The 55,406-nt window shown below is 69.1% G+C and carries 57 protein-coding genes (2 of these 57 running past the window's edge); 19 read left to right on the top strand and 38 right to left on the bottom strand.

Translation table 11 applies throughout. The features are described from left to right. The 9 genes in view from nuoI to ACIQFZ_RS18260 are tightly spaced (at most 15 nt apart) and all read right to left on the bottom strand, a layout consistent with a single transcriptional unit that may run on beyond the window. Positions 1–520 carry the 5' portion of an NADH-quinone oxidoreductase subunit NuoI gene (gene nuoI, locus ACIQFZ_RS18300; RefSeq protein WP_383057340.1) on the bottom strand. 110 nt of this gene lie to the left of the window's left edge, so the window shows 520 of its 630 coding nt (coding positions 1–520); the start codon lies at positions 518–520; its stop codon lies off the left edge, out of view. Continuing rightward, positions 513–1,877 (bottom strand): NADH-quinone oxidoreductase subunit NuoH, encoded by a 1,365-nt coding sequence (gene nuoH, locus ACIQFZ_RS18295; RefSeq protein ID WP_383057338.1) that lies wholly within the window; start codon positions 1,875–1,877, stop codon positions 513–515. The genes nuoI and nuoH overlap by 8 nt, the downstream gene beginning before the upstream one ends. Next, complete coding sequence (locus tag ACIQFZ_RS18290) at positions 1,874–4,378, bottom strand: NADH-quinone oxidoreductase subunit G (protein ID WP_402691674.1); 2,505 nt, start codon at positions 4,376–4,378, stop codon at positions 1,874–1,876. Before ACIQFZ_RS18290 ends, nuoH begins: the two co-directional genes overlap by 4 nt. Next, a complete protein-coding gene (gene nuoF, locus ACIQFZ_RS18285; RefSeq protein WP_361418139.1) occupies positions 4,375–5,721 on the bottom strand; it encodes an NADH-quinone oxidoreductase subunit NuoF in 1,347 nt (448 codons plus the stop codon). The genes ACIQFZ_RS18290 and nuoF overlap by 4 nt, the downstream gene beginning before the upstream one ends. Beyond that, positions 5,718–6,590, bottom strand: a complete 873-nt coding sequence (nuoE, locus tag ACIQFZ_RS18280) for an NADH-quinone oxidoreductase subunit NuoE (RefSeq protein WP_376651886.1) — start codon at positions 6,588–6,590, stop codon at positions 5,718–5,720. Before nuoE ends, nuoF begins: the two co-directional genes overlap by 4 nt. Next, positions 6,587–7,918: an NADH-quinone oxidoreductase subunit D gene (locus ACIQFZ_RS18275; protein WP_365416639.1), complete on the bottom strand. Its 1,332-nt coding sequence runs from the start codon at positions 7,916–7,918 to the stop codon at positions 6,587–6,589. The genes nuoE and ACIQFZ_RS18275 overlap by 4 nt, the downstream gene beginning before the upstream one ends. Next, positions 7,915–8,685, bottom strand: coding sequence for an NADH-quinone oxidoreductase subunit C (locus tag ACIQFZ_RS18270; RefSeq protein WP_402691673.1), 771 nt, complete (start codon positions 8,683–8,685; stop codon positions 7,915–7,917). The genes ACIQFZ_RS18275 and ACIQFZ_RS18270 overlap by 4 nt, the downstream gene beginning before the upstream one ends. Continuing rightward, positions 8,682–9,236, bottom strand: coding sequence for a NuoB/complex I 20 kDa subunit family protein (locus tag ACIQFZ_RS18265; RefSeq protein ID WP_383057334.1), 555 nt, complete (start codon positions 9,234–9,236; stop codon positions 8,682–8,684). The genes ACIQFZ_RS18270 and ACIQFZ_RS18265 overlap by 4 nt, the downstream gene beginning before the upstream one ends. A gap of 15 nt (positions 9,237–9,251) precedes the next feature. Then, a complete protein-coding gene (locus tag ACIQFZ_RS18260) occupies positions 9,252–9,611 on the bottom strand; it encodes an NADH-quinone oxidoreductase subunit A (protein WP_100569667.1) in 360 nt (119 codons plus the stop codon). Positions 9,612–10,414: 803 nt separating this feature from the next. Between ACIQFZ_RS18260 and ACIQFZ_RS18255 the strand changes: the two genes are divergently transcribed. After that, positions 10,415–11,251 (top strand): C40 family peptidase, encoded by an 837-nt coding sequence (locus ACIQFZ_RS18255; protein WP_402691672.1) that lies wholly within the window; start codon positions 10,415–10,417, stop codon positions 11,249–11,251. A gap of 153 nt (positions 11,252–11,404) precedes the next feature. Here the strand turns inward: ACIQFZ_RS18255 and ACIQFZ_RS18250 are convergent, their stop codons facing one another. Continuing rightward, positions 11,405–12,745 (bottom strand): geranylgeranyl reductase family protein, encoded by a 1,341-nt coding sequence (locus ACIQFZ_RS18250; protein WP_402691671.1) that lies wholly within the window; start codon positions 12,743–12,745, stop codon positions 11,405–11,407. Positions 12,746–12,792: 47 nt separating this feature from the next. Between ACIQFZ_RS18250 and ACIQFZ_RS18245 the strand changes: the two genes are divergently transcribed. Together ACIQFZ_RS18245 and ACIQFZ_RS18240 are read left to right on the top strand one after the other, a co-directional pair. After that, the gene (locus tag ACIQFZ_RS18245; RefSeq protein ID WP_365416646.1) at positions 12,793–13,299 is read left to right on the top strand and encodes a GNAT family N-acetyltransferase; all 507 of its coding nucleotides are present in this window, start codon (positions 12,793–12,795) and stop codon (positions 13,297–13,299) included. Positions 13,300–13,405: 106 nt separating this feature from the next. After that, positions 13,406–13,741, top strand: coding sequence for a PASTA domain-containing protein (locus ACIQFZ_RS18240; RefSeq protein ID WP_402691670.1), 336 nt, complete (start codon positions 13,406–13,408; stop codon positions 13,739–13,741). Between the two features lie 15 nt (positions 13,742–13,756). Here ACIQFZ_RS18240 and ACIQFZ_RS18235 read toward each other — a convergent pair whose 3' ends face one another. Then, on the bottom strand, positions 13,757–14,449 hold the full coding sequence (locus ACIQFZ_RS18235; protein ID WP_402691669.1) for a demethylmenaquinone methyltransferase: 693 nt from the start codon (positions 14,447–14,449) through the stop codon (positions 13,757–13,759). 170 nt (positions 14,450–14,619) lie between these two features. On the opposite strand from ACIQFZ_RS18235, the gene ACIQFZ_RS18230 reads away from it, so the two are divergent. Further along, positions 14,620–15,615 carry a chitinase gene (locus tag ACIQFZ_RS18230; RefSeq protein ID WP_402691668.1) on the top strand — a complete coding sequence of 332 codons (996 nt, stop codon included), beginning with the start codon at positions 14,620–14,622 and terminating at the stop codon, positions 15,613–15,615. Between the two features lie 31 nt (positions 15,616–15,646). Here the strand turns inward: ACIQFZ_RS18230 and ACIQFZ_RS18225 are convergent, their stop codons facing one another. From ACIQFZ_RS18225 to ACIQFZ_RS18210, 4 genes are all read right to left on the bottom strand, one after another. Further along, the gene (locus tag ACIQFZ_RS18225) at positions 15,647–16,093 is read right to left on the bottom strand and encodes an imidazolonepropionase-like domain-containing protein (protein ID WP_383057331.1); all 447 of its coding nucleotides are present in this window, start codon (positions 16,091–16,093) and stop codon (positions 15,647–15,649) included. Between the two features lie 7 nt (positions 16,094–16,100). Next, positions 16,101–17,315, bottom strand: a complete 1,215-nt coding sequence (gene mqnC, locus ACIQFZ_RS18220; protein WP_383057330.1) for a cyclic dehypoxanthinyl futalosine synthase — start codon at positions 17,313–17,315, stop codon at positions 16,101–16,103. A 79-nt stretch (positions 17,316–17,394) separates the two neighbouring features. Beyond that, entirely contained in the window at positions 17,395–18,147 is a 753-nt protein-coding gene (locus ACIQFZ_RS18215) for a prepilin peptidase (RefSeq protein WP_402691667.1), read from the bottom strand. A gap of 5 nt (positions 18,148–18,152) precedes the next feature. Further along, a complete protein-coding gene (locus ACIQFZ_RS18210; RefSeq protein WP_365416655.1) occupies positions 18,153–21,131 on the bottom strand; it encodes a BTAD domain-containing putative transcriptional regulator in 2,979 nt (992 codons plus the stop codon). A 250-nt stretch (positions 21,132–21,381) separates the two neighbouring features. Between ACIQFZ_RS18210 and ACIQFZ_RS18205 the strand changes: the two genes are divergently transcribed. From ACIQFZ_RS18205 to ACIQFZ_RS18185, 5 genes are all read left to right on the top strand, one after another. Then, positions 21,382–22,032 carry a hypothetical protein gene (locus tag ACIQFZ_RS18205; RefSeq protein ID WP_383057326.1) on the top strand — a complete coding sequence of 217 codons (651 nt, stop codon included), beginning with the start codon at positions 21,382–21,384 and terminating at the stop codon, positions 22,030–22,032. After that, complete coding sequence (locus ACIQFZ_RS18200; RefSeq protein WP_402691666.1) at positions 22,029–23,114, top strand: hypothetical protein; 1,086 nt, start codon at positions 22,029–22,031, stop codon at positions 23,112–23,114. The genes ACIQFZ_RS18205 and ACIQFZ_RS18200 overlap by 4 nt, the downstream gene beginning before the upstream one ends. A 262-nt stretch (positions 23,115–23,376) precedes the next feature. Then, positions 23,377–24,036: a hypothetical protein gene (locus ACIQFZ_RS18195; RefSeq protein WP_402691665.1), complete on the top strand. Its 660-nt coding sequence runs from the start codon at positions 23,377–23,379 to the stop codon at positions 24,034–24,036. 109 nt (positions 24,037–24,145) lie between these two features. Further along, entirely contained in the window at positions 24,146–24,343 is a 198-nt protein-coding gene (locus tag ACIQFZ_RS18190) for a DUF397 domain-containing protein (RefSeq protein ID WP_402691664.1), read from the top strand. Beyond that, the gene (locus ACIQFZ_RS18185; RefSeq protein ID WP_402691663.1) at positions 24,340–24,960 is read left to right on the top strand and encodes a hypothetical protein; all 621 of its coding nucleotides are present in this window, start codon (positions 24,340–24,342) and stop codon (positions 24,958–24,960) included. The genes ACIQFZ_RS18190 and ACIQFZ_RS18185 overlap by 4 nt, the downstream gene beginning before the upstream one ends. Here the strand turns inward: ACIQFZ_RS18185 and ACIQFZ_RS18180 are convergent. The 11 genes from ACIQFZ_RS18180 to ACIQFZ_RS18130 all read right to left on the bottom strand — a co-directional run bounded on the left by ACIQFZ_RS18180 (position 24,952) and on the right by ACIQFZ_RS18130 (position 32,819). Next, positions 24,952–25,542, bottom strand: a complete 591-nt coding sequence (locus ACIQFZ_RS18180; RefSeq protein ID WP_402691662.1) for a hypothetical protein — start codon at positions 25,540–25,542, stop codon at positions 24,952–24,954. The genes ACIQFZ_RS18185 and ACIQFZ_RS18180 overlap by 9 nt on opposite strands. A gap of 8 nt (positions 25,543–25,550) precedes the next feature. After that, the gene (locus ACIQFZ_RS18175; RefSeq protein WP_402691661.1) at positions 25,551–26,057 is read right to left on the bottom strand and encodes a hypothetical protein; all 507 of its coding nucleotides are present in this window, start codon (positions 26,055–26,057) and stop codon (positions 25,551–25,553) included. Positions 26,058–26,103: 46 nt separating this feature from the next. Continuing rightward, positions 26,104–26,520: a pilus assembly protein TadG-related protein gene (locus ACIQFZ_RS18170; RefSeq protein WP_365416613.1), complete on the bottom strand. Its 417-nt coding sequence runs from the start codon at positions 26,518–26,520 to the stop codon at positions 26,104–26,106. 41 nt (positions 26,521–26,561) lie between these two features. Further along, complete coding sequence (locus ACIQFZ_RS18165) at positions 26,562–26,990, bottom strand: TadE/TadG family type IV pilus assembly protein (RefSeq protein WP_383057306.1); 429 nt, start codon at positions 26,988–26,990, stop codon at positions 26,562–26,564. Beyond that, positions 26,991–27,464 (bottom strand): TadE family protein, encoded by a 474-nt coding sequence (locus ACIQFZ_RS18160; RefSeq protein WP_365416588.1) that lies wholly within the window; start codon positions 27,462–27,464, stop codon positions 26,991–26,993. Between the two features lie 126 nt (positions 27,465–27,590). Then, positions 27,591–27,842 carry a hypothetical protein gene (locus ACIQFZ_RS18155; RefSeq protein WP_100569654.1) on the bottom strand — a complete coding sequence of 84 codons (252 nt, stop codon included), beginning with the start codon at positions 27,840–27,842 and terminating at the stop codon, positions 27,591–27,593. A 44-nt stretch (positions 27,843–27,886) separates the two neighbouring features. Further along, positions 27,887–28,810, bottom strand: a complete 924-nt coding sequence (locus ACIQFZ_RS18150; protein ID WP_365416586.1) for a type II secretion system F family protein — start codon at positions 28,808–28,810, stop codon at positions 27,887–27,889. After that, positions 28,807–29,736, bottom strand: coding sequence for a type II secretion system F family protein (locus ACIQFZ_RS18145; protein ID WP_376402253.1), 930 nt, complete (start codon positions 29,734–29,736; stop codon positions 28,807–28,809). Before ACIQFZ_RS18145 ends, ACIQFZ_RS18150 begins: the two co-directional genes overlap by 4 nt. Positions 29,737–29,771: 35 nt before the next feature. Further along, positions 29,772–31,079 carry an ATPase, T2SS/T4P/T4SS family gene (locus ACIQFZ_RS18140; protein WP_365416584.1) on the bottom strand — a complete coding sequence of 436 codons (1,308 nt, stop codon included), beginning with the start codon at positions 31,077–31,079 and terminating at the stop codon, positions 29,772–29,774. Next, entirely contained in the window at positions 31,076–32,074 is a 999-nt protein-coding gene (locus tag ACIQFZ_RS18135) for a hypothetical protein (RefSeq protein WP_402691660.1), read from the bottom strand. Before ACIQFZ_RS18135 ends, ACIQFZ_RS18140 begins: the two co-directional genes overlap by 4 nt. A gap of 16 nt (positions 32,075–32,090) precedes the next feature. After that, entirely contained in the window at positions 32,091–32,819 is a 729-nt protein-coding gene (locus ACIQFZ_RS18130; protein WP_402691659.1) for an SAF domain-containing protein, read from the bottom strand. 632 nt (positions 32,820–33,451) lie between these two features. Between ACIQFZ_RS18130 and ACIQFZ_RS18125 the strand changes: the two genes are divergently transcribed. The 7 genes from ACIQFZ_RS18125 (at position 33,452) to ACIQFZ_RS18095 (ending at position 39,401) form a co-directional block, all read left to right on the top strand. Then, complete coding sequence (locus tag ACIQFZ_RS18125; protein WP_402691658.1) at positions 33,452–34,108, top strand: hypothetical protein; 657 nt, start codon at positions 33,452–33,454, stop codon at positions 34,106–34,108. Next, a complete protein-coding gene (locus tag ACIQFZ_RS18120; RefSeq protein WP_402691657.1) occupies positions 34,096–35,139 on the top strand; it encodes a hypothetical protein in 1,044 nt (347 codons plus the stop codon). Before ACIQFZ_RS18125 ends, ACIQFZ_RS18120 begins: the two co-directional genes overlap by 13 nt. Positions 35,140–35,531: 392 nt before the next feature. After that, the gene (locus tag ACIQFZ_RS18115) at positions 35,532–36,605 is read left to right on the top strand and encodes a hypothetical protein (protein ID WP_402691656.1); all 1,074 of its coding nucleotides are present in this window, start codon (positions 35,532–35,534) and stop codon (positions 36,603–36,605) included. A 15-nt stretch (positions 36,606–36,620) separates the two neighbouring features. Next, positions 36,621–37,223 carry a hypothetical protein gene (locus ACIQFZ_RS18110; protein ID WP_402691655.1) on the top strand — a complete coding sequence of 201 codons (603 nt, stop codon included), beginning with the start codon at positions 36,621–36,623 and terminating at the stop codon, positions 37,221–37,223. Between the two features lie 125 nt (positions 37,224–37,348). Continuing rightward, a complete protein-coding gene (locus ACIQFZ_RS18105) occupies positions 37,349–38,047 on the top strand; it encodes a hypothetical protein (protein ID WP_402691654.1) in 699 nt (232 codons plus the stop codon). Positions 38,048–38,101: 54 nt separating this feature from the next. Then, positions 38,102–38,506 (top strand): hypothetical protein, encoded by a 405-nt coding sequence (locus ACIQFZ_RS18100; RefSeq protein ID WP_402691653.1) that lies wholly within the window; start codon positions 38,102–38,104, stop codon positions 38,504–38,506. 202 nt (positions 38,507–38,708) lie between these two features. Next, entirely contained in the window at positions 38,709–39,401 is a 693-nt protein-coding gene (locus ACIQFZ_RS18095) for a hypothetical protein (protein WP_402691652.1), read from the top strand. Between the two features lie 94 nt (positions 39,402–39,495). Here ACIQFZ_RS18095 and ACIQFZ_RS18090 read toward each other — a convergent pair whose 3' ends face one another. Then, complete coding sequence (locus ACIQFZ_RS18090; RefSeq protein WP_402691651.1) at positions 39,496–39,705, bottom strand: hypothetical protein; 210 nt, start codon at positions 39,703–39,705, stop codon at positions 39,496–39,498. 51 nt (positions 39,706–39,756) lie between these two features. After that, positions 39,757–40,002 (bottom strand): hypothetical protein, encoded by a 246-nt coding sequence (locus ACIQFZ_RS18085; RefSeq protein ID WP_402691650.1) that lies wholly within the window; start codon positions 40,000–40,002, stop codon positions 39,757–39,759. Positions 40,003–40,207: 205 nt separating this feature from the next. Here ACIQFZ_RS18085 and ACIQFZ_RS18080 point away from each other — a divergent pair, with 205 nt between their 5' ends. Continuing rightward, a complete protein-coding gene (locus tag ACIQFZ_RS18080) occupies positions 40,208–40,468 on the top strand; it encodes a WXG100 family type VII secretion target (RefSeq protein ID WP_141359484.1) in 261 nt (86 codons plus the stop codon). A 106-nt stretch (positions 40,469–40,574) separates the two neighbouring features. On the opposite strand, the gene ACIQFZ_RS18075 is transcribed toward ACIQFZ_RS18080, so the two are convergent. The 7 genes from ACIQFZ_RS18075 to ACIQFZ_RS18045 all read right to left on the bottom strand — a co-directional run bounded on the left by ACIQFZ_RS18075 (position 40,575) and on the right by ACIQFZ_RS18045 (position 50,682). Further along, positions 40,575–40,877: a hypothetical protein gene (locus ACIQFZ_RS18075; protein ID WP_376547721.1), complete on the bottom strand. Its 303-nt coding sequence runs from the start codon at positions 40,875–40,877 to the stop codon at positions 40,575–40,577. Beyond that, positions 40,874–41,458, bottom strand: a complete 585-nt coding sequence (locus ACIQFZ_RS18070) for a DUF3592 domain-containing protein (RefSeq protein ID WP_402691649.1) — start codon at positions 41,456–41,458, stop codon at positions 40,874–40,876. The genes ACIQFZ_RS18075 and ACIQFZ_RS18070 overlap by 4 nt, the downstream gene beginning before the upstream one ends. Before the next feature lie 17 nt (positions 41,459–41,475). Then, positions 41,476–42,936 carry a hypothetical protein gene (locus ACIQFZ_RS18065; protein ID WP_402691648.1) on the bottom strand — a complete coding sequence of 487 codons (1,461 nt, stop codon included), beginning with the start codon at positions 42,934–42,936 and terminating at the stop codon, positions 41,476–41,478. Continuing rightward, positions 42,929–43,258, bottom strand: a complete 330-nt coding sequence (locus ACIQFZ_RS18060) for an SAV_915 family protein (protein WP_402691647.1) — start codon at positions 43,256–43,258, stop codon at positions 42,929–42,931. Before ACIQFZ_RS18060 ends, ACIQFZ_RS18065 begins: the two co-directional genes overlap by 8 nt. Before the next feature lie 140 nt (positions 43,259–43,398). Continuing rightward, positions 43,399–47,886 (bottom strand): FtsK/SpoIIIE domain-containing protein, encoded by a 4,488-nt coding sequence (locus ACIQFZ_RS18055; RefSeq protein ID WP_402691646.1) that lies wholly within the window; start codon positions 47,884–47,886, stop codon positions 43,399–43,401. Positions 47,887–48,040: 154 nt separating this feature from the next. After that, complete coding sequence (locus tag ACIQFZ_RS18050; protein ID WP_402691645.1) at positions 48,041–49,789, bottom strand: serine/threonine-protein kinase; 1,749 nt, start codon at positions 49,787–49,789, stop codon at positions 48,041–48,043. A gap of 44 nt (positions 49,790–49,833) precedes the next feature. Beyond that, entirely contained in the window at positions 49,834–50,682 is an 849-nt protein-coding gene (locus ACIQFZ_RS18045) for a menaquinone biosynthesis protein (RefSeq protein ID WP_365416555.1), read from the bottom strand. 359 nt (positions 50,683–51,041) lie between these two features. On the opposite strand from ACIQFZ_RS18045, the gene ACIQFZ_RS18040 reads away from it, so the two are divergent. Further along, positions 51,042–51,245: a cold-shock protein gene (locus ACIQFZ_RS18040; RefSeq protein ID WP_004984723.1), complete on the top strand. Its 204-nt coding sequence runs from the start codon at positions 51,042–51,044 to the stop codon at positions 51,243–51,245. A gap of 253 nt (positions 51,246–51,498) precedes the next feature. Here the strand turns inward: ACIQFZ_RS18040 and ACIQFZ_RS18035 are convergent, their stop codons facing one another. Beyond that, on the bottom strand, positions 51,499–53,451 hold the full coding sequence (locus ACIQFZ_RS18035) for an AMP-dependent synthetase/ligase (protein WP_402691644.1): 1,953 nt from the start codon (positions 53,449–53,451) through the stop codon (positions 51,499–51,501). Between the two features lie 287 nt (positions 53,452–53,738). Between ACIQFZ_RS18035 and ACIQFZ_RS18030 the strand changes: the two genes are divergently transcribed. Beyond that, positions 53,739–54,614, top strand: a complete 876-nt coding sequence (locus ACIQFZ_RS18030; protein WP_402691643.1) for a MaoC family dehydratase — start codon at positions 53,739–53,741, stop codon at positions 54,612–54,614. On the opposite strand, the gene ACIQFZ_RS18025 is transcribed toward ACIQFZ_RS18030, so the two are convergent. After that, positions 54,607–55,278 (bottom strand): TetR/AcrR family transcriptional regulator, encoded by a 672-nt coding sequence (locus ACIQFZ_RS18025; protein ID WP_402691642.1) that lies wholly within the window; start codon positions 55,276–55,278, stop codon positions 54,607–54,609. The two genes, ACIQFZ_RS18030 and ACIQFZ_RS18025, sit on opposite strands and share 8 nt — an antisense overlap. A gap of 69 nt (positions 55,279–55,347) precedes the next feature. After that, a protein-coding gene (locus tag ACIQFZ_RS18020) for a DUF4229 domain-containing protein (protein WP_402691641.1) crosses the window boundary here: on the bottom strand, positions 55,348–55,406 show its 3' end. It continues 265 nt past the right edge of the window; 59 of the gene's 324 nt are visible here — the last part of the coding sequence; its start codon lies off the right edge, out of view; the stop codon is at positions 55,348–55,350.

Here is a 55,406-nt window from a genome sequence, read left to right as displayed (position 1 = left end):
CCAGGCCCCGGTAGTAGTCCTGCTCGTCCGTCCCCGGGTAGATGGCGTGCGGCGTGTCGACCATGCCCTCTTCGAGACCGGCGAGCAGCTGCTCCTTGGTGTAGATGAGGTTGGCGCGGCTGGAGTCGGCCAGTTCGAACTCGTTGGTCATCGTCAGCGCGCGCGTGGGGCACGCCTCGATGCACAGGCCGCACAGGATGCAGCGGGCGTAGTTGATCTGGTAGACGCGGCCGTACCGCTCGCCCGGCGAGTAGCGCTCCTCGTCAGTGTTGTCGGCGCCCTCCACGTAGATGGCGTCGGCGGGGCAGGCCCAGGCGCACAGCTCGCAGCCGACGCACTTCTCCAGGCCGTCCGGATGGCGGTTGAGCTGGTGCCGTCCGTGGAAGCGCGGAGCCGTGGTCTTCTGCTGCTCCGGGTACTGCTCGGTCAGCCGCTTCTTGAACATGGCCTTGAAGGTCACGCCGAAGCCGGCGACGGGGTTCAGGAAACCGGGTTTGGTCTCCTTGGGCTCCTCAGCCATCGGACGCCTCCTTTCCATCCAGAGGTCCGTCACTGGCAGTGTCCGATCCGCCACTGACAATCAACTCCCGCTCGCGGCGCGAGCGGCGCCGCGGCACCGGCGGCAGATCCTGCCCCGGCAGCGGCGGTACGGGGAATCCGCCGGCCATCGCGTCGAAGGCGGCCGGCTCGGCCTCGGGCTGCTCGGCGGCCTTCGTCCGCTGACGGAACATGTCGGCGACGAAGGACAGGACCAGCACCGTCAGTACGGCACCCACGACATAGAGGGCGATGTCGGCGAAGCCGTAGTTCTCGTTGCGCAGGACCCGGACGGTCGCGACGAGCATCAGCCAGGCCACGGAGACCGGGATGAGGACCTTCCAGCCGAGCTTCATCAGCTGGTCGTAGCGGACCCGCGGGAGCGTGCCGCGCAGCCAGATGAAGAAGAACAGCAGCAGCTGGACCTTGATCACGAACCAGAGCAGCGGCCACCAGCCGTGGTTGGCGCCCTCCCAGAAGGTGCTGATCGGCCAGGGGGCCCGCCAGCCGCCCAGGAAGAGCGTGGTCGACACCGCGGAGACCGTCACCATGTTCACGTACTCGGCGAGCATGAACATCGCGAACTTGATCGACGAGTACTCGGTGTTGAAGCCGCCGACCAGGTCGCCCTCGGACTCCGGCATGTCGAACGGCGCGCGGTTCGTCTCCCCGACCATCGTGACGATGTAGAGGATGAAGGAGACCGGCAGCAGCAGGATGAACCAGCGGTCGTGCTGCTGCTCGACGATCGTCGACGTCGACATCGAGCCCGAGTACAGGAAGACCGAGGCGAACGCGGCGCCCATGGCGATCTCGTAGGAGATCATCTGCGCGCAGGACCGCAGTCCGCCCAGGAGCGGGTAGGTCGATCCGGAGCTCCAGCCCGCCAGCACGATGCCGTAGATGCCGACGGAGGCGACCGCGAGGATGTAGAGCATCGCGATCGGCAGGTCGGTCAGCTGCATCGCGGTGCGGTGGCCGAAGATCGAGATCTCGTTGTTCGCCGGTCCGAAGGGGATCACCGCGATCGCCATGAAGGCCGGGATGGCCGCGACGATCGGCGCGAGGACGTAGACCACCTTGTCCGCGCGCTTGACGACGACGTCCTCCTTGAGCATCAGCTTCACGCCGTCGGCGAGCGACTGGAGCATGCCCCAGGGCCCGTTCCGGTTGGGGCCGATGCGCAACTGCATCCAGGCGACGACCTTGCGCTCCCAGACGATGGAGAACAGCACCGTCACCATCAGGAAGGCGAAGCAGAACACCGCCTTGACGACGACCAGCCACCAGGGATCGGTGCCGAACATCGACAGGTTCTCAGCGGCGAGGTACGGACTCATGCCTCCACCTCCTTGGGGGCCTCGGTCGAGGACGTCGCCGGGCCGATGCGGACGAGGGAGCCGGGCAGCGCCCCGGTGTCGGAGGCGACGCCCCCGCCGACGGAGTTCAGCGGGAGCCACACCACCCGGTCGGGCATCTCGGTGATCTCCAGCGAGAGTTCGACCGTGCCGGCGGGACCGGTCACGGCGAACGCGGCGGAGTCCGCGACGCCTGCCTCGGCGGCCGTGGCGGCCGACACGCGTGCGCGTGCGGCGTGCCGGGTCCCGGCGAGCGCCTCGTCGCCCTCCTGGAGGACACCCTGGTCGAGCAGCAGCCGGTGCCCCGCGAGCAGAGCCTCCCCGGCGGCCGGGCGCGGCGTCGCGCCCGCGCTGTGCACCGGGTCGTCGGCGCGCGGTCCGGTCCAGGCACCCAGCCGGTCCAGCTCCGCGCGCACGGTCCGCAGGTCCGGCAGGCCCAGGTGGACGTCCATGGCGTCGGCCAGCATCTGCAGCACGCGCGCGTCGGTGGGCGACAGGGTGCGGGTCATCTGCTCCGGCTTGAGCGCGGCCTCGAAGAAGCGGACCCTGCCCTCCCAGTTGAGGAAGGTGCCGGCCTTCTCGGCGACGGCGGCGACGGGCAGGACCACGTCCGCGTGTTCCGTGACCTCGCTGGGCCGCAGTTCCAGCGACACCACGAAGCCCGCCTCGGACAGCGCCGCACGCGCGCGTGCCGGCTCGGGCAGGTCGGCGACCTCCACTCCGGCGACGAGCAGGGCCTGGAGCTGGCCCGCGGCCACGGCCTCGACGATCTGCCCGGTGTCGCGGCCGTAGCGGTGCGGGAGTTCGGCGACGCCCCAGAGCGCGGCGACCTCCTCCCGCGCACGCGGGTCGGTGGCCGGGCGCCCGCCCGGCAGCAGCGACGGCAGCGCGCCGGCCTCGACCGCGCCGCGCTCACCGGCCCGGCGCGGGATCCACACCAGCTGCGCGCCGGTCGCGGCGGCGGCCCGTACGGCGGCGGTCGGGCCGCCGGCCACTCCGGCGAGCCGCTCGCCGACGACGATGACCGAGCCCTCGGCCCGCAGGGCCTCGGCGGCCCGGGTGCCGTCGTCCTCCAGTCCGACACCGCCCGCCAGCGCGTCCAGCCACTCGTTCTCGGTGCCCGGCGCGGCCGGCAGCAGGGTGCCGCCCGCCTTCTCCAGGCCCCGCGTGGCGTGCGTGGCCAGCGCGAACACCTTCTGCCCGTGCTTGCGCCAGGCCTTGCGCAGCCGGAGGAAGACGCCGGGTGCCTCCTCCTCGGACTCGAACCCGACGAGCAGCACGGCGGGCGCCTTCTCCAGCGCGGTGTACGTGACACCGCTGCCGTCGAGGTCCCGGCCGCGGCCGGCGATCCGGGAGGCGAGGAAGTCGGCCTCCTCGGCGCTGTGCACGCGCGCGCGGAAGTCGATGTCGTTGGTGTCCAGCGCCACGCGCGCGAACTTGCTGTAGGCGTAGGCGTCCTCGACGGTGAGCCGGCCGCCGGTGAGGACTCCGGTCCGCCCGCGGGAGGCGAGCAGGCCCTGGGCGGCGATCTCCAGTGCCTCCGGCCAGGACGCCGGCACCAGCTCGCCCTCGGGGTTGCGCACCAGGGGCGTGGTCAGCCGGTCCTTCATCTGCGCGTACCGGAACGCGAAGCGCCCCTTGTCGCAGATCCACTCCTCGTTGACCTCGGGGTCGTTGGCGGCGAGCCGCCGCATGACCTTGCCGCGCCGGTGGTCGGTGCGGGTGGCGCAGCCGCCCGAGCAGTGCTCGCACACCGACGGCGAGGAGACCAGGTCGAAGGGGCGGGAGCGGAAGCGGTACGCCGCCGAGGTGAGCGCCCCGACGGGGCAGATCTGGATGGTGTTGCCGGAGAAGTACGACTCGAAGGGGTCGCCCTCGCCGGTGCCGACCTGCTGGAGCGCGCCCCGCTCGATCAGCTCGATCATCGGGTCGCCGGCGACCTGGTTGGAGAACCGGGTGCAGCGGGCGCACAGCACGCACCGCTCCCGGTCGAGCAGCACCTGTGTGGAGATCGGCACGGGCTTCTCGTAGGTCCGCTTCCTGCCCTCGAAGCGTGACTCGGCGTTGCCGTGCGACATGGCCTGGTTCTGCAGCGGGCACTCGCCGCCCTTGTCGCAGACCGGGCAGTCCAGCGGGTGGTTGATGAGCAGCAGCTCCATCACGCCGTGCTGGGCCTTCTCGGCGACCGGCGAGGTGAGCTGGGTCTTGACGACCATCCCGTCCGTGCAGGTGATCGTGCAGGAGGCCATCGGCTTGCGCTGGCCCTCGACCTCGACGATGCACTGGCGGCAGGCGCCGGCCGGGTCGAGCAGGGGGTGGTCGCAGAACCGGGGGATCTCGATGCCGAGCTCTTCGGCGGCCCGGATGACCAGGGTGCCCTTGGGCACGCTGATCTCAGCTCCGTCGATCGTCAGCGTCACGAGCTCTTCCGGCGGGACCGCCGCCTCTCCCCCGCCCGCGGGAGCGTTGGTGGTCACGGTCATGGGTTCACCTCCGTGCGATCGGCCCAGGCCGTGGACTTGGCCGGGTCGAAGGGGCAGCCCCGGCCCGTGATGTGCTGCTCGTACTCCTCGCGGAAGAACTTCAGGGAGGAGAAGATCGGGGAGGCGGCACCGTCACCGAGGGCGCAGAAGGACTTGCCGTTGATGTTGTCGGCGATGTCGTTCAGCTTGTCGAGGTCGGACATGACGCCCTTGCCGGCCTCGATGTCCCGCATCAACTGCACCAGCCAGTACGTTCCTTCACGGCACGGCGTGCACTTGCCGCAGGACTCGTGGGCGTAGAACTCGGTCCACCGGGTCACCGCCCGCACCACGCAGGTCGTCTCGTCGAAGCACTGGAGGGCCTTGGTGCCGAGCATCGAGCCCGCGGCGCCCACGCCCTCGTAGTCGAGCGGCACGTCGAGGTGCTCGTCGGTGAACATCGGCGTCGAGGAGCCGCCCGGCGTCCAGAACTTCAGCCGGTGCCCGGGGCGCATGCCGCCGCTCATGTCGAGCAGCTGACGCAGCGTGATGCCGAGCGGGGCCTCGTACTGGCCGGGGTTGGCGACATGGCCGCTGAGCGAGTAGAGCGTGAAGCCGGGGGACTTCTCGCTGCCCATCGACCGGAACCAGTCCTTGCCGTTGTGCAGGATCGCGGGAACCGACGCGATGGACTCGACGTTGTTCACCACAGTCGGGCACGCGTAGAGGCCCGCGACGGCGGGGAAGGGAGGACGCAGCCGCGGTTGACCACGGCGGCCTTCGAGCGAGTCCAGCAGCGCGGTCTCCTCACCGCAGATGTACGCGCCGGCGCCGGCGTGCACGGTGAGGTCGAGGTCGAGGCCGCTGCCCAGGATGTTCTCGCCGAGGTAGCCGGCCGCGTAGGCCTCGCGCACGGCCTCGTGCAACCGCCGCAGTACGGGGACGACTTCACCCCGCAGATAGATGAAGGCATGCGACGACCTGATGGCGTAGCACGCGATGACGATGCCCTCGATGAGGCTGTGCGGGTTCGCGAAGAGGAGCGGGATGTCCTTGCAGGTCCCGGGCTCCGATTCGTCGGCGTTGACAACAAGATAGTGCGGCTTGCCATCGCCCTGGGGAATGAACTGCCACTTCATTCCCGTGGGGAACCCCGCGCCGCCGCGGCCGCGCAGACCGGAGTCCTTGACGTACGCGATTACGTCGTCCGGCGACATGGCGAGCGCCTTGCGGAGTCCCTCGTACCCCTCGTGCCTCCGGTACACGTCCAGCGTCCAGGACCTGTCCTCGTCCCAGAAGGCCGACAGCACGGGTACGAGCAGCTTCTCGGGGCTGCTCTCGTCGATTTCCGGTGCCAAGGTCATCCCTCCCCCTCCTCTCCGACGTCTCCGACGGGTCCCTGCGGACGGGACGGATCGGAGGCCGATGTGGCCTGCGGCGCGTCGTGCGAGCTCAGGTGCTCGGCCGGCGACGGCTGGTGCACGGCCGCGTCCTGCGGTCCGCCGTCGCGCGGGTGGACCACGCGCGCGGGTGCGGCCTCCCCCTTGGCCAGGCGAAGGCCCACCAGCGAGGCGGGTCCCGCGCTGCCGCCGGCCTCCGTCGCCCCTTCGCGCTCGTCGGGGAAGCCCGCCAGGATCCGGGCGGTCTCCTTGAACGTGCACAGGGGCGCGCCGCGCGTGGGCGTCACCGGCCGTCCCGCGCGCAGGTCGTCGACCAGGCGCTTGACGCTCGCCGGGTTCTGGTTGTCGAAGAACTCCCAGTTGACCATCACGACCGGCGCGTAGTCGCAGGCCGCGTTGCACTCGATGTGCTCCAGGGTGACCTTGCCGTCGTCGGTGGTCTCGCCGTTGCCGACGCCGAGGTGCTCCTGGAGGGCCTCGAAGATGGCGTCGCCGCCCATCACGGCGCACAGGGTGTTGGTGCAGACGCCCACCTGGTAGTCACCGGACGGCTTGCGCCGGTACATGGTGTAGAAGGTGGCGACCGCGGTGACCTCGGCCGTGGTCAGGCCGAGCACGTCCGCGCAGAACCGCATTCCGGTGCGCGTGACGTGGCCCTCCTCCGACTGCACCAGGTGCAGCAGCGGAAGGAGGGCGGACCGGGAGTCCGGGTAGCGGGCGATGATCTCGCGCGCGTCCCGCTCGAGCCGGGTGCGGACGTCGTCCGGGTAGTCGGGCGCGGGCAGTTCGGGCATGCCCAGGCTGACGCCCTGCTCCGAAGAACTGGTGGTCACCGGTCGACGCCTCCCATCACGGGGTCGATGGACGCGACGGCGACGATGACGTCGGCGACCTGGCCGCCCTCGCACATCGCCGCCATCGCCTGAAGGTTGGTGAAGGACGGGTCCCGGAAGTGGACCCGGTACGGGCGGGTGCCTCCGTCGGAGACGACGTGCACCCCGAGTTCGCCCTTGGGCGACTCGACCGCCGCGTACGCCTGCCCCGGCGGGACGCGGAAGCCCTCGGTGACCAGCTTGAAGTGATGGATCAGGGCCTCCATGGAGGTGCCCATGATCTTCTTGATGTGGTCGAGGGAGTTGCCGAGTCCGTCCGGTCCCAGGGCGAGCTGGGCGGGCCAGGCGATCTTCTTGTCGGCGACCATGACCGGGCCCGGCTCCAGCCGGTCCAGGCACTGCTCGACGATCCTGAGCGACTGGCGCATCTCCTCCAGGCGGATCAGGAAGCGGCCGTAGGAGTCGCAGGTGTCGGCGGTCGGGATGTCGAAGTCGTACGTCTCGTAGCCGCAGTAGGGCTGCGTCTTGCGCAGGTCGTGCGGCAGGCCGGTGGAGCGCAGGATCGGGCCGGTGGCGCCGAGGGCCATGCAGCCGGCCAGGTCGAGGTAGCCGACGTCCTGCATACGGGCCTTGAAGACGGGGTTCCCGGTGGCGAGCTTGTCGTACTCCGGGAGGTTCTTCGTCATCTTCTTCACGAACTCGCGGATCTGGTCCACCGCGCCGGGCGGCAGGTCCTGGGCGAGTCCGCCGGGCCGGATGTACGCGTGGTTCATCCGCAGGCCCGTGATGAGCTCGTAGAGGTCGAGAATCATTTCACGATCACGGAATCCGTAGATCATGATCGTGGTGGCGCCCAGTTCCATGCCGCCGGTGGCGATGCACACCAGGTGGGAGGAGAGCCGGTTCAGCTCCATCAGGAGCACCCGGATGATCTTGGCACGCTCGGTGATCTGGTCCTCGATGCCGAGGAGTTTCTCGACGGCGAGGCAGTAGGCGGTCTCGTTGAAGAAGGACGTCAGGTAATCCATGCGCGTGACGAAGGTGGTGCCCTGCGTCCACGTGCGGTACTCGAGGTTCTTCTCGATGCCGGTGTGCAGATAGCCGATGCCGCAGCGGGCCTCGGTGACCGTCTCACCGTCGATCTCCAGGATCAGCCGGAGCACGCCGTGGGTGGACGGGTGCTGGGGGCCCATGTTGACGACGATGCGCTCGTCGTCGGCGCGGGCCGCGGAGCGGGCGACCTCGTCCCAGTCGCCACCGGTGACCGTGTAGACCGTGCCCTCGGTGGTCTCGCGCGCGGAGGCCGACGACGGGGTGTGCGTGCTCATGAGTACGACCTCCGCTGGTCCGGAGCCGGGATCTGGGCGCCCTTGTACTCGACGGGGATGCCGCCGAGGGGGTAGTCCTTGCGCTGCGGATGGCCCTGCCAGTCGTCCGGCATCATGATCCGCGTGAGGGCCGGGTGGCCGTCGAAGACGATCCCGAAGAAGTCGTACGTCTCGCGCTCGTGCCAGTCGTTGGTCGGATAGACGGGGACCAGCGACGGGATGTGCGGGTCGGCGTCGGGAGCGCTGACCTCGAGGCGGATCAGCCGGTTGTGGGTGATCGAGCGCAGGTGGTACACGGCGTGCAGCTCGCGGCCCTTGTCGTGCGGGTAGTGGACACCGCTGACGCCGGTGCACAGCTCGAAGCGCAGGGCGGGGTCGTCGCGCAGGGTGCGGGCGACGCGCACCAGGTGCTCGCGTTCGATGTGGAAGGTCAGTTCGCCGCGGTCGACGACCGTCTTCTCGATCGCGTTCTCCGGGAGGAGGCCCTGCTCCTCCAGCGCGCCCTCGAGTTCGTCGGCGATCTCGTCGAAGCATCCGCCCGGGCCGCCGTAGGGACGGCTCGCCGGTCCCGGGAGCCGGACCGAGCGGACCAGGCCGCCGTATCCGGAGGTGTCGCCGCCGTTGTTGGCGCCGAACATGCCGCGCTGGACGCGGATCTCCTCGCCGCCCTGGCCGCGCTGGCCGGGGAGGTTGTCGGCGGACAGGTCCTTCTCGGGGTTCACCCCGTTCGCGGACCCGTTGACGTCCTTGCCGTGTCCGTCGCTCATCGCAGCAGCCCCTTCATCTCGATCGTGGGCAGGGCCTTGAGCGCGGCCTCCTCCGCCTCGCGGGCGGCCTCCTCGGCGTTCACGCCGAGCTTGGTGGACTGGATCTTCTGGTGCAGCTTGAGGATCGCGTCCATCAGCATCTCGGGCCGGGGCGGACAGCCCGGCAGGTAGATGTCGACCGGGACGATGTGGTCGACGCCCTGGACGATCGCGTAGTTGTTGAACATGCCGCCCGAGGAGGCGCACACGCCCATCGAGATCACCCACTTGGGGTCGGGCATCTGGTCGTAGACCTGCCGGAGGACCGGCGCCATCTTCTGGCTGACCCGGCCGGCCACGATCATCAGGTCCGCCTGACGGGGCGAACCGCGGAAGACCTCCATGCCGAAGCGCGCCAGGTCGTAGCGGCCGGCGCCGGTGGTCATCATCTCGATCGCGCAGCAGGCGAGGCCGAAGGTGGCCGGAAAGACGGACGCCTTGCGCACCCAGCCCGCGGCCTGCTCGACGGTGGTCAGCAGGAAGCCGCTCGGCAGCTTTTCTTCGAGTCCCATGTCGTTAAAGGCCCCTCAGTCCCATTCCAGGCCGCCGCGCCGCCATACGTACGCGTACGCGACGAAGACGGTGAGCACGAAGAGCAGCATCTCCACGAGCCCGAAAACACCCAGGGCGTCGAAGCTGACGGCCCACGGGTAGAGGAAGACGATCTCGATGTCGAAGACGATGAAGAGCATCGCCGTCAGGTAGTACTTGATGGGAAAGCGCCCGCCGCCGGCCGGCGTGGGGGTCGGCTCGATACCGCACTCGTATGCCTCGAGTTTGGCGCGGTTGTACCGCTTGGGTCCGATCAGCGTGGCCATGACCACGGAGAAGATCGCAAAGCCTGCCCCGAGGGCTCCCAGTACGAGGATGGGCGCATAAGCGTTCACCGCTCCTCGCTCCTCTCAGTCGGCACTGACTGCTGGCGGTCGCTGGGCTCACGGCTGCCTCACCCGTCCCCCTGTTCCCGGCTCGTCCGGCCAAGATCGAGAACATGTGAAGCAGGTCACAAGCCCAACTGCCTCGCATCTTATGCCCGACGCTCTGTGATCTGCGACACGGGGTATTGCATGAGCTTTGTGATCTCCACCACCTGACGAACGATCATCAAGTCGGATGAGCGGTGATCTTCGCACGCGAAGCACCCGCGTGATCACTACTGGTCACATTTTACCTCGTAATTGCAGGTCGGAGGGGGTGTGCACTATCAGATGCCCGGCGCCCGACGCAAAGTGGCGAACAGTGTCAAGACCTTGATATGGATCTGCTTTTCACACATCAGGGGGACGCCGACGCGAAATGTGGACACGTTCACCCGTTCACAAGTCGGATGTGCGACTCGCGAGGCTGCTCGGGCGCAGTTTCACCAATGGGACTCAAGTGACAAATGTGACCAGTGAGTCCACCGCGCGGACGCGCCGCGAGGCGGTGACCGTTCCGTGACCTCCGTCACGTCCATGAGAGGAGTCTGAGAGTCAGGCTTGGCCAACGATCCGCACGGATGGTAGGTCGAGGGCAATTCGGGCGTAACAGCGAAAGACCATGATCAAAGGCATGATCACACGCGCCCGCAATGTCCGTTACGGCGTCAATAAGGAAACCCGGCCCCGGGATTTGGCCGCCCCGTTGAGCAAATGTGGCGCACCACACGTTTCTTGAAGATATGAAGGAGCCCCTGGTACCGGTTGTTCCCATGTCCCACACCGCTCACATACGCAGCCACCGGAAGCCACGCCGTAGCGCGTCGAGAGTCGCGATGCGGGCCGGAGTTGCCGGCGGCGTCCTCGGCACCCTGGCAGTGGCCGGCGCGTCGGCCTCGTCGGCGAACGCCGCCGAGCCGGCGACCCAGACCCTCGAACTGCCCACGCTGACCTCCGACCTGGCCGCCCAGGTGGCCCAGTCGGCGGAGGCCACGGAGCAGGCCGCCGCCAACTACCGGCTGGGCGCCGAGCGCGACGCGGCCGCCGCAAACGCCGCAAAGCAGGCCAAGGCGGACCTGGCCGACGCTCAGAAGAAGGCGGAGGCCCGCAAGAAGGCCGCCGAGGCCGCCCGGAAGAAGGCCGCCGAGGCCGCCCGCAAGGCCGCCGCCGAGCGTGCCTCGCGCACGACCGCGCGGCCGACGCTCAGCGCCTCTGCGAGCGCCGGCAGCACCTCCGCGAGCGTGTCCACGGCGACCGGTTCGGCCGCGTCGGTGGTCTCGTTCGTCAAGTCCCAGGTCGGCAAGGCCTACGTCTCCGGCGCCACCGGCCCGTCCGCCTACGACTGCTCCGGCCTGGTGCAGACCGCCTTCAAGCAGGTCGGCATCAGCCTGCCGCGCGTCTCCCAGGACCAGTCGACCGCCGGCACCCAGGTGTCGCTGTCCAACCTCCAGGTGGGCGACATCCTCTATTGGGGTGGCGCGGGCAGCGCGTACCACGTGGGTGTCTACGTCGGCAACGGTATGTTCGTCGGTGCGCAGAACCCGTCCACGGGCGTCGTCGAGCGTCCGCTGTCCTACGACCCGCCGTCCGGCGCGGTCCGGGTGCTCTGAGGACGCCCACGGACAGCCGTAACGGACTGAAGGGCCGCAGCCGCTCGGGGGCAGCGGCCCTTCCGTCGTTCCCGATTCGCCCGCTTCACCCCGTATGACACGACCGGGGCCGGCTCGAAGGCGAGCCGGCCCCGACGTCGTGCCCGCGTGTGCTCACGCCTTCGGGGCCACCTTGCTCAGGCCGTTGATGATGCGGTCCATCGCGTCGCCGCCCGTCGGGTCGGTGAGGTTGGCCAGGAGCTTGAGGGTGAACTTCATCAGCACCGGGTGGGTCAGCCCGCGCTGGGCGGCGATCTGCATGACCTTCGGGTTGCCGATGAGCTTCACGAAGGCGCGGCCCAGCGTGTAGTAGCCGCCGTAGGTGTCCTTCAGGACGCGCGGGTAGCGCCGCAGGGCGAGTTCGCGCTGCGCCGGGGTGGCCCGGGAGTGGGCCTGGACGATGACGTCGGCGGCGAGCTGGCCGGACTCCATCGCATAGGCGATGCCCTCGCCGTTGAAGGGGTTGACCAGGCCGCCCGCGTCGCCGACGAGCAGCAGGCCCCGCGTGTAGTGGGGCTGGCGGTTGAAGGCCATGGGCAGTGCGGCGCCGCGGATCGGGCCGGTCATGTTGTCCGGGGTGTAGCCCCAGTCCTCGGGCATCGACGCGCACCAGGCCTTGAGCACCTCGCGCCAGTCCAGTTCCTTGAAGGAATCGGAGGTGTTGAGCACGCCCAGGCCGACGTTGGAGGTGCCGTCGCCCATGCCGAAGATCCAGCCGTAGCCGGGCAGCAGCCGGTCCTGGGGGCCGCGCCGGTCCCACAGCTCCAGCCAGGACTCCAGGTAGTCGTCGTCGTGGCGCGGGCTGGTGAAGTAGGTGCGCACCGCGACGCCCATCGGGCGGTCCTCGCGGCGGTGCAGGCCCATCGCCAGGGACAGCCGGGTGGAGTTGCCGTCGGCGGCGACGACGAGCGGCGCGTGGAAGGTGACCTCGCGCTTCTCCTCACCCAGTTTGGCCTTGACCCCGGTGATGCGGCCGGTGCGGTCGTCGACGAGCGGCGCGGACACGTTGCAGCGCTCGAACAGCCGCGCGCCCGCCTTCTGCGCCTGCCGGGCGAGCTGCTCGTCGAAGTCGTCGCGCTTGCGCACGAGTCCGTAGTCCGGGAAGGAGGCGAGGTCGGGCCAGTCGAGCTGGAGGCGGACGCCTCCGCCGATGATCCTCAGGCCCTTGTTGCGCAGCCAGCCGGCCTCCTCGGAGATGTCGATGCCCATCGCGACGAGTTGCTTGACGGCGCGCGGGGTGAGGCCGTCGCCGCAGACCTTCTCCCGCGGGAACTCGGTCTTCTCCAGCAGGAGTACGTCGAGTCCGGCCCGGGCGAGGTGGTAGGCGGTGGTGGACCCGGACGGCCCCGCGCCCACGACGATCACATCGGCTGTGTTCTCGGAGAGGGGCTCAGTCACGGTCACGGCGGGATCTCCCCAAGGTTCGGAATCTGCGTGCCGACCGGCACTGGACATGGGCAGTCTATGCAGGAGAATTGATCACCCGGCTGAAGGGCTGCCCCGTGAACCGAGCTCTCCCCGTCGTACGTCTGCGTGTGCCCACCGATGAGGACGCCGTGGCCTGGCACCGGATCTTTGCCGACCCGGACGTCATGGAGTTCCACGGCGGCAGTCCCGCGGAGCTTTCCGTCTACGAGGAACTCACCGCCCGTCAGCGGCGGCACGACGCCGAACGCGGCTTCTGCCTGTGGACGATGCTCGACGAGACCGGCCGCGTCATCGGCTTCACCGGCGCCCAGCCGTGGGAGCGGGACTGGGGCCCCACCGGCGAGATCGAGATCGGCTGGCGGCTCGGCCGCGAACACTGGGGTCGCGGATACGTCACGGCGGCGGCCCACATGACCCTGGAGCGGCTGCGCGCGACCGGCCTGACGAGCGTGGTGGCCATGGTCGACTCCCGCAACAAGCGGTCCATCGCGGTCACCGAGCGCCTCGGCATGCGGCTGGCGCAGACCTTCATGACGCCGGTGTCGCAGCGGCAGGGGCACTGCTACCGGCTGGAGCTGTGACCGCGACCGGTCACCTTGCGTAATCGACTGTCACAGTAAGGCACTTGGCGCTTCCGGGTGGCACCCCTGGCCGGTTACTCTGCCAGTACCGCTGGGGGTGACGTCTGTGTACATAACACCCAAGACACCCGAAGTGCGCGTGCCACGCCTGGTCGGGCTGATGGCCGTGGACGCGCGCGAGACCGCCCGCGCCCAGGGCCTGTTCCTCAACGCGCCGGACCGCCCTGACTTCCATCTCACGGTCGTCGACTACGTCGTCCGCCAGTACCCGCAGGCCGGTGCCGAGGTGCCGCGGGACTCCATGGTCTACGTGTGGTTCGACTTCGGCACGGGCGAGGGCGGCGGAGGCGTCCGCGAGCCGCGCGTCCCGCGGCCGCCCACGGGCGGTCTCCAGCGCGAAGTCGACGAACCGGACGATCCGTACGCGGTCAGTCCCGTGTGACGGCCCGCGCGGCCGTCAGCCCTTGAAACCCCGGTGCAGGGACACGATCCCGCCGCTGAGATTGCGCCAGGCCACCTTCGACCAGCCGGCCGTGCGCAGCAGCCCGGCCAGCGCGGGCTGGTCGGGCCAGGCCCGGATGGACTCGGCGAGGTAGACGTACGCGTCCGGGTTGGAGGACACCGCGCGCGCCACGGGCGGCAGGGCGCGCATCAGGTACTCGGTGTAGACAGTGCGGAACGGCGCCCAGGTGGGGTGCGAGAACTCGCAGATGACCACCCGGCCGCCGGGCCGGGTCACCCGGTACATCTCACTCAGGGCCGTCTCGGTGCCCTGCACGTTGCGCAGCCCGAAGGAGATGGTGACGGCGTCGAAGGTGTCGTCCTTGAACGGCAGCCGCGTCGCGTCGCCCGCCGTGAACGGCAGCCAGGCGTGCCGCTGCTTGCCGACCCGCAGCATCCCGAGCGAGAAGTCGCAGGGGACGACGTAGGCGCCGGCGCGGGTGAAGGGCAGCGAGGAGGTGGCCGTGCCGGCGGCGAGATCGAGGATCTTCTGCGCGGGCCGGGCGTCGACCGCCCTGGCGACCTCCTTCCGCCACCGCCGGTCCTGCCCCAGGGACAGCACGTCGTTGGTCAGGTCGTACCGTTCCGCCACGTCGTCGAACATCGAGGCGACGTCGTGCGGCTGCTTCTCCAGGGATGCGCGGGTCACCGTCCCATTGTGGCAGGCGGGGGTGGCGCTTGACGGAAGTGCCCCGGCGGCACGGCTTTCGATGGCAGGCTCGGAACGCGGTTCCCGGTCCGCAGGGAGGCTCTCTCCGGACCGGGATCCCGCTGTGTTTGGATTCCAGGACGGACATCACGAGGGCTGGTGCATGCGCAATGAGGAGTTACCTGACGCCGGTGGCCGGGCTCACCTGCCTGTTCGCCCTGGCCGCCACGGGCTGCTCCTCGATGTCCGACGGCACCTCCGACGCGGCCCCCAAAGCTTCGGAGTCCAGCACCTCGTACGCCCCGTACGTGAGCGCCACGACGGCCACGGGCACCGACTCCGCGGGCTCGCCCGCGACGTACAACCTCGCCTTCGTCATCTCCGGCGGCAGTGACTGCACACCGCGGTGGGACGGCATGTTCGGGATGGACGACGCCGAGGTGAAGTCCCGGATCGGGAAGCTGAGGAAGTCGGGCGCCACGGTGCGCGTCTCCTTCGGCGGGGCCTCCGGCAAGGAGCTGGCGACGACCTGTGGGAACGCCTCCGCGCTGACGGACGCGTACGGGAAGGCCCTGGACGCGGCGGGCTCGACCCAGGCCGACTTCGACATCGAGGGCCGTACGCTGGCCGACTCCGCCTCCGTCGACCTGCGCTCGCGGGCGATCGCGCGGCTGCAGAAGCAGCGCCCCGGCCTGGAGGTGTCCTTCACGCTGCCCGTCATGCCGTCCGGGCTGGACTCCCACGGTCTGGCCCTGCTGGAGTCCGCGAACGTGCACGACGTGCAGGTCTCGACCGTCAACCTCATGACCATGAACTACGCCGAGTCCTACACCGGCGACATGGGCGACTACGCCCTCACCGCCGCGAAGGCCGCCCACACCCAGCTGAAGAAGGTCTTCGGGTTGTCGAACGCCGCGGCCTGGGAGGGAATGGCGCTCACCTCGATGATCGGCGCCAACGACATCGCCGGCGAGACCTTCACGCTCGAGGACGCGGCCCAGGTGCGCTCCTTCGCCGAGGAGAAGCGGATCGCCTGGGTCTCGATGTGGTCCACCTTCCGCGACCGGCAGTGCGAGAAGGGTGTCCCGTCCCGGGCGGACGCGGCGACCGACTGCAGCGGCGTGAAGCAGAAGCCGGGGGCGTTCGCCCGGGAGTTCGGCGGCTGAGGCGGGAGTTCGGCGGCCGAGGCGGGCGGCCTCAGCGCCTGCGGTGCACCAGGCGCCCCGCGCACACGGTGGCGAGGCAGGCGCCGCCGCCGTCGAAGACGGAGAGGTCGGCACGGCCGCCCTCCACCACTGCCGCCGGCCGGGGTCCGGCAAGGACGGCGACGTCGTTCCGGGCGGCGGCCTCCCGCAGTCCGGGCGCGTCCGCGTGCGCGGCGAGCACGGCCGTCGCACCGAGCTTGAGGACCGCGTGCACACGCTCGCGCGGACTCGGCGCGTCGGGCAGCGGCCCTTCGTGGACGCGCGCGGGCCCGAGCACGCCCGGCCAGCGCCGCACGCGCGCGTGCGGAAACCGCCGCTCCAGCTCGGCGAGCGTCCCCACGGCCGCGACCCGGGCGCCCTCGACGGCGACCGCACCGCCCTCGACCGGTTCCGCGTCCCAGTCGGCGCGGACCTCGTCCGCCGCGTGAATCGTCAGCACCCGTACCTCAGTTGGGGGCGAGCAGCTTCAGCTCGGGGTGGGCCGTCCCGCCCGCGATCGCCGTCGACGAGATGTGGGACATCACGCGGTCGTCGACCGGGTCGTTCGCCGGGTCGTCGTGGACGACGAGGTGCTCGTACGTCGTCGCCCGCTGTGCCGGAACCCGCCCCGCCTTCCGGATGAGCTCGATGATCTCCATCCGGTTGGAGCGGTGCTTGGCGCCGGCCGACGACACGACGTTCTCCTCGAGCATGATCGAGCCCAGGTCGTCGGCGCCGTAGTGCAGCGTCAGCTGGCCGACCTCCTTGCCCGTGGTCAGCCAGGAGCCCTGGATGTGCATCACGTTGTCGAGGAAGAGGCGCGCGATCGCGATCATCCGCAGGTACTCGAAGAGAGTGGCCTGCGTACGGCCCTTCAGGTGGTTGTTCTCCGGCTGGTAGGTGTACGGGATGAACGCCCGGAAGCCGCCGGTGCGGTCCTGCACGTCACGGATCATCCGCAGGTGCTCGATCCGCTCGGCGTTCGTCTCACCGGTGCCCATGAGCATCGTCGAGGTGGACTCCACGCCCAGCCGGTGCGCGGCCTCCATGATCTCCAGCCAGCGCTCCCCGGACTCCTTCAGCGGGGCGATGGCCTTGCGCGGCCGCTCCGGCAGCAGCTCGGCGCCGGCTCCGGCGAAGGAGTCCAGGCCGGCCGCGTGGATGCGCGTGATGGCCTCCTCCACCGACACACCAGAGATCCGCGCCATGTGGTCCACCTCGGAGGCACCCAGCGAGTGGATCACCAGCTGCGGGAAGGCCTCCTTGATGGCGCTGAAGTGCTTCTCGTAGTACTCGACGCCGTAGTCCGGGTGGTGGCCGCCCTGGAACATGATCTGCGTGCCGCCGAGTTCGACGGTCTCGGCGCAGCGCCGCAGGATGTCGTCGAGGTCGCGGGTCCACCCCTTCTCCACGTCCTTGGGGGCGGCGTAGAAGGCGCAGAACCTGCACGCGGTGACGCACACGTTCGTGTAGTTGATGTTGCGCTCGATGATGTACGTCGCGATGTGCTCCGTGCCCGCGTACTTCCGACGGCGCACGGCGTCGGCGGCGGCGCCCAGCGCGTGCAGCGGCGCGTGGCGGTAGAGGTCGAGCGCTTCCTCGGGAGTGATCCGTCCGCCCGCGGCGGCACGGTCGAGGACGGCTGTGACATCAGGAGATGTGAGGTCGGCCTTCTCGGTCACCGGCGTCCCTTTCGCAGGATTCGTAAGGGGTTGTGGACAGACCGAACCAGCCTACGTCAGCCGTTTCGCGATGCTGACCTCAGGTTCCGTACGCGCCGATCAGGACTCCGGCGAACGCCCCCGCGATCAGAAACGGCCCGAACGCGATGGCCGTCTTGCGCCCGGCCCGCCGTACGACGACGAGCGCACCGCCGTACAGCGCGCCGAACAGGAAACCGGCGAAGGTGCCCAGCAGGACGACGGGCCAGCCGTACCAGCCGAGGACGGCGCCCGCCCCGAGGGCCAGCTTCACGTCGCCGAACCCCATCCCGGCGGGGTTGACGAGGAACAGCACGAAGTAGCCGCCGCCGAGCGCGAGGGCGCCGTACAGCGCGGTCGGCCAGTGGCCGGCGTGTCCGGGGACCAGGGCGGCCAGGCCGAGGAGCGCGAGGGCGGCGCCCGCGAGGGGCAGGGTCAGCACGTCGGGCAGCCGCCGCACCCGGAAGTCGACCACCGCGAGCAGCACGCCGACCGGCGCGAGCAGCAGCCAGACGGCGAGTTCGGGCCGGCCACCGGTGACGGCGGCGAGGGCTGCGCAGACGAGGGCGGTGGCAGCGGCTGTCGCCGGGGTGCGGGGACCGTACGAGGCGCCACCGCCGGCAAGGGTGGTGGCGCACTGTCCGCACCGCCCGCGCCCGATCCAGCCGCGCACCGGGTGCCCGCCTGGGCAACGCTCCTGCCACGCCTCCCCCGACGGCACGGAGAACCGGTACGCGGCCCGCGGCAGCGACGCGCCCGCCACCGCGCCCCACAGCGCGGCGGCGGCGACCAGCGGCAGACCGGTCGGCGGCACGGTGCTCAGCCCGCCGCGGCGACGGCGCTGCGCCAGGCCGGCAGCAGCTCGTCGAGCAGGGCCTCGGTGCGCGGCGGCAGGCCGCGGGCGCCGCCGCGGCCGACGAGGTCGGCGGCGAGCGCCTCGAGGCGGGCGGTGTCGCCGGTGGCGTGCGTGGCGCGCAGCAGCTCGTTCCACAGGCGCTCGTCGGCCGGGGCGGTGCGCAGCGCGCCGTCCAGCGCCTCGATCGCCTTCTCCGCGCGGTCCTTCTCCAGGTGGAAGGAGGACAGGGCGAGCCCGATGTCCGCGACGATGAGGGGCAGTTGGGCGTCGACGATCTCGTGGGTGAGCCACCGGTAGCGGCCCTCGGGCCGGTCGGCCAGCAGCGGTCCGCGCACCACTACCAGCGCGTCGGTGAGCAGCCGGCCGCGTACGGCCCGGTTGTCCGCGCCCTTGCCCTGCGTGGCCTCGTGGTACAGCGAGCGCAGCACGTCCAGGTCGGAGACGACGGACTTGGCGAGGGTGAGCCGCCCGGTGTCGTCCGTACCGAGCCGGGGGGTGCCGTCGGGGTCGGTGCCGAGCCAGGAGCGCAGCCGCTCGACCAGCGCGTCCCGCACGTCGTCGGTGACACCGCGCGGCCACAGCGCGGAGGACAACACCCGCGGATGCACGCCCTCCCGGTGCAGGAGCAGCAGCGCCAGCGCCTCGTGCAGCAGCGCGCTGCGCTCGTCGTCCGGGGTGTCGAGGCCGATGATCTCGTACGGGCCCACGAGCCGCGCGTACACCGCGGGCCGCCCCTGCTCGCTGATGTCGACGAGGAACGGCGGGGTGGGCGTCGGCCCCTCGGGCCCGCTCTCCGGGTCGGCCTCGACGAACAGCTCGACGACCGCCTGCTGTTCGGCCGACGGCAGCATCTGCGCGTCGAGTTCGAGCCCGAGCAGCGGGGCGAGCAGCCTGCCCTCGCTGGTGATCTCCATCTCCCAGGCGGCGCCGGGCAGTTCGTCGGACTCGGTGCCGACTAGGTAGCCGATGCCCAACCGGCTGGCGTCGGCGGCGAGTTCGGCGAGCCTGCGGGCGTCCTCGGCCGAGGGCTGAGCGGCCAGCAGCACCAGGTGCGGGGCCCAACGGGTGTGCTGCGCGGGCCCGGTACGGCCGGTGAGCACGGAGTCGTGCCCGGCGGCCCCCAGCGCACCGCGCCGCTGCCGCGTCTCGGCCTCCATGGTCTCAAGCAGCGCCTCGATGCCGTCGAGGTGGCGCAGGCGGTTGGGAGCGAGCGGGGTCAGGTCCTGACCGAAGCCGACGAGGGTGACGGTCATGCGGTCCGACCAGCCGTTGGTGGCGAGTTCGGCGGCGACCGAGGCGAACACGGCGGCCCGGTCGGAGGCGCGGCCGCTCAGCGAGACGATGCCGGGCACGGCCTCCAGGTTGAGCAGCAGGCGGGAGTCGTCCATGGTGCCGAGGCTGACCAGCCCGGGGTACGGGGCGGCGGTGTCGGCGTCCTCGTACTGCTCGGCGTCGGCGCGCGCCAGCATCCAGAACGTCTCGTCCTGCCCGGTCTGCCAGGGCGCGGGCGGCTTGCCTGCCGGCTGCGCGAGCTGGAGGTGCAGGTCGCCTCCGGTGAGCCAGGCCGCGTAGACGACGGGCAGCGGCCGGGACTCGGCGGCGAGGGCGGCGGCGAGGGCGCGCAGAGACCGGTCGAGCCGCCGTACGCCCTCGGGGTCGGCGCCCACCAGGAGCGCGTCCTGCACGTCCAGCGCGTCCCCGGTCGGCGTCGGCGGCTCCATGCCGCGCCGCCCGCCGACGGCGCCGAGCGCCGACTGCCACAGTGCCTGCCGGCGCCGGTGGCCGAGTGCGCCGAGGAGACCGGCGGCGAGGAGCGGAGCGCCGAGGAGGGCTTCGGGCAGTCCGAAGGAACGCCCGGAGGAGGCGGGGGTGGCGGCGGTGGCGGCGCTGTCGTCGGCCTGCCGCTGCCGGTCCTGCCCGGCGTCGGAGGCGGGCCGCTGGGCGGGTACGGAGGCGTGGGAGCCACCGCCCTGCTGATGGCCGCCGCCCTGCGCGTGGTCGCCCCCGCCCTGGGCGTGATCGCCGGTCTTGGCGTAGTCGTGGATCTGCTGCCGCACCTGCTCGGAGACGCCCGGCGCGCCGTCGGGCATCTCGACGAGTTCGCCGCCGTGCGCGTCCGCGGGCATCTCCATGATCCAGCCGGGCCGGATGAGGCTGGCCTCGGACAGCCGGGAGCCGTCGGGCTGGACCCGGTCCTTGTTGAGTTGGTAGATCTCCTTGTACCGGCGCCCGTCGCCGAGGTGCCGCTGGGCGATCTCCCAGAGCGAGTCGTGGTGGCGCCCCTCGGGCGGCTGGATCCGGTAGTACTTCGTGTCGCCCTGCTTGGCCTCCGCCTTCGCGGCGGCGGTCGCGGCCTGCTCGGCGACGGCCGCCGCGGTGTTCGCGGCCTGCTCCCGCTGCTGTCCGAACAGCCCGCCCGGCGTCTGCTGCGCGGCGGCGACGGTCCCCTTCTGGTTCCCCTCCAGGCCGTGCCCGAGCTGCGACAGCCCCGGCGTGAAGCTGGCGGCCGTGGCCCCGACGAGCAGCAGCGCGGCGACGAGTTGCCGCGCGAGCAGCTGGCTGGGGCCGGCTCCGGGCACCCGTCCCGGCACACCGACCCCGGAGAGCGCGGCCTTCATCTCCACGAGCACACAGGCGGTGAACTGCGCCCAGGCGAGCCAGACGACGACCGTCAGGATGCTCAGGAAGGTCTGGACGGTGATCTCCTGCTGGAGCCAGTCCAGGCTCGGCACGCCGTGCGGCAGCGGCCATCCGATCTGCGTGGCCAGCGCCAGCGGCACACCGACGAGCAGGACGAGCAGGGCCAGGAAGGCGAGGAACGCCTTCACGAAGTCCCCGGCCGTCCGCCGCCGCACCCGCACCGGCTGCGGCGTCCGGTTCCTCGGGGCCGTCGAGCCTCCCGTCGGGCTTCCCGTCGAGCTTGAACTACGGCGTCGCGGCATGGCGGGTGTCCTGATGGTGTGTGAAGTGGGTGCGGTAAATGGGGCGTACTGAGCCTACAGAGATCCTATTGACGGGGGCGACACAGCTTCCGCCCCTCAACTTCGGACGCCCCCAGCCCGTTCACAACAGCCACGCCATACCTCTCGACTTCCCCCACAATCCCCCGCCGAGCACCCAAATCCTCCCCTGTCGCCCCTGATAGCTTCGTTGTCCGCTGCACACGTCGTCGTCTTCCGGGGGAGATCCACCGTGGCCCGCCGCGCCCTACCCACAGCCGCCACCGCACTCACCGCCATCGCGGTCCTCACGCTCACCGCGTGCGGCGGGGGCGGGGACGCCAAGTCCGATGACATCAAGGGGGCGGACACGGGGGCGGCTACGCCTACGGTGTCGGCTTCCGCCGGTTCCGGCCAACCCGATATGAGCCTGCCGAGCGATTTGCAGGTCCAGTTCGACGTCACGCGGTTGTCCGACACCCGTCATGAGGCAGCCCTCGACAGCGCGAAGAACTACATCCTGGCCCTGAACCACGGCATCACGGCCCAGGACCCCGAAGATCCGGCCTATCAGTTCTACTCGCTCGGCATCGCCACCAAGTACGCCCGGAACCAGATCCAGGCATGGGTGAAGGACGAGTGGACCGCCACTGGGACTGACAGCTACTACAAGGCCAGGACCGACGACGTTGGCACGTCCCGTGGTGTGCTCGTCACGATGTGCCGGGACCAGAGCAAGTTCTATGGCAAGAACGTCAAGACACAGAAGATCAAATACACGAAGGAGAGCCTCAACTCCTATCAGGAATTCCGTCTCTTCATGAAGCCCCCGCAGGGGTCCGAGAAGGTCTGGAAGGTTCTGCAGATCGAAGTGCAAGGCCGTGTCAAGGAGTGTCAGCGATGACGCTCCCCGTACGTGCTCTGCGCTGGTCCGCTGTTCTGGCAACCGCAGCCGTACTCGGGTCCGGAAGCAACGCGTACGCTGACGGCCCGGAGGGCAACACCACCGTACCGTCGGCCGATCAGCCGAGCGGCAGCACCGACGGCAAGGGAGGCCTTAAGGCCTCCGTCTCCCATATCCGGATCACTTACGTGAGCGGCGGAAACGGCGGGGGCAAGCGGGGCAACCTCGGTACGGTCGACTCCAACTGGAAGCCGCCGGCCTGCTGGTACGAGCCGGCCTTCACCCCGGCCGGGCTCAAGAAGTTCGTGGACTCGGACGGCGGCGGTGACGTCGGCATCCACGAGTCGTGGTTCGGCAAGGAACTGTGGACGGACCACTACCGCGACGGCAAACCTGCCGACAACTTCGATGCGCACAAACCCGTCAACAGTTCCGCCGAAGGCTACAAGAACTACAACCTCGGCCAGAGCGGCTACTTCTGGCGCGGCGTCGCCCCCAACGCCGCCGACCCGAATTCCTGGGACTGCGGTCGCATCATGTTCTGGGTCGACGCGGGCAACCTCCCGAACGACCCGAACTCCCCCACCCCCAAAACCCTTGCCGAGTACGCCTACGACAAGATCAAGGTCCCCGTGACCGAGATCAAGGTGAAACCCGAGGCCAAGTCCACCGTCAACCTCCCGACCTGGATCTGGCTGGACAAGGGCAGGTTCAAGGAGGTCAAGGTCCGCGCCGAACTGCCCAACACGGGCCTCTGGGCCGAGACGACGGCCAAGCCGGTCGCCCTCCACCTGACCCCCGGCACGGACGACGCCGAGACCTCCCCGTCCTCCGACAACTGCACGATCAACGACGACGGCTCGATCGGCACCCCGTACACGAAAGGCAACGCGGACAAGACCCCGCCGTGCGGCATCAGGTACCTCCGCGCCACGAACGGGCAGCCGTACCGCCTCAAGGCGTCCATCACCTGGCAGATCACCTGGCAAGGCACCGGCGGCGCCAAGGGCAACCTCCCCGACGGCACCTTCGAAACAACCCAGGACATGAACGTCCAGGAAATCCAGTCGATCAACCGCTGAGACACGCCGGGCGGGGCCCCGGCAGCCGCGTTGGACGACTTGCCGGGCTACCTCGCCACCCCAGGACCCAAGCCTTGGCCAGGTCGGGGGCGACACAACTTCCGTCCCTCAACCTCGGACGCCCCGACGCCGTTCACAACAGCCACGCCGCATCTCTCGACTTCCCCCATAACCCACCGCCGAGCAGCCGAATCCTCCCCTGTCGCCCCTGATAGCTTCCTTGCCCGCTGCATACGTCGTCGTCCTCCGGGGGAGATCCACCGTGGCCCGCCGCGCGCTACCCGCAACCGCCAGCACGCTCATCGCACTTACCGCCATTGCGGCCCTCACGCTGACCGCGTGCGGCGGGGGCAGGAACACCACGCCGGGCGACATCAACGGAGTGGAGACGGCGGCGGGCGGCCCGTCGCCCTCCGCCGCGGCACCGCGGGCGTCCGGAGTTCAGCGCCCCGACGTCACGCTCCCGACGGAGTTCCAGCTGACGTTCGACAACTGGACGAGCAGTGACAGCATCGAACAGGCCATCCTCAACGACACCAAGGAACAACTCCGAGCGGGTTACGCCGCGATCATCGCCAATGAACCGGATGGCGGCGACGCCCTCGCCTTCTACGACACCAAGCCGGGTCTGTCACAGGACCGACAGTGGATCAAGACCTATACGAGCAAGGACGTCACCGTCTTCGGCAAACTGCCGGCCTACGCCGCCAAGACCATCCTTCTCGGTGACCAGAAGACGCGTGCCGTGGTGACGTACTGCACGGACGAGAGCAAGGCCTACACCAGGAACCGCAAGACGAAGGAGGTTCAAGGGAATCCCGTGCATTGGGACCCGAAGGTCTTCTACAGCGTCACACTGGCCAAGAACGCCGGCGGAGTCTGGCAGAACGTCTCCACCCGTGCGAAGAGGGGTGGCTGCTGAGCTGGCACGCTTCCGTGCCCTGCTCAACAGAGTGGAGAAGGCGGCGCTGGAGCCCCTGGCTTGCCGGGACTTCATCCACCACCTGACGAAGGAGCTGTGAGGCGCCCGCATGGAGCAGGTCATCCGTTGGCAGAAGTCGTCGTTCTCCGGCGGGGGTGACGGCAACACCTGCGTGGAGATAGCGGACCTGCACACCCGCATAGCTGTCCGCGACTCAAAAGCTCCCGCCCGAGCCACCCTCTCCTTCCCGGCGGCAGCCTTCGCCACGTTCCGCGACTCGCTCAAAACGGCGAAAGGGGAGATTTGAGCCTGCGGCGGCACCTGAAGAAGCTCCTACGCGAAACAGCACAGGACGTCGCGTACGTCGAATCCCTGGGCGCATCAAACGCTCCGATCGAAGTTGATTTTTCGTACTCAACACAGATCCCGTGGCCGTCACTCTGGAAGTTCGCACAGTTCGCGTACCTTGCCGAGCAGTACGGCTACCGCTACGCCGGGCTGGATCCAGACCTGCGAGAGTCCGGCACGCCCTTCTTCGTCTTCCGGCGCCTGCCGGACGAGCCTGAGCGGGCCGCGCGTACAAGGGAACGGTTTCCCGATGCCACCGACGGCGGCCGGCTGCCCGGAATGCGTTCCTGGCCTGTGCCGGTGCTGACGCTGCCGGAGGCGCGAAGCGAGGTGAAGCTGCTGCACGCCAGGATCGCCATCGACTACTACAGTGCGATCGGGCGGCAGCCGTTGCGGCCGGCGCTCATCGGCATCCCGCTCGTCGTTCTTCTCGTTCTGCTGGTGAACGGCGAGCTGCACGCCGCAGGACTGCGTGTCGCAACCGGTACGGTCGCGGCTCTTCTGCTCACGCTCGGAGCCTCCAGGGTCTTCATGCGTCGGCGTATCGCGGCGTACCGGCGGTTGCTGTCAGAGTGAGAGCGTCTTCGCGATGTTGTCGGCCATCTGCTCGGCCGGCTCGTCCAGGACCGGTTCCGTCCAGGAGACCAGCATCGTGAGGGCCGTCTCCATGCCGTCCGGGCGGACGCCGTAGAACACGGTGTGGACCACCGGGCGTGGGCCGAAGAAGCCCTTCTTCTCGCCGATGAGGTTCTGACGGATACGGACGGCGTCGCCGAGGGGGAGCCGTACCTCGCATACGTCCGGTTCGCCGAAGTCGTGGCCGGACATGTGCTCGACCAGCAGGTCGAGGGTGACCTCGGGGAACGTCTCGTCGGGGTGGATGGCATCGAGTTCCATGATGGCCGCCACCGTCTCGTGGCCGCTCACGTACCAGCCGAAGGAGGCCAGCGTGTCGCGGGTGTAGCAGTCGGCGACCGTGCGCTTGAGACTCCGGGCCAGGCGGCGGGCATCGCCCTGGGCACCGTCCTGCGCGTATCGCTCGGCGAGTTCCGCGCCCTGTTGCTTGGCCCAGGAGACCAGGTCCACGCTCCCGGCGGCGGGGAAGGGCACCCAGTCCTCCGAGAGCTCCAGTCCGAGGTTCGAAAGGTCGTCGGTCATGGTGTCGGTCACTCCGTCCAGGTCAGCGAGTCGGCGATCGCGTCGAAGAGTCCGGCCATCGCGTCTGCGATCGCCTCGATCGGTGTGGAGAAGGTCAGCAGCAGGAACGCGGTCGTACCGGGGATCGGGAGGTGGTACTCCACCGAGAGCGAGTTGTGCGGGGGCTCGGTGCCCTCCTCGTCGTTGCCCTGCGGCATGAGCCTGCGGACCCGGACGGCGGGGCCCGAGCGCAGTTCCTCGATGGTCACCGATCCCTCGCCGTCGTCGACGAACCGCTGCGCCAAGGCTTCGAGCGGCACCGGCTCGGGGTGTCGCAGTGGCGCCAGGGTGACCAGCAGCGAGGCCGGAATGGTGAAGGGGCCGACCTCCTGGAGGCTGAGGTACAGCTCGATGCCACCGCTACGGTGGGCCTTGGCCGCGCCGCGCTGCAGGTCCCTGCGGAGTTCTTCCTTAAGGTGCGGCGCGTTGTCGATGCCGTGGAACTGGCGCTCCACGAGCGCCGGCTCGGAGATCACCGGGTGACCCGGTCGATGTCCGCTTGCTGATCGCTCATGGATGCCGTCACCCCACCTCGTTCTTGGCCACTGCGCGGCCATGGACCACCACGTTGCCGCCGTAGAACATGCCGGTGAAGACAGGCGAATACGTCAACTGGATCTCGACCTGTACCTGGTCGGCGTCGGCTGCCACGCAGTGGCTCGCGGCGATGTCGGCGCCCGTCATGCTCATCTCCCGGGCGAAGGCCTTCACGCGGGCGTCGCAATTCCCGTAGTTGATCGGCGCCGGGCCGCCCTCGTCGTTGTAGAGGGCCTCGCGGTCGATGTCCTGGGCGGCGTAGCGGGCCGCCTGTTCGGCTATGTCCGCGGCCCGTTCGCGCTTGGAGATGGAGAGGCCGCCGTCGATGACGAAGGCGGACAGGGCGAGGAAGACCAGGGCGAAGATGATGACCGCGCCGGCGCCCGAGCCACGGTCGGACATCCGGGAGCGACGGGCCTGCCACCAGGTCTGTCGGGCATGCCTCACGCCGACCTCCGGAAGGGATCCAGCGGCGAGCTGAAGCTTGCGGACAGCGTCGTCGGGATGTTCAGGCCCAGCGACGCCAGGCCGCGCACCTCGCAGCTGACCTCGACCGTGAACAGGGTGTCGGGGGCGAAGCCCGCGCTCGTCTGCACCACCGAGACCGGTCCCGAGCAGACGTCCGCCAGGTCCGCCTCCGCCGCCCTGCGCGCCTCGGCCATGGCCGTCGGGTGGTCCTTCTGGATCGAGCCCGCGCGTGCCGCGTCCCGTGCCGCGCCGTCGACCGCGCCGCGGCCCTCGACGAGTTGGCCGAAGGCCACGAGCACCAGGATGAACAGGATCATCACCGGGGCGAGGATCACGACCTCCACGGTGGACAGGCCGCTGTCGTCACGGGCGGACGAAACAGGTCTCCAGGAAGGGCGGTTCATCTAGTTCCCGTCCTCCCGCACGAACCTCTCCACCGGCCCCGACGACTGCGCGTGCACCGTCAGATTCAGGCCTGGGAACACCGTCGGGATCCGCGCCGAGATCTCCACGCCCACGGTGTTCTGCTCCGGCTGCAGCATCTTCACGTCCGGCGACAGCACCAGTTGCGGGCCCAGTTGGCGAATGTAGGCGTCGACGACGTTCCGTGCCTCGCCCCGCCAGGCGCCGGGCTGTTCGTCGGCCGTGGCGCGGGCCTTGCGGGCGCCGGCCTGGGCCGCCGCCTGGGCGACGTGGTCGGCGAAGAAGTACAACGCGAACTGCACCGTCGCGAAGATCATGAAGAACAGCACGGGGGTGAGCAGCACGAACTCGATCGCGGTCATCCCGCGGTCGCCGCCGGTGGCTGTCGCCTCACGCGCGGCCCGCACCTTGCGGCGTACCGCGTGTCGCACCCGTCCGCCCACGTCCGCCCGCATCCCCGTCCACCCCGTTGCGCTTCTTCGTCGTACGCTCGTCGTACGTGCGCACGTCCTACGTACGCTCGCCGTACGTGCACTTCGCCGCACGTGCACTCGCCGCACGCGCGACCGCCGTACGCACGGTCAGCAGGTCTTGCCCGCGTCCGCGCCCTTGATGCAGTTGCCCACCTTGTTGGCGCCCTCGCTCAGCGCGGAGTTGATGATGGCCGCCACCACGCCGACGATCGCCACGACGACCGCGGAGATGATGACCCACTCGACCGCGGAGGCACCACGGTCCAGCTCGCCGGAGCGGGCGCGCTGCACACGGCCGCCCAGGAAGGTGACCAGGAAGTCCACGGCCGGAATCCCGGTGTGGAAGTCTCGTCCGTTCATGACAGTCGTTTCCTCTCGAATTCAAAGCAGTTGGCAGGGGCGGCTCATACCTGGAACACCCGCATGGCCGCCGGGAAGATCAGGAACACCAGGAAACCCGCGCACAGCAGCAGTTGGGCCACGAGCATCGACTGGGACTTCTCACCCGCGCTGCCCTCGATCTCGGCCAGTTCGCGGTGGCGCATGGTCTCGGCGCGCGAGGCGAGCGACTCGCGCACCTTCGCGCCGTCGTCCGCGACCAGGGCCAGGGAGGCCGAAAGGTCCTTCAGCTCCTCCACACCCAGCTCCTCGCCGAGCTGCCCGAGCGCCTGCCACTGGCTGATGCCGGTGATCCGGGCGTCGGCGAGGGCGTTGCGGATCCGCTGGTTCGCCCAGCCGTCGGACACCTCGGCCGCCGCCATCAGCGCCTCCGGCAGACCCCGGCCGCCGGCCAGGCTCATGGACACCAGGTCCAGATACGCGCCGATGACACGGCGCAGGTCACGGCGCTTGTCGGCCGCGTCCCGCCGGATCTCCAGATCGGGCAGGAAGAAGAACAGCGCAGCGCACAGCAGCGCCAGCCAGACCGGGATGACCGGGCTGCGTCCGAAGCCCAGCGTGTAGACCACGGCGAACAGCAGCGGACCGAAGAACAGCCCCCCGACCGACAGCAGCACCTTCGTCGCCAGGAACCTCTCCCAGCTGCGCTCCAGCACCGCGAGATCGGCGCGCAACGAGCGCTGCTCCCACCCGTGCTGAAGGTAGAACTCGGCGACGCGCGCGCCGACCTGGGCGCGGAACGCGCCGAAGCGGCCCGTCTCCTCCCGGGCCTGGTGCCGCGTCTCGTACGCCGCGCCGCGCGCCCGCATCGCGTCGATCCGCGCGACCTGCGAGACCGCGCTCCGCCGGGACGGCATCAGGGCGCGTACGAGGGCGTAGACGCCGAGGCCGAGGACCGCTCCGACCACGACCGGCATCGTCAGGTTCACCGGCGTACCCCTTCCTCCTGCTGGGCGGGCGTGCGCGGCCGTACGAACTGCACCGCCGCCTCGTCCCGCACCAGGAAGCGTTCGGGCGTCTCGATCGTGGACAGCTTGCGCAGCCACCAGAAGCCGAGCGCGAACAGACCGCAGACGACCGCGAGGACCAACTGGCCGACCGGGGTGCCGTACGGCGACACGAAGTCGCGGTTGAAGACGGACAGTCCGAGCACGAAGGCGACGGAGACGGCGACGACGATCTGCACCGAGCGCCGGGTCGAGGCCCGCTGGGCCATCACGCGCTGGCGCATGTCGACCTCCTCGCGCGCCGACTTGGCCAGGGCGCCGAGGACTTGGCGCAGACCGGGGCCGCGCAGCCGGGCGTTGAGGATGAGCGCGGCGACGATGATGTCGGCGGAGGCGTCGTCGATCTCGTCGGCGAGCAGTTGCAGCGCGTCGGGCAGTGGAGTGCGGGCGCGCAACCGGTCGACCAGGGCGTCCAGATGGGGGCGCAGGATCGGGGCGGCGGCGCGCGCAGAGGCCGGGATAGCCTGCTCCAGGCCGACCGCGCCGGCGATCGTGTCGCGCAGCGACTCCGTCCAGGAGGCCAGGGCCTCCACTCGGCGCATCGCGGCCCGCTCCTCCGCCGCACCGCCGAAGAGGCGGTCCCAGAAGAAGACAAGGACACCGGCCGCGATGCCGGCGACCGCCCACCGGGTGAGCAGCAGGACGGCGAGGCCGACGAGAGCGGCGACGGAGCCGCGCTGCCCGGCGAAGCGGATCAGTTCACTCGCCCGCCGGCTCGCCCGCTGCTTCTCGTGCTCGGGCTTGGCGGGCAGTCCGCGGACGGCGACGACCAGCAGGGCGAGACCGCCGCCGACGGCTACGCCGGAACCAATCGAGTACAGGACGGTGGTGGAGAACAGGCCCCCCATGGAGCCGAGCGGGGCCAGTGCGGCAGACATCATGGTCACCCCCAGGTTCCGTGGGGCTGGTACCCGTGCGCCATGAGGTCCTCCAGGCAGGCTATGGGCGCGTGCGGCACGACCCGGCCGTCGGGCGTCTCGGCGAACACCTCGCTGGACAGCACGCGGCCGTCGACGCCGTTGACCTCGCGGACCGAGGTCACCATGCGCTGAAGCCGACCGCCGGTCTGGAAGTTGTTGCGCCGCTGGATGAAGACGACGAAGTTCACCGCGCCCGCGATCAGCATCTGGCTGGCCTCGATGGGCAGCCGCTCCGTCGCCTGCAGCGCGTAGGTGGAGATGCGGTTGAAGACCTCGCTGGAGCTGTTGGCGTGGATCGTGGACAGCGAGCCGTCGTTGCCCTGGGACATCGCGTTCAGCATGGTCACGATCTCGTCGCCGAGCACCTCACCGACGATGACGCGGGAGGGGTTCATACGGAGGGATCGGCGCACCAGCTCGGCCATGGAAATGGTGCCTTGCCCCTCTGAGTTGGGCAGCCGCTCTTCGAACGCCACCGCGTTGGGGTGCAGTTCGGGGAAGGTGTCGAGGCCGAGTTCCAGCGCCCGCTCGACCGTGATGAGCCGCTCGTGCGGCGGGATCTCGTTGGCGAGGGCGCGCAGCAGCGTCGTCTTTCCGGCGTTCGTCGCACCCGCGATCATGATGTTCTTGCGGGCGCGGACCGCGCAGGCCAGGAAGTGCCCGAGCTCCGGCGCGAGCGTGCCGTTGCCGACCAGGTCGGAGATGAACACCTTGCCCATCCGGGCCCGGCGGATGGACAGCGCGGGCCGGCGGGTCACGTCCATGACGGCCGACAGACGCGAACCGTCCGGCAGCCGCAGGTCGAGCTGCGGGTTGGCGGAGTCGAAGGGGCGGGACGACAGGCCCGAGTAGGCGCCGAGCACCTGGATGAGCTCGATCAGCTCCTCGTCGGTCTCGGCGACCGGCTCGCCCTTGACCTCGCGCCCGTCGGCGTACCCGACGAACACCTGGTCGCAGCCGTTGATGTCGATGTTCTCGACCTGCGGGTCGTCGAGCAGCGGCTGGAGCCGGCCGACGCCGAACAGCGCCGCGTGCACGGCGGCGGCGTACTGCTCCTCGGTCTCGGCGTCCAACGGCGTACGGCCCGCGTTGATCTCGGCGCGGGCGTACTCCTCCAGGATCTGGGCTATGACCGCGCGGGCGTACTGCCGCTCGTCCTCGCTGGACATCGGCGTGACGCCGTTGACCTGGTCGAGGCGGCGCTGCTCGGCGATACGGTCACCGGCGTCCTGCCGGAACCGCTTGACCAGTTGGTGGTCGACAGCGGTCATCGCCCGGCCCCCGCCTGACCGTTCGCCTGGCCCTGGTGGGGCTGATGGGGCTGGTGCTGGTGAGGCTGATGGCTCTGGGGGGCGTGCTGCCCCTGGTACGCCTGCTGAGCTTGGTGCGCTTGCTGACCCTGGGGCGCCTGCTGACCCGGGTTTGCCTGCTGAGCCTGATGGGCTTGCTGCGCCTGTGCGGATACGGCCCAGGCGGCGCCGTACTGCTGGTACAGGTCGGCAGTGACCTTGCGGGCCGAGCGGATCAGCAAGGACTTGTCCAGACGTCCGCGCCTGCGCCCGGCCAACTGGTTGGCGCCCGCCGGGTCGTCGGCGATGGTGCCGACGACGCGGGCACCGGTCTGGGCGTGCACCAGCATGTCGTTGACCTGGCCGGAGACCTTGCCCGCGGTGTTCGGGTCGGCGACCAGGACGACGCCGACCACCGGGGTCGCCAGACTGGCGGCACCGCGAGGGCCACCGTGCAGCTTCGTGGACAGCGCGGCGGCGCGGTCACGGACGCGGGCGATGGCCTCCGGCTCGGTGCGCGAGATCAGCAGGACGAGGGAGGCGTGCGGGAACAGTTCCACGGCGGGGGTGTCCCCGCTGATCCGGCCGCAGTCGGCGATGACGTCGGCGGGCGCGTTCGGGGAGTCGGCGAGCGAGGCGAAGGCGTGGCCCAGGGTGGGCCACAGCCCGGCGAGACCGGCGGCCTGCTCGGCGATGCCGAGCCCGACGAGAACCTCCAGGCCACCGCTCAACGGCTGCACGTGATCCCAGAGTTGGTCGGGCACGAGTCCGCGGCGGGCGGTCGCGGCGATGGACAGCATGCCGACGTTCGGGTTGAGCGGCCCGCCGTGCGCGGCGGCGCTGCGGTAGACGAGGTCGCCGCCGGCCGGGTCCGTCTCGGCGAGCAGCACGCGCCGCGGCCAGACGGCGGCCAGCGCGACGGCGGCGGTGGTGACGCCGGGCGAACCCTTGTCGGCGGCAAGTGCGATGAGGGCCATGGGTGCGCTGCCGCCCTCAGTTGCCGGGAACGACGACGACGGCGACGGAACCCGCGGACGCGGCCTGGGCCACGGCGGCGGCGTCGGACTGGTCGACGAGGAGCGTCAGCGACAGGCTGCCGGTGCTCACGGCGGCGTCGCTGTTGTCACTCCTGGAACTGACGCGCGCCTTGTCGACGATGAGGTTGCCACCGGCGGACGAGCCCGTGGAGCCGCTGCTCCCGCCGGAACCGGAGCTGGAACTGGCGGAGTTGTCGCCGACGCGGTAGACGGCGACGATGTCGCCGCTCTTGATGCCCGACGGGTACTGCCCCTCCTTGAGGGCGACACCGACGGAGGCCTTGCCGGCCGGCAGGCTGCTCTTCGCGCCGAACATCTGCCCCACCACGACCGTGCCCGCGTAGATGGTGGACTTGGCCTTGAGGGTCTTGAGGGCGCCCAGCTGCGACCACTGGACGTAGTCGATGGAGCCGTCGGCGGCCACCATCACCGAGGTCACGTCATCGGAGGTGACGGACTCTCCGGCCTGGATGTCCTTCGTCACCTTGACGACCTCGATCCGGTCCCCGGCCTGGAGCACGAGCATCGTGGCGCCCAGCGCGCCCACCAGGATGAGCAGCACCGCCAGGGCCGCGAGGGCCGGTTTGCGCTCGCGAGGCGCCGTGGGAAGCCGGTCACCGACCGACGGCTGAGCCGGAGCCGCGGAACGTCCCGCGCCCGCCCCCGTACGCTCCTGGATCTTCACGCAACCGCTCCCCGTACACCCAAGATGTCGTATGCCACGTTCTGACAAGCTCTTTGCATAGGCTGCAAACCCGGACACTTCACCAGCGATCCGGGCGCTGTCGCGACTATCCGGCGCGGGGGCGAGTGTCAAGCCATCGCACGGTATCAGCCGCACATAAGCCCCTCAAGGCGAGTCAGGCCCCGGGGGACACAGCCGACTTGCCGTTACCGGTCTGCAACGGCGCTGCAAGACAGCCCGGTTGAGCATAGGCGAATCACCCCCTCCCGTGTGCGCGGCAGCAAATCCCTCACCGCCCCGGTGGTGGGCACCCCTAAGGCCGCCGGCCCCTCGACCATCAGGCGCCCACGACCCCTGCACGAATTACTCACGAAGCCGCAGACCGGTCAGGCCGCGATCTCCCCCATGACGCAAGCACCGCCGCCCCTGACCATCCCCACGTTGGCCGCCGTCACTGTCGGCCTGTTCGAACGGAGATCACGCTCGACAAGCCGACCTGCGCCCCACTGGCGCATGCGATGAACCAACTCCCGCAGGCGGCCTACCCGGAGAGGGGCTCAGTTTGGCGGAAGCAACCGCCGCACCGATACCGTCAAACTCTCCGACTAACTCATTGCCCACGAGGAGTCACAGTGAAGCGTCGCTCTTTGCCCGTTGCTGCTGCGCTGGCCGCAACCGCAGCCCTGTTGACGACGGCTTGCGGTGGCGGAGGCGGCAACTCCAAGGCCAACGACACGATCCGAGGGGCCGACACCCGCGATACGCAAACATCGCCATCGCCGGGCGCCGACGCTTCCGACGACCCTCATCGACCAGACATCACGCTACCCAGCGACGTCAAGGACGACTTCGAGAGCTGGCATACAGGCGATCCGACCAAGGACGCCATCCTCGCCGATGCCGGCCGTGCGCAGACCGCTACCAACTACGCAATCGTCAAGGGGAACCCGGACGAGCCGGCTCTCGCGTTCTACCGGCAGGGGAACGCTCTCGTCAGCGGCGCCAGGTGGGTCAAGTCCTTTGTGGAAGCCGGGATCACCTACACGGGCACTGTGCGGTACTACAACCCCAATGTGGTCATCTACAGCAAGACCTCCGCAGGGGTGACGTTCTGCACGGATGAGTCGAAGGCGTTCAACAAGGACAGGAAGACGCATAAAGTCGACAAGACGCCTGCAGACAACGACTCGTACGTGTACTACAACACCCACCTGAAGAGGAACAAGGACGACGTCTGGCAGACGACGGAGCTCGTTTCCGACAGGGGGAGCGCGAAGTGCACGCCGTGAGGTCGCACCACGGGGCGGCTGCAATCGGCCTCCTAGCCACTGCATGCCTGCTGATCTCGAGCCCCGCCTATGCGACGCGTGGTCCGGGCGGTTCCGACGGCGGCGTGAAAACGTCGGGAACCAGATCGGGGCACTCGCTCGAGTCACACATCACCTATTCCGGCAGCGCCGGTGGGACCAACGGCACTTCGACTGGCAACGTAGCCCCTGTCGGCAATTGGAACCCGCCCGCGTGCTGGTACGAACCCGTTTCGGCCAAGGATTTCCAAAACCACGTCGAGAGCCAGTACGGCGAGGTCGTCAACGACCCAGGTCAGCCCAACTATGCCAAGGCGGCAACGGGCCAGTTCCGGGACATCTACAAGGATGGCAAGTACAAGAACTACAATCTTGACAAGGCCGGCGAAGGCAACTGGTGGGTCGCGATCCAGGACCCCAACCGCCTTGACGACCCAGACGCGTTCACCTGCAGCAAGCTGCCCTTTTGGGTCCAAAACGGCGGCACCCCAGCCGTGCAGAACGCCGTCACGCCGAAGGTTCTGGCGGAGCTCGCCTACAACAGAATCCTGCTCCCCGACATCGAGGTCACCCTCGCACCGCAGGACGTGACCAAGGTCAACCTCCCCACCTGGGCTTGGCTCGACAAGGCCAAGTTCAAAGAGGTATCCGTGACCGCCTCTCTCAACGCCGCCGGCGTCACCATCCAGGCCACGACCACAGCCAAGCCCGTTGCCCTGAAACTCGAACCCGGCACGGCCGATGCGGAAACCTACCCGGCCTCCGGAGAGTGCACGCTCAACGCAGACGATTCGATCGGCGAGCCGTACGCGAGGGGCAAGGCAGGTCAAACACCTCCCTGCGGAATCAAGTACCTCCGGTCCTCCGGCAACGGAACGTACAACCTCAAGGCGACCATCACCTGGAGGATCAACTGGACCGGCACTGGTGGCGCCGGCGGAGAGCTTCCCGATGGCACCTTCGGGGCGACACAAGACGTCACCGTCCAGGAGATTCAGGCCATCAACCGTTGAGCAACTGATGTCTTGTCGAAAATGAGGCTGAGGCGATGACGGGCTGTTCTCGAAGAGACGACTGCAACCCAGGAGCGTCTAACCGGATGTGCAGGCGGCGGCGTGCGAGGGCGCACTGGGCTTCAACCTCACGACCCGGGCGCAACCGTCTCGCGGACCGCTGCCATAGCAGTACGCAGATCTGTTTCATGGGGAGTAGCGCTCTCTAGGGCTCGTTGTGAGTGCAAGTGCTGGTTTTTTTCGTCAAAGGCCAGTGAAGAGAGGGCAATGCGCCCCCAGGGCCGCTTCCGCCATCGCCGGTCCTGCCCCAGGGACAGCACGTCGTTGGTCTGAGAGATTCTTTTAGTCGCGGGGCCGGCTGAAGTGTCTGTACTTGGAAATGGAGTTCGACCGTGACGCGACGCAGCAGGGGGTGGCTGGCAGCCGGAACGGTCGCGGTCGTCCTGCTCACTTCGGGAGGCTGCCTGGGACACAGCGATGACAAGTGGAAGGAGCCGACCAATGGGCAGACCGAGGTACTACTCAACGCCGAGGCGGGGCATACCGGGAGTGCAGGCAGCGCCTGGCTTGGATTCGATGGCGCCCCTGACGGGCTGGCCGCCGGTCCCGACGGGAGGGTTTACGGCCTGAGCGCATCGCTGGTTGTAATCGAAAAGGATCACAAAGCTAAGAGCATTCTCGATGACGAGGTACACGGCGCCGGCGGGCTGATCGTCCAGTCCGAGAACTCATTCGTCGTCGGCAAGGGCGGCCAAGTCTTGCGGATGCAGGCCGACGGAAGGAGTTTCGTCCTCGCTGGCGCGCCGGGCAAATCCAGGAAGCTCGGACAACCGGTTCCGGAAACAGCCGCGGCAAAGGAATACCACTTCAGCGACTACTTGCCGCATCCCTTTGGAACCAGGCCCGACGGCTCCATCCTGTTCTCTGAAGGCGACGTGATCTGGCAGCTCAAGGCAGGGCGCCTGACACGTGCTTACCAGGTGCCGAGAGAGAGGAACGCACCCGGCAAGTCCGGACGTGCCGTCATCGGCGACGGGAGCGCTGTGGATCAGTCAGGCACCGTCTTTGCTCGCATCTCGGCTGACCAAACATCCGAAAAGCTCGGTGAAGTCGTGGCCATTCACCAGGACGGATCCACCGCGAAGCTTTCCTTCCCTCCGCGGATCACAGGAGTGACGGAGGAACCGGCCGCACTCGACGTGACATGGATGACCGGAGATGACGGGAACGGAGTCTACGTCCGGGCTGCGGGCCACTCGGCCGATTATGTTTTTCACATGGCCTCTGGCAAGGCAAAGCTCGTGGCCAAGGCCCCACATCGGACCTCTCACTCCGAGTGCAGGGAAGGGCACTTGGTGGACTCTTTGAAGCTCCCTTGCCCGATGCCGTGGGCGGTGGCCTATTCGCCAGAGGGTCTCATCATGGCAGGCAACGCTCCATTTGTACTGAAAGTCGCAACGAAATAGGAGTGAGACGCGCTCATGGGGATACCACAGGAAGACCGCCTGGATTATATGTGCCGCCAGGACATGAACGCGATCGAAAGTGCGGTCAGTAGCATTCGCACCGCCATGACGAACGTCGAGAACATGATGCCGAAGACCTGGATCGGCAAGAAGGCCGACAACTGGCACGCCGAGCACGACGGCCGCATGAAACGGCTCCGCACACTCTTCGACTCGTTCCCGGCCGAGGAGAACCAACTGGTGGAGAAGGCGCGGCAGAAGCAGACACAGATGGACAGGAAAATGCACGGGCGGGTTGACCTCGAACCTGCGCGACACGCCTGCCGTCGACGGTCTGCAGCCGGGGTGGAGAGGCGACGACGAAGGACAAGAGCCCGGTGCGCGTGGGTAAGGCTTCGCCGGACGGGTTGCACCTACTGCGGGGCGGCGGGTTCCGGCTGCCCGGAGACGGCGGCGTACAGCGCTTCTCGACCGGGCTGTCCCTCACCGTCTCGTACGTCGACACCGCTGCGTGAACTGTCGGCATCGCCCGCGAACCGCACCGCGACCCCAGTCGCGGCGCACAAGGACATCCGGGTCGGCGGCGTATCAGCGGCATCACGATGTACCAAGCATTAGTGCGGGTTGACTCCCACAGAGCCAAGGACCCGCGTTGCCGTTGGGCCCACGTTCCTGGCTTGGCCGACGTTCGACATAGGTACAGCCTGGTGGGCACTCCATCACCGCTGATCTTGGAGGCACGAGTGGCATTCGACAGACGCAAGAGGGCAAAGGCGCCGGAGGAATCACCGGTGGAGCCCACGCCGTGGGCGAGCGTGCGCGAGTTCGTCATCAGCTCCGTCGAGCGCCCCAAGTCGCCCAAGCGATTGCGTTCGGTGTGGGGTAAGCCAGCCGTGCGCGTGCCGACTGGCAGCAGCGACTGCCCTACCCTCGCCCCGTGTGCGTTCCTGGGTTCATCGTCCGTCCCAAATCTTCCATCTCGCCCTGAACTGACGCTTTACGAGGACATCGACGCCGAGTACCTACTGTGTTACGTCGAGGAACCTCAGGAAGTAAAAAGGGAAAAGCACTGTGTCGTGCGCGACTCAGAGCAACAGGCCATCGGGACCCTTCGCCGCATTCCACCGAAGCGCCCTTTCAAACACACCTGGCGAATCGACCAACCCGGCCATCCCACAATCATCGGCCGTAACGAATGGGCCAGTGGAACTACGGGCCAGGCAGTTGCGCGCGTAGCCATCCGTGCCACCTTCGAAGCAGTGGACAGCGCCTTGTTCTACGCGGGGACGGACGGAAGGCCAACCTCCAAGGCCCGGAATCTGGAACGGCTGGCCGGGGACGAGGTCGTCATGACATCAGAGGGTGGCGCAAAGGTAAAGATCCAGGCGGACTGGGTCGACCGCCGGCTGGCGTTCGCCTTCGCTCTGGTTGGAGACAAGTAATCTGCCGTCGAGCTTAATTGCGCTCGATCCGCCAGCGGACCATCATCGGCGCGGGTGGGAACCAGCGCCATCTATGCCGGCGCCAAGGTCGTCGAGCACTGGGACGACATCGGTCACCAGCATGACGCGCTGTCCGGTCTTGAGTCCCTCACCGCAACCGGCGGTTCCGACGCCGAGGGCCTGTGCTTGACCACGAGCCCCACGGTTCTTGCCGCGGGAGCCAAGGCCTTCCCGCTCGAGAGCCAGACACTCCCCCGCTCAACAACGGCGGCGTACAGCGCTACCCACCGGTGTGTCCCTCACGATCGCGTGCGTCGACACGCTGCCGGAGCCACCGGCATCGTTGCGAACTACGCCGCGACCCCAGTAGCGGTATACAAGGACGTCCAGGTCGGCGACACGGTGGAGTTCGCGGGGGTGTGGTTCGAGGTGTCGAACCTCGCCGAGAAGGGCGTGTGATTGAGGAAGGACGAGCAAGTAGGACAGGAAGGTCGCGCCGCCGTCCCTGGTGCACTGCTCGAGCTGTCATGGCGACAGGCCCAGGCTGACTGCAGTGGCCAACGTGCCGTCGCTGAGCCCTCCCAGGCGCGGCCCCACCGGATTCGATGGTCTTCTACAGTCGTGTCGTTCTCTGATGCACAGGTCGCGATAGGAGTCAGGTATGGCGTTCGGCAGGAGCAGGAAAGTCGAAGAGCCGCCCGCGCAGCCCATCGGCTGGGCGGATGCGTGGGAGTTCGTGATCGGGACCGAGGAATGTCCGGCCGCAGGTGGTCAGAAGAACGCCGTCCACGGGCCGCGCGCCTTCCGTGTTCCTAGCGGCGGTGGCATGCGCCGTGTCTTCGCACCGTGCGCGTTCTTCCCGCCAGAGTCCCAGTCGTCAACGTCCACGCCCGGAGACCTCTGCTTGTTCGAGGACCCCGAAGGACAGCAGCTTCTCTGTTACCTCACCGCGCCGGAAGTCAGAAGCGGAGAACGCTACTTCCAGGTCCACGATGGCGACGGACGTGTGATCGGCTCGATTCGTACAGCCACCGCTCTTAAACGGGCCCTGAAGCCGGAGTGGTACATAGAGCAGCCCGGACGGCCCATCATCGCGAGCTGCCACGAGTGGGCGAAGGGCGGCGCCAAGGGAATCGTTCAGCGGGGGGCCGGGAAGTTGCTCACGAACGTCGTCCAGGGTGTGGCCGACCTCGGCGCGGAGGGAGGTGACCATTCCTCGCCAGAGCGACTTCTGGAGTGGCGGGCCAATGATGAGTTGGTGATGACGTCTCAGGGGAGCCGCTCGTTCCTGCTCAGGGCCGGGTGGATCGACCGGCGACTCGTGTTCGCATACGCCTTGGTGCGCAACGGGTGAGCGGTCGTCCTCCGCGCGGGCACCCAGTTGACGATCGTCTGGCGTTCGTCACCATGGTTGACGGGACCGTGCTCGCCCGTGACTTCCACTTGGATCACGACCATCGAGTCCGCCAGAGCGCCGAGCAGGTCGCGGTGCAGAGGGCCAGTTCACCCTCTTCTCCCACCGGACCGATGCGCTGGAGATCGACTAGCGACTCCCACAACTCCTCGGGAGACGTCTCACCGTCCAGCAGGTGGGCGAAGACGGCGATGTGGCGGTCGGCCAGCCGGCAGCGTGCTCGCGAGCGGTCGCACGAGGGCACTGGTGTGGATTCCTCCCCTGAGGCGGCAGCGCTCACATACTTCTTCTTTTCCTACAGATCCTTGGCGTCCTGAGTGCACTGATGCGCCTCGTCCCGCAGCGTCTTCGCAACCGTGCCACACGTCGCATGCCAACTCTTCAGCCTGCCGTGCACGATGTCCGCGTTCGGGCCCGACCAGGTCTTCATCCCCGTGGTGGCGTGCTTCTTGGCGGTGTCGACGCGCGAGTCGATGTGGTCGGCCAGAGACCTCAACTGGCCAGCTCGACGATTCAGTTCCTGAATATCAGGATTTGCCATAGCAGCCTCCCCCGCTGTCTCAGGACTTCTGCATACTGACGCTGCCTCACTCACTCTGATCGGCCCCATGGGCCGGACCATCACCGTTCGTTCACCAGAAGACCCGATCTCCCGCAGTGCTGGACGAGCACCACGGCTGGTGCGGTAGCGTCCACTGTTGCAAACGGACAGTCCGCTTGCTTTTGAACCAACGGGGAGGATCGCTATGGATCGCGGTGCAGATCTCCATCGGCTTCGGGAGCTCTCCAAGCTCTACGCCCGCAAGTCCCACGATCTGCAGGTGCTCATCAAGGAGCTGGACTCGGCGACGGGTAGCAGCGAGAGCTACTGGAAGGGCCCGAAGGCCGACCGGTTCCGTCAGGACTGGCACGACGTCAAGCCGACGTTCTCGAAGTGGGTCGACACCCTCCACGATGCCAGCAAGTCGGCCAACACGAGCGCCGACAACATCGAGCGCGCCACCTGATCCCAGGCGGCCCATTGTTTGTGCCGCATTCTGTCAGTGCACCGGACCCCAGGCCGTCGCGGTCAGGGGCCGGTGCCCTGGTGGTACGTGTACGCGTTCCGGACCGTCAGACGCCCTTCTGGTACAGCCGGGCTTCGGCCGCTGGGACCTTGTCGGGCTCATTACGGATGGCAGCGTCGACAATGGGGAGCAGCTTGCCCACCTCTTCACCCAGCTTCCTATGACGGCCCTCCAGTTCCCGGTGCCAGGCGCGAGCGTTCTTGCCGACCCAGACCTTGTCGCCGCCGATGTCCCGTGTCGGCCCTTGCAGCGCCTTCGTGAAGGACTCGACGTCTCTCGCGAGATCGCGGCGCAACTTCTCCAGGTCCGCTTTTCTGGGGTTTGCGACTTTGGGCTCGGAATCCGTCATTCGTGACACCTTTCAGTCTTCGATGCCTTCAGCACCGTGTGACGTCGTATCGCAAGGAAGATCGCACCAGCCAGCAAAACTGGGGCCAGCACCAGCGACACCAGCATGGGCAGCGTCATGGTCGGCGGATTCTGCACCCACTTCGTGGTCAGTACCCTGCTCGGGTCCCGGGGGTCATAGGTCACAGACGCGGAGGAGCCCGCGACCAAACCAGCAGGGCGCCTTCCTCCCCAGTCGCTGAGCGCGGTCTCCTGCGACCCGCGCTTGGGATCGACGAATCGGATCCTGATATTTCCCGGACCGCCGAACTTGTCCCGCGGCGAGGCCACGATCTCGGCGGCAACGGTCACTCCGCGAGAACGCAGGTCGTCCACGAGCGAGTGCGAGGGAAGCCAGAGCACCAGGAAGATTCCGAAGGCAGCCACGGCCATGAGGAAGATGGCCGCGACAAGCCGTCGCTGCGGCAGTGGCGGCTGCCGTACACCGGCGCGTAGCTTGCGCAACTCGGCCTCAGCAGCCAGCCGTTCGGAGGATTTCGGTGGAGGTGTCCAGGCATCCCTCGACCGCTTCTTTTTTCCCACGAGAACGATTCTCCGTCTCAAAGCCCTAGCCAGCCACCGAGCTTCTTGGCTGCGTGGCCTATCCCCTTGCCGACCTCCGAGGCCGCATGACTGACGGCGTGCACGGCTTTCTTGCCGGTATCGGTGTTCAGGGCGTAGTAGGCAGCGTAACCAAGCCCGGCACCGACCACGATGCCTGCTGCCACGCCCCAGCCGACTGGTCCCCCGCAAGCCGCCACGGCAGCCACGCCGGCCCAGGTACCGGCCATTCCGGCTCCGAGAGAGGCGACGTTCGAAACGACGGCCACATCCGGGTCCGAGTGGTTGACCTCGATGTCGTATGCGATGCCGCCGACCGTCAGCAGTGTGCCCACCAAGGGAACCCGCCCGCCCGCTCTGAACATCTTTCCGAGCCATCCGGCGTTCGCGCCCGCCGGCGCCGCCCTGATGAACGGGATCTTGTCAGCGAACCAGCGGACTCCACCCCCGACCGAGGTCTCCATGAGCCTGGACAGCGAGCCCATACCGTATTTGGAGAAGACACGCTCGGCCTCGCGGGAGGCTGTCTTGGAGGCCTTCGCGTTGAACCTCGTCTCCTTCCTGAACCTTGCACGCTCTGCGGGCGTCATGGCGTTGATTCGTTTCTCATAGGCCGCCTTTGCTGCCTTCGAGAACTCTTCCGCCTCGTCCCAGAACCTGTCCGCCAAGTTGGACTGGACGCCGATGACAGCGGCCATGAGTCCTGCGTGCACTGTCCACGTCGCCTTCGGGTCGCCCAGGTCCGTAACTGCCTTCGTAAGGTGCTTCCAAGCTGTGTCCCACAGGTCGGGGCCGTCACCCTGCATCAGCGCACGGTTGAAGACCGCCCCCGGCTCGTCCTTGGGGATGTCACCGTGGAAGAGATCCAGCACCTTGTTGAATCCGGGCGCCGGGCTGGGGGCGTTCGCCGCTGCCGTGAACGCGGCACCGAAGATCTTGGCGTCCTCCTTTGCCGTCGGCGCATTGGACAGGGCGATGGCCATGGGAAGGTTCTTGACGAGGTTCGGGTCCATCTTGGCGTAGAACGCCGAGGCGAAGTCCGGATCACCCCTGTGTTTCGCCAGTTCCTCAGCGATGTGGTGGAATTTCGGGCCTGCCTCCTCAGGTGACATCCCCGTGAGCCCGTCGGCTTCCTTGGCCAGATCTGCACCCTCCGTCCGTGCCTGTTGTACTGTCCAGACCGGCTCGCGCAGTTGGACCATGGTGGGCTTGGGCCCCATGCCCTTGAATTCCATGGCTTCGGCAAGTGCTTGACGACGACGGAGCATAGGCAGTTCGTCGTCGACCCAGGAAGCGATCCGATCGATCTGAGTCAGGCTGCCAGTATCGAGTCCGAAGGTCCGGAATCGACTGAAGTACGCACTCTTGCCCGAATGAAGGTCCTTACTGCTTGACACGAGGTTGTTGATGGTCTTCAGGAGGTTTGCGGGATTAATTCCCGAGAAGTTCGGATCAACCATCTGTCGGATTTCCCGCACTGCCAGGAAGTCGCGGGTCCATGAGAATTGCTCCGGCGCCCGACCCTTGAAGTGCCGCCTCCAGCTTGTCGGTCGGGAGGGCGACCCACGGCTGTTCCTCGCCCATCGCCTCGACCAAGCGCACCACGGTGGAGAAGGCGAGGGCGACGAGTTGCTCCCCGCCTGACTCCGTCTGCAGTGGAATGAGCATCACATCGACCGCGCCTTCCAGGAGTGGTGCACCGTCTTCGTCCCGCGGCAGATCCTTCATCGTGGGCAACACCAGCACATCTGGAGTTTCTTGGGGTGGCTGCGTCGAATCCATCGGCCCATCGTACGAGTCGTGCGCCGATCGAAGCATGAAGCGCTCTAAGGCTTGGCAACTTCCCCGCAATTCCCGGCCGCCAACGGGCGGCTGGGACGCCACCGGCTCGGATGGAGTCCCAGCCCTGTACCGCCGTGCCGTCAGCCGTTCGTGACGGCCTGGATGGGCATGAACGAGCCTCCCGTCACGAACAGTCCGCTGCCGACCGGTCCGCCGCCGCTGTTCGCCGGCAGCCGGACGCCGAACAGCTCGCCGTCCGATGGGCTTTGGGGGGTGAGCAGCAAGCCGTTTCGGGACTTGCGGGCCTCTGTGACGAAGCCGCGGTACTGGCCCGCAAGGCTGTCCGTCATGCCGGCGGCGATGAGGCCGATGCCTCCGTCACCACCCTTGCGGACCACGCTCTCCAGGGCCTCGTCGAGCCGAGTGTCGTAGAGGAGTTCTGCGTCGTCGATGACGACGACGTACGGGCTTCCCTCGAGGTTCTCCACCAGTTCCTCGAGGTCTTCCTCGCGGCTGTCGGCGTTGAGGAATCCAAGGACACCTGCACTCTCCTGTAGATCACGCAGCGGCGAACGGCGCGGCGTGACGACGAGTACGCGAGTACCGGCCGCCAGGAGTGACTGGGTGGCGGCCATCAACAAGGTCGAACGGCCGGACTTCGGCGGGCCGGCGATGACGAACCCTGGACCGTTCTCCTCCAGGTCGATACCGACTGGGCGTAGTTCGTCGCCACCGACGCCCAGCAGTGCCCACAGTGGCGACGTGGGTGCGAAGTCGGGGTCCAAGGCCAGCGCCTCGGAGGCGGTAATCCGGGAAGGCAGCGCGTCTACCCGCATGGGGCGGTGCCCTACGGCCAAGCGGCCGTGGCGTGACGCGGCCTCCTCCGCGATGGCTCGCAATGCACGGACCTGGGCTTGGCCCGAGGGATCGTCGTCCAGTAGGGCGATCTGAGTCTCGTCGACACCGACATCGGTGACGCGCAGGGCACGGCCGGGTGGCATGTTCTTGGGCACTTCGCGAGCTTGGAGGCCAGCCGTGGAGTAGTCGTTCGGGTCGGCGAAACGCAGGACGAGCCGCTCGGCGAAGGCGGAGGAGACATGCCCGCTCAGGCCACTGCGGTCGGTGGTCATGACCACTTTCAGGCCCACCGCGGAGCCTTCACGGAAGATCCGCTGCATCAACTCGATCAGCTGACCGTAGTTGAAACTTTCAAAGGTGGAGGTGAAGCCTTCCCAGCTGTCGAGGAGCAGCACCATCCACGGGAGCCGGTCCTCGGGCGCCGCGGCTGCGCGCTGTTCCGCGGCGCTGGAGGCGCCCTCCATGGCAAGCAGTTGCTGACGCCTTGCGATCTCGGCCAGCAGCCGGTCGATCAGGCGTCGCACCCGGTCGGGCTCGTCGCGGCTGACCACGGCTCCGACGTGCGGCAGGCGCATCAACGGCAGCAGTGCGTTGGAACCGCAGTCGATGCCGTAGACGTGCACGTCGTACGGGGAGGTGGTGCGGGCCAGGGAGCCGGCCAGCGTGCGCAGGGCTGTCGAGCGGCCACAGCGTGCGCCGCCCACCAGCATCGTGTGCTCGCCGTGCACGAGGTCCAGGACCATGGGCCTACGGCTCTGCTGGGCCGGGAGGTCGATCAGGCCGAACGGAATGGGCGGCACATCGTCGCCGTGTCCCTCCTGAGTCGAAGGGGCCTTGCCGTATGTGGCCAGTTCTTCCAGCGTCACCTGCTGCGCCAGCGGCTCCAGCCACGGGCTGCGCTGCTCCCCGAAGCCCATCCGCAGCGCGCCGTCAGCCACAGCGTCGACGAGGACCGCCAAGTCGGTGACCATGGTGCCGTCGGCCTCGGACTCCGCCGGCTTCGGCAGCGGGCGGCCGTAGGCATTCCAGGGCAGTTGGAGCAGCGTCGCCTTGGGGCCGGTACGGCCCGTGGCGGGGCGGCGGCCACCGATACGCGCCGACTGCACGCCGACCAGGGACTGGGCGCCGGAGCGGACGTACATGCGTCCGGGGGTGGACTTTGCGATGGCGCCCGAGTCGGGGGCGTCGATGACGTCCATGGACTCCGACGCGTCCGTCACCCGCAGCGCGACCCGTAGGTTGGTGTTGGCACGGATGTCCGCGCTGACCACACCCGCAGGCCGCTGCGTGGCCAGGATCAGGTGCACACCGAGGGAACGGCCACGGCGGGCGATGTCGACAAGACCCACAACAAAGTCGGGGAGTTCGGCGACGAGCGAGGCGAACTCATCAATGACCAGGACGAGCCGAGGCATCGGCTCGAGCTCGGGGCGGATCTTGCGCGTGTCGTTGTAGTCCTCAATGTCCTTGGTGGCCGCGTCGAAAAGGATCTTCTCCCGGCGGTGCAGTTCGGCCGCGAGGGATGCCAGGGCCCGCTCGGTCAGGTGCGCGTCCAGATCACTGACCATGCCGACTGTGTGCGGCAGCCGGGCGCAGTCCATGAACGCGCTGCCGCCCTTGTAGTCGATGAGGACGTAGTTCAGGGCGTCGGGGCGGTTGGCGACGGCGAGCGAGGCGATGATCGTCTGCAAAAGCTCGGACTTACCAGCCCCCGTCGTACCCGCGACGAGTGCGTGCGGACCGTCTCGCCGGATGTCCAGGATGAACGGCCCGTCTGCCGCGATGCCGATGGGCGCGGCCGTCGTCGAGCCGCCCGTCTTCCAGATCCGCTCCACATCCATACCCGTGGGATCGGGCAGCCCCAGCAGACTCAGCAACCGGGCAGAGGTGGGCAGGGCACTGTTGGCGTCGTCACGGCTGACATCACGCACGGGCGCGAGGGACCGGGCGAGCAGTTCGCACCACTCCGGTGTGGCCTGGTCGGCCAGGACGTCCCCGACGGACTCCAGGCCGTACCCGCGCACCCTCACATGGTGCGCTGCCTCGGGTGACCAGGCCACGACAGCCTTGCACTCCTCAGGCAGCAGGCGCTCGTCCTCGTCGATGCAGAGAGCGAGGATGCCGTACTGCGGTCCCTCGGTCAGCAGTTGGGGCATTCCGGGTACCCGCCGCAGAAGTCGGGCTCCGTCGAGGACCAACAGGATGTTGGGGTCCGGGTACAGCTGACCCGTCATGTTGTTCTGCTCGCGGGCCGCCTTTCGTCGGGCCAGTTCGTTGAGGAGCTCGTTGACCCGACGGGTGATCCCCTCCGAGTCGAAACCGACCAACGCGACGCAGTCCTGCCCCTGATCCGGGTTGGTGTGGGGCAGCCAGTGCGTCCACTGCCATTCGGCTCCTGCGGCCGGGGTGGCGGCGAGCATCACGAGCGAGAGGTCCCGGGGGCTGTGAAGGACGGCGGCCTGCACGCCGAGCCACCGTGCCGTGGCGAGGGCTCGGGCCCGGTCGCCAGCGATGCCGACGACCCCGATCTGGGTGAAGGGGAGGGTGACCGGCACATCCGGCAGGATCGGAGGCTCCGGAGCATCCTCGCCGTACGACGTGCCGCCGTTCGCGAGGACGAGTTCGACGTCGGAGGGCAGGCTGCCGACTCCGACCCTCAGCTGCATCGCGTCCGGGTCCGTGAGCCGGCGCTCCCAGAGGCGGCGGCGCGGACCGGTGGCGAAGAGCAGGATCTCGGCCGGATCGGGGGTGTCCTTGCGTCGAGCGCGCTGCTCCTCCTTGCCCAGTACGGCCAGTTCGGCCTGGTGAGCGGCGAGATCCTTCTTGTACTGCTTGAGCGAGGTCTTGTGCTTCTTCTTGCCCTCACGGTTCTCGCTCAGCCACTGGCCCGCCATCATCAGCGGGCTCATGAGACAGAACGCCAGCATGTAGATCTGCTTGGTGACGAAGTACATGCCCAGCCCGAAGAGCAGGGGCATGAACGCCATGAGGAACTGGAAGCGTGCCCGCTCTCCCTTCGTGGGCGGCACTGGCACAACGAGCCGCCGTCGGGGGCGCAGTGAGGAGAGACGAGGGGGACGGTTGTAGGCGAGGCCGCCCTCGCTCATGGCGGACAGGTGTGCGTCGGGCTGAGCCACCTTGTCGAGGACCAAGAGCGAATCACCGATGCGTACGACGCCGCCAAGCGGCCAGGCGCTCCCGGCCTCCGTCGGTTCGTCGTCCAACCGGACCGCCGCACTGCCTTCAGGGCTCAGTGTGACGTTGCCCTGCACATCGATGGTCAACCGAAGCGCGACCGACGGCACAGCAGGATCCGGCAGGGAGAGCGAGCAGGTGGCCGCCGATCCGATGGTGGCCACACCGACGCCCAGTCGGATGACCCGACCTGACGCGGGGCCACCCGAGACCTTGAGTTCGTACTGACCAGTCGGCTCACCCCGGCGCAGGAGCGGGCCTATCGAGTCGTCGACGGAGACGCGCATGCCGTCGCGCAGCACGCTGAGGGCAGGGGCACCCTGTTCGCAGGGGACGCCATCCGCCCACAGCGGCAACGTCACGGAGGCCCCGGGGCCGTAGCCGAGCGAGGTGGCAAGGGGCCTGCCTGGCATCGGAACAACGTTTCCCTGGATGCCGGGAGGTGGGTGTTCTGGATGTTCGAGAGTCGCCCTCAACGCCTCCGCTACGTCTCCAGCGGTTGCCGTGTCGTCTGTCGTGATCACGACGTCATACGGCTCACCACCCTCGCGCACGACCGTGACCAGCACCCGCATGGCGGTCTTCCTCCCCGTTGGCCTCTGCGGCCACATTCCTTACCACAGTTGACTGCCGTGGATACTCCGGCTGCAGACACAGTAGTGACAGCGAGGGCGAGGCGGATCATGGGGCGCGGGCGGCTGCCTCTCGCGGACTCGCCGCTCTCCGCCGCTAGCCGACCTTCGACAGCCGTGCCACCGGATTCCCCTCCGCGGAGCTGTCCGCCGTGTACTTGAGGTCGTCGCCGACCTGGGTGAGGCGGACCGTGTGCGGGGCGGGGTTGCAGCCCGAGTGGTTGGTCTTGGCGCCCCTGGAGACGGCGACCAGTTGGGTGTTCGTCACCTGCTTCAGGGTGAGTACGTCGTCGCAGACGCCGCCGAGCTGGTCCGTCTGGTGGAGGGTGCCCAGTTCGCGGCCCACGGCGGCCTGGTGGACGGTCAGCCGGAAGTCGCCGAGGGGCAGGGTGCCGTCGAGGGCGGTGCCCTGGCCCTCCCAGGTGCCGAGGTAGCGGGCAGGGACGGGCGAGGCGGTGGCGCTCGGCCCGGTGGAGCGGTGGTCGTCGCCCGCGGTGGCGGCCGGTGTCGGTGTCCCGCCGGGGCCGGCGCCGGCGCTGTCGGCGCTGTCGTCCCGGAACGGGAACAGCCACAGCGAACCGACGGTCACCGCCGCCAGCGCGCCCGCGACCGCGAGGACCACAGTGCAGCTCAGGCGGCGGCCCCGGCCGTCGGCGCCGGGCGCCGCCTTGCCGGCCACGGTGACGGAGAACCTGCCGGGGCCGGCCGGCGCGGTGGTCCCCAGTGGGGGCGCGTCCTGCGGACCGGAGTGGGTAGGGGGCGCCGCGGCTCCCATGGCTGCGGCTCCCACGGCCGCGGCGCCCATGAGGGGTGGCGGGCCGAACCCGCCGCCGGGTACGGCTGCCGCTGGCCGCGGGGGCTCACCGGTGGCGACCGGGGCGGGGCCCGGCACCGAGACTCGGCTGAACCCCAGCGGACCGGACTCCGACGGGGGTGGCGGTTCCGCCGCCGTCGCCTCCAGGTTGAGCAGCGACACGGCGCTGCGGCTGACCTGTTCGACCAGACGGGACGGGAGCCAGCCGGCCGCGACCAGGCGGGAGGCGCCCTCGGGGGCGAGGCGGCGGGCCACCTCGCCGGGGCCGGGGCGGGCGCCGGGGTCCTTGGCCAGGCAGGCCGCCGCCAGGACCCGCAAGTCTCCCGACAGGGATCCCAGTTCGGGCTCCTCGTGGACCACTTTGTAGAGGAGCGCCGCCGAGGAGTCGCCCGGGAACGGGGGCTCGCCCGTCGCGGCGTGCACCAGCACCGCGCCCAGGGAGAAGACGTCGGCCGCGCCCGTGACGCCCTTGCCGAGGATCTGCTCGGGCGACATGTAGCCGGGCGAGCCGACCGAGACGCCGGTCGAGGTCAGGGAAGCGGTGCCGTCGGTGGCGCGGGCGATGCCGAAGTCGATCAGCAGCGGGCCGTCGAGGGTGAGCAGCACGTTGGACGGCTTCACGTCCCGGTGCACCAGGCCCAGTTCGTGCACCGCCGCCAGCGCCTCGGCCAGGCCGGCCCCCAGCACCCGTACGGAGTGCTCGGGCAGCGGGCCGGCGTCCGCGATCGCCGCGGCAAGGGAGGGGCCTGCCGCGTAGGCGGTGGCCACCCACGGCACCGGCGCCTCGGGGTCGGCGTCCAGGACCGGTGCGGTCCAGGCGCCGCCCACCCGGCGCGCGGCCTCGACCTCGCGGCGGAACCGGGCGCGGAACTCCTCGTCGAGCGCGAAGTGCGGGTGCACGATCTTCACCGCGACGGTGCGGCCGCCCGCGCTGCGGCCCAGGTAGACACGGCCCATGCCGCCGGAGCCCAGCCGGCCGAGCAGCCGGTAGGGACCCACGGTGGCGGGCTCGTCTGCTTCGAGCGGCTGCATGGCGTCCTCTCCCTCCCCCGTACGCCTCACAGCAGGGTAGTGCGCTACGGCCGCAGCAGCTCCACCTTCACGTCCGCCGGGAAGCCGGTCGTCGGGCCGACGCGCCGCGCGAACTCGGCCACCGCGGCGAGCTGCGGGCCGCCGAAGCTGAAGTCGAGGGTGGTGAAGTACCGCTCCAGGACCTCCTGGTCGAACGCCTCCCAGCGGGCCGCCTGTTCGGCGACCTTGGCGACCTCCTCCAGGGACAGGTTGCGGGAGGCCAGGAAGGCCTCGTGCACCTTGCCGGTGATGTCCGGCTCGCGCTCGAGGTAGTCGCGCCGCGCCGCCCAGATCGCGAAGACGAACGGCAGTCCCGTCCACTCCTTCCACAGCTGCCCGAGGTCGTGCACCTCGAGCCCGTAGCGCGGGCCGTCGTGGAGGTTGGCGCGCAGGGCGGCGTCGCCGATGAGCACCGCCGCCTCCGCCTCCTGCATCATCAGGCTGAGGTCGGGCGGGCAGGTGTAGTAGTCGGGGGCCACCCCGTACCGCTCGGCCAGCAGCAGCTGGGCGAGGCGGACGGAGGTCCGGGAGGTCGACCCGAGGGCGACCCGGGCGCCGTCGAGCCGGTCCAGCGGCACCTGCGAGACGATCACGCACGACATCACCGGGCCGTCGCAGCCGACGGCGATGTCGGGGAAGGCGACCAGGTCGTCCGCGTGCTTGAGGAACTCGACGAGGGTGATCGGCCCGATGTCGAGTTCTCCCCGCACGAGCCGCTCGCTGAGCTTCTCCGGGGTGTCCTTCGTCAGCTCGAAGTCGAGGAGCGTGCCGGTTCTCGCGAGCCCCCAGTACAGGGGCAGGCAGTTGAGGAACTGGATGTGGCCGACGCGCGGCCGGGTGCGAGAATTGTCCACATCGTGAGGCTAGACCCTGCGCGGCGCCGTCCCCCGGCCGCCCCTGCCGCCGCCCCCGAGGACCCCGATTGGCGGAGTCTCTGCCATCCTTCTGTGAGGCCCCGTCGATCTCGCTGCGTCAACCTCTCACCCGAACCTTCAAACATCCGGGTGAAGTGATCTTGACCTCTATTGCATTCGGCTGCCCACATGCTAGGCTCGCCAGCAAGTTGCAGTTTGGTTTCCCTTGCAGTACAGAGCCTGCGGAGCATGTGACCGCGGGCTCTGGTCGTTTTCAGACGTATGCAGTTGTGCGGCGATTTCGTTATCACACTTGCAGGTTCTGGAGCAGGGCGACCCTTTGAGCCCAGGGAGGGCTTATGGCTACCGGAACCGTGAAGTGGTTCAACGCCGAAAAGGGCTTTGGTTTCATCGCCCAGGAAGGCGGCGGCCCCGACGTCTTCGTCCACTACTCCGCAATCAACGCGACCGGTTTCCGCTCCCTCGAAGAGAACCAGCAGGTGAGCTTCGACGTCACCCAGGGTCCGAAGGGCCCGCAGGCGGAGAACGTCACCCCGGTCTGAGCGTTCGCGCGCAGTAATCCGATTTGAGTGCAGTACCCAAGGAGCCCCGCGCCGTCCGGCGAAGGGGCTCCTGCCTTTCCCTGGCCGGGGCGGCCGAACCCCGGACATACCGCCCGGTGAATTCCCGGCGAACTCTTTCCGAGGCATCACCGGCCTTCCCGGAAATGAATGCCGCGCCGCCCGGAGATGACCGGAGCGAGGCAAAGGCCGCGGCCATGAGGGGGCGCCGCGGCGGTTCGCACCATTGCGGACGCTACGCGTACAACCCCTCCACCTCTTGTGCGAAGTCACGCAGGATCGCCTCCCGGCGGAGCTTCATCGTCGGGGTCAGGTGGCCCGCCGATTCCGTGAAGTCCACCGGGAGGACGGCGAAGCGGCGGATGGACTCCGGGCGGGAGACCAGTTTGTTCGCCTCGTTCACGGCGCGTTGCAGCACCGCCGCCAACTCGAGGTCGTCGACGAGGAGTTTGGCGGGCACGGGGTGCTTGCCGTTCATCTGCCGCCAGTGGGTGATGCCTTCGGGGTCCAGGGTGATCAGGGCGGAGACGTAGGGGCGACGGTCGCCCAGCACCATGCACTGGGAGATCAGCGGGTGGGCCCGGAGCCAGTTCTCCAGAGGGCCCGGGGCGACGTTCTTGCCGCCCGCGGTGATCAGGATCTCCTTCTTCCGGCCCGTGATCGTCAGGTAGCCGTCGTCGTCCAGGCGGCCGATGTCGCCCGTCGGGAACCAGCCGTCGTGCGTCGCCGGCACCACCCCGCCCGCGTGCGGGTTCCAGTAGCCGCGCAGGACCTGGCCCCCGGCCAGCAGCACCTCGCCGTCCGCCGCGATGCGCACCCGCGTGCCCGGCAGCGGCCAGCCGACCGTGCCCAGGCGGGGTTTCTGCGGAGGCGTCACCGTGGCCGCGCCCGTCGACTCGGTCAGGCCGTAGCCCTCGTAGACCTCGACGCCGGCGCCCTCGTAGAACGCGGCCAGGCGGCGGCCCAGCGGGGAGCCGCCGCAGATGAGATAGCGCAGGCGGCCGCCGAGGGCGGCCCGGATACGGCGGTAGAGGAGGGCGTCGTAGAAGGCGCGGGCCGTCCTCAGGGCGCGGCTGGGGCCGGGGCCCGTACCGTGCCGGCGGGCCTCGGCCGCCTCGCCGTAGCGGCGGGCCACGTCGGCCGCGCGGTCGAAGGACGACGCCCGGCCGCCGCGCTCGGCGGTGGCGCGCGCGTTGTTATAGACCTTCTCCAGCATGTACGGGATGGCCAGCAGGAACGTCGGCCGGAAGCTCGCCAGGTCCTCCAGCAGGTCCTCCGACTTCAGGCTCGGCGCGTGGCCCAGCCGGACGCCCGCGCGGACGCAGGCGACCGCGACCATGCGGCCGAAGACGTGGGAGAGGGGCAGGAAGAGCAGCGTCGCGGCCTCCTCCGACGTCCTCGCCTTGAAGGCCGGGTAGAGGACCTCGATGGCGTTGTCGACCTCCGCGAGGAAGTTGCCGTGGCTCAGCGCGCAGCCCTTGGGGTGGCCGGTCGTGCCCGAGGTGTAGACCAGGGTGGCGAGCGTGTCGGGCCCTAGGACGCCCCGGCGCACGGCGACCTCCTGGTCCGGGACGTCCGCGCCGCTCTCCGCCAGGCGGTCGAGGTGGCCCTTCTCCATGACCCACACATGGCGCAGGTCCATCAGGCGCTCGCGTTCCGGGCCGAGGGCCGCCGCCTGCCGGGCCTTCTCCGTCACCAGGGCGACCGCGCCGGAGTCCTGGAGGATCCAGCGGGTCTGGAAGACGGAGGACGTGGGGTAGACGGGGACCGTGACCAGACCGGCGGCCCAGGTGGCGAAGTCCAGGAGGGTCCACTCGTACCTCGTGCGCGCCATGACCGCGATCCGGTCGCCCGGCACGAGGCCCTCCGCGATCAGGCCCTTGGCCATCGCCAGTACCTGGTCGGCGAACTGCGCGGCGGTCAGATGCGTCCACCCGCCGTCGGCGTCCCGGCGGCTGACGACCTGGCGGCCGGGGTCGGCGGCCGCGTTCTCGAACGGCAGGTCGGCCAGTGAGCCGTGCGTCACCGGCGGCACCAGCGGGGGGACGTACGCCTCGCGCACCTCGCCGTCCAGCCGGCGGGTCTGCGGCGGAACGAACGCCGGGACCGCGTCGAGGTCGTAGTCGAACCCCGTGGCGGGCGAAGGGGCCGGACCGTGGGACGACGGGGACGAGTACGAGAGAGGCATGGCGGCTCCTGGGGCTTGCGGCTGCGCGCTGCTCTGCTGCACGTGGTACGCGCCGCGCTTACCGAGTCGTTCACCGGTGGTGCGCGCTCTTGGGGTGTTACCGCCGGTTGCAAACGCGATCGTACGGGGCTGGGATGGGGAGTTCGTGCGGGTTCGGGAAGGGTCCGGAGACGGTCCGGGGCAGGGCTGCGTACTCCCCGGTCTCCGGATGCCCGCGCCCCGGCACAGACTTACCTCCGGCAACCTGGCTTTCGGATGAGTGAGGTGAGCCCGTGGGGAGAGGGGACTTGGCCGACCGCTTCACGGGCTTCGCCCGCACCGCGTCCGCGTCGGACCTCCGCCTGGCGACGGCTCTGGCCCGCGGCGCTCTGCGCTCCCCCTTCAAAAGGCCCCGCCCGGACGCCTCCTTCCCCCGCACCCGGCTCGTGCTGCCCTCCGTCCGCGTCGACCTCGCGCGGCTGGCCGCCTACGAGCGGGTGTGCGGCTTCGCGACCGGCGACGACGCGCTGCCGATCACCTATCCGCACGTGCTCGGCTTCCCGGCGGCCATGAGCCTGATGAGCGGCGGGGACTTCCCGCTGTCGCTGCTCGGGCTGGTGCACACCTCGGTCGGCATCACCCGGCACACCACCCTGCCCGCCACGGGCGTGTACGAACTGACCGTGCACGTCGCCGGGTTGGTGCCGCACCGGCGCGGCACCGAGACCGCCGTCGTCACCGTGCTGAGGGCGGCGGGCGGAGACGTCGTATGGGAGTCGACGAGCACGTACCTGGCCCGCCACCGCACCGACGGGCCCGCGCCCGAGCCCGCGCGGCGGGAACACGCACCCCTGCCCGCCGTCGCCGAGTGGCGCCTCGGACCGGACGTGGGGCGGCGCTACGCGGCCGCCTCCGGGGACCGCAACCCGATCCACCTCCACCCGTTCACCGCCCGCCTGTTCGGCTTCCCGCGGGCGATCGCACACGGCATGTGGACCGTCGCCCGCTGCCTCGCCGCCCACGGCACCCCCGAAGCCGCCCTGGTCCGGGCGGAGTTCAGATCCCCGGCGCTGCTGCCAAGCGCGGTCGTCCACGCCGCCGACGGCATCGGCCGCTTCGAGTTGCGCGATCCCGCCGGACAGCGGGTCCATCTGAGGGGCGAGGTGCTTCCGCCGCTCACGTGAGGGCGGTCGGCGCGGTGAGATCGTCGGCGGGCGGGGTCCACGGCCGCTCCTCCATGAGGTCGCCCAGGCCCGCCCACGCGAAGTTCATCAGGGTCGCCGCCGCCTGGCGGGCCGAGACGCCCGGGGTGGCGTTGGCCCAGTCGGCGAGGGACTCGGCGGCGCCGACCAGGGCCTCGGCGAGCCCGGCGACCTCGCGCTCCGGCAGACCGGGGTCGCGGTGGGCCTCACGGGCGGCGACGAGGATCAGCTGGGTGACGAACTCCACGATCTCCGCGCGCATCGCGGCGATCTCGGCCGCGAACGGCTCCCCGTGCGTACGGGCCTGCAAGTGGAGCACCGCCCAGCCCTCCGGGTGCCGCGCGGTGTGCGTGAAGAACGCCCGCAGCCCTTCCCAGAGTTGACGGTCGGCGGGCAGCCCCGGGCGGACTCCGGCACGGACCGCCTCGGTCAGGGCGGCGGCCTCGCGGCGGATGCAGGCGGTGAAGAGGTCTTCCTTGGAGTTCAGGTACAGATAGACCAACGGCTTGGAGACACCCGCCAGTTCGGCCATCTCGTCCATCGACGCGGCGGTGTAGCCGCGCCGCCCGAAGATCTGGACGGCGGCGTCGAGCATCTGCTGCTCGCGCACCGCTCTCGGCATCCGCCTGGTCCTCACGGCACCCATGGGGGCAAGCCTACGGTTCGGGCACCGGCCCTGCGGTCGCGCGGACGCCGCACCGAACGGATCAGGACGTCAGGACGCCTGCCCCTGAGCCTGCTCCCGGGGCTGCGCCTGGGCCCGCGCCCGGTCGT

It is taken from the genome of Streptomyces sp. NPDC093064, assembly GCF_044754605.1.
GTDB lineage: Bacteria > Actinomycetota > Actinomycetes > Streptomycetales > Streptomycetaceae > Streptomyces.
The sequence above is the reverse complement of the archived record's forward strand: the minus strand, read 5'-3'. Positions and strand labels throughout refer to the sequence as shown.

What these genes read in the sequence shown, in the direction of transcription:
- nuoH (WP_383057338.1), bottom strand. Translation starts at nt 1,877, where the DNA reads ATGAGTCCGTACCTCGCCGCTGAGAACCTGTCGATGTTCGGCACCGAT.
- ACIQFZ_RS18290 (WP_402691674.1), bottom strand. Translation starts at nt 4,378, where the DNA reads ATGACCGTGACCACCAACGCTCCCGCGGGCGGGGGAGAGGCGGCGGTC.
- nuoF (WP_361418139.1), bottom strand. Translation starts at nt 5,721, where the DNA reads ATGACCTTGGCACCGGAAATCGACGAGAGCAGCCCCGAGAAGCTGCTC.
- ACIQFZ_RS18275 (WP_365416639.1), bottom strand. Translation starts at nt 7,918, where the DNA reads ATGAGCACGCACACCCCGTCGTCGGCCTCCGCGCGCGAGACCACCGAG.
- ACIQFZ_RS18270 (WP_402691673.1), bottom strand. Translation starts at nt 8,685, where the DNA reads ATGAGCGACGGACACGGCAAGGACGTCAACGGGTCCGCGAACGGGGTG.
- ACIQFZ_RS18265 (WP_383057334.1), bottom strand. Translation starts at nt 9,236, where the DNA reads ATGGGACTCGAAGAAAAGCTGCCGAGCGGCTTCCTGCTGACCACCGTC.
- ACIQFZ_RS18255 (WP_402691672.1), top strand. Translation starts at nt 10,415, where the DNA reads ATGTCCCACACCGCTCACATACGCAGCCACCGGAAGCCACGCCGTAGC.
- ACIQFZ_RS18250 (WP_402691671.1), bottom strand. Translation starts at nt 12,745, where the DNA reads ATGTCCAGTGCCGGTCGGCACGCAGATTCCGAACCTTGGGGAGATCCC.
- ACIQFZ_RS18230 (WP_402691668.1), top strand. Translation starts at nt 14,620, where the DNA reads ATGAGGAGTTACCTGACGCCGGTGGCCGGGCTCACCTGCCTGTTCGCC.
- ACIQFZ_RS18210 (WP_365416655.1), bottom strand. Translation starts at nt 21,131, where the DNA reads ATGCCGCGACGCCGTAGTTCAAGCTCGACGGGAAGCCCGACGGGAGGC.
- ACIQFZ_RS18200 (WP_402691666.1), top strand. Translation starts at nt 22,029, where the DNA reads ATGACGCTCCCCGTACGTGCTCTGCGCTGGTCCGCTGTTCTGGCAACC.
- ACIQFZ_RS18190 (WP_402691664.1), top strand. Translation starts at nt 24,146, where the DNA reads ATGGAGCAGGTCATCCGTTGGCAGAAGTCGTCGTTCTCCGGCGGGGGT.
- ACIQFZ_RS18180 (WP_402691662.1), bottom strand. Translation starts at nt 25,542, where the DNA reads ATGACCGACGACCTTTCGAACCTCGGACTGGAGCTCTCGGAGGACTGG.
- ACIQFZ_RS18170 (WP_365416613.1), bottom strand. Translation starts at nt 26,520, where the DNA reads ATGTCCGACCGTGGCTCGGGCGCCGGCGCGGTCATCATCTTCGCCCTG.
- ACIQFZ_RS18165 (WP_383057306.1), bottom strand. Translation starts at nt 26,990, where the DNA reads ATGAACCGCCCTTCCTGGAGACCTGTTTCGTCCGCCCGTGACGACAGC.
- ACIQFZ_RS18160 (WP_365416588.1), bottom strand. Translation starts at nt 27,464, where the DNA reads ATGCGGGCGGACGTGGGCGGACGGGTGCGACACGCGGTACGCCGCAAG.
- ACIQFZ_RS18155 (WP_100569654.1), bottom strand. Translation starts at nt 27,842, where the DNA reads ATGAACGGACGAGACTTCCACACCGGGATTCCGGCCGTGGACTTCCTG.
- ACIQFZ_RS18145 (WP_376402253.1), bottom strand. Translation starts at nt 29,736, where the DNA reads ATGGGGGGCCTGTTCTCCACCACCGTCCTGTACTCGATTGGTTCCGGC.
- ACIQFZ_RS18140 (WP_365416584.1), bottom strand. Translation starts at nt 31,079, where the DNA reads ATGACCGCTGTCGACCACCAACTGGTCAAGCGGTTCCGGCAGGACGCC.
- ACIQFZ_RS18135 (WP_402691660.1), bottom strand. Translation starts at nt 32,074, where the DNA reads ATGGCCCTCATCGCACTTGCCGCCGACAAGGGTTCGCCCGGCGTCACC.
- ACIQFZ_RS18110 (WP_402691655.1), top strand. Translation starts at nt 36,621, where the DNA reads ATGGGGATACCACAGGAAGACCGCCTGGATTATATGTGCCGCCAGGAC.
- ACIQFZ_RS18095 (WP_402691652.1), top strand. Translation starts at nt 38,709, where the DNA reads ATGGCGTTCGGCAGGAGCAGGAAAGTCGAAGAGCCGCCCGCGCAGCCC.
- ACIQFZ_RS18085 (WP_402691650.1), bottom strand. Translation starts at nt 40,002, where the DNA reads ATGGCAAATCCTGATATTCAGGAACTGAATCGTCGAGCTGGCCAGTTG.
- ACIQFZ_RS18080 (WP_141359484.1), top strand. Translation starts at nt 40,208, where the DNA reads ATGGATCGCGGTGCAGATCTCCATCGGCTTCGGGAGCTCTCCAAGCTC.
- ACIQFZ_RS18075 (WP_376547721.1), bottom strand. Translation starts at nt 40,877, where the DNA reads ATGACGGATTCCGAGCCCAAAGTCGCAAACCCCAGAAAAGCGGACCTG.
- ACIQFZ_RS18065 (WP_402691648.1), bottom strand. Translation starts at nt 42,936, where the DNA reads ATGGTTGATCCGAACTTCTCGGGAATTAATCCCGCAAACCTCCTGAAG.
- ACIQFZ_RS18060 (WP_402691647.1), bottom strand. Translation starts at nt 43,258, where the DNA reads ATGGATTCGACGCAGCCACCCCAAGAAACTCCAGATGTGCTGGTGTTG.
- ACIQFZ_RS18055 (WP_402691646.1), bottom strand. Translation starts at nt 47,886, where the DNA reads ATGCGGGTGCTGGTCACGGTCGTGCGCGAGGGTGGTGAGCCGTATGAC.
- ACIQFZ_RS18050 (WP_402691645.1), bottom strand. Translation starts at nt 49,789, where the DNA reads ATGCAGCCGCTCGAAGCAGACGAGCCCGCCACCGTGGGTCCCTACCGG.
- ACIQFZ_RS18040 (WP_004984723.1), top strand. Translation starts at nt 51,042, where the DNA reads ATGGCTACCGGAACCGTGAAGTGGTTCAACGCCGAAAAGGGCTTTGGT.
- ACIQFZ_RS18035 (WP_402691644.1), bottom strand. Translation starts at nt 53,451, where the DNA reads ATGCCTCTCTCGTACTCGTCCCCGTCGTCCCACGGTCCGGCCCCTTCG.
- ACIQFZ_RS18025 (WP_402691642.1), bottom strand. Translation starts at nt 55,278, where the DNA reads ATGGGTGCCGTGAGGACCAGGCGGATGCCGAGAGCGGTGCGCGAGCAG.